A 50,103-nucleotide genomic window follows, 5' to 3' on the forward strand; every position below is an offset into this window, starting at 1 on the left:
ATTTCATGCTGTCAAAGTTGAGTCTTAACGGTATTCCTGCCCATCGCCGCACAGCCGTAGAGATTTGTTCCACCAATAGAGTGCCCTATCACAAAGAAGTTCTTTAGAGTCTTCAGGGTCATCGGTTTGTTAAGAAACCCTTTTAGGGTATCTCTAAATCGGAAGTCCTCCTTACTTCCATATCCTCGAGCGTTCGACGTGAATCTCTGTGTGCTAACAGGTGTTGCCACATCGGTCACTTCAATGCTCTTATACCTGGGATAAATCCTTCAATTGCCTCGATTGTTCTGCTGGCGATCTTCTCTTTCTCTTCCTCATATTTCTTTTGATCCTTCGAAAGCTCTTCCCAGTAAGAATAGTAGGTATCATACATCACTTTCAGACTGGTCTTCCCTTCCGGCGACAATTTCTTGTCGTAGCTGTAGTTAATAACGTTGACTATAGAGCAGTTATCAGCTGCAATCTCAGTTGGTTCATCTAGAAAGAGGGACATTGCATTCGGCAAGAGTGACAGGTCCATGTTAATGCCAAAAGATACATGCAGAGCCATCATCATTCTGTCTACGGGCTTTGAATACTTTGAATACATTGAGCGTAGACGATCGATGAGGTGTCTGTCATCTATAGGTTTCTTGAATGTATCGTAGCCATAAGCGTCTGAACTACATAGTCAGCGGAGATCTCCTAACCATTTTCATGCCTCACTCCGACAGCCCTTCCACTATCTTTCATGACTTTCTCCACAGCTGTTTTGGAAAGAATCTCGCCTCCAAGTGATTTATATCTGTCCAAAACCGAGTTAATAAATTCAGCCGACCCCCCGCGAGGTATCTGCGATATTTTTTCCCGCCGATCCGGCCATCTCCCCAGATTTAGGGTGAGTGGAATGCTTGCCCATCCATATTGGATTACCGGAAAGAATGCTCTCGAGGTTGGACTCTTGAACCTCTGTGCGAATGAAATCATGGAGTATTTCGAGACCTTTCTGTTCTTTATCAATGTGAAGAGATTCCTCAACCAGTCTCTAAATCCCCAGAAGCCTACCTCCATCAGGTCAATGTTCGAAAGCCTGCGTATCGCATTTATGCAATCTTCTATAAGCATAGAGTCTTCAGGGGGAGATTCTCTTCATTTCATTTTCATGCTTTTCAAGATCACAAAATACTGTGAATTCATTGCCTCCTGGTTTATCGCCTTCACCAGTTCCTCGGGAAAGTAGACATCCGAAGGCATCGCTCCCATGTCCTTCCACATATTGTAAAGTGGAGTGCCTGGCTTAAGCCATGCAAGACGACGAATACAGCCATCGAAACATATCCGCCTCTATCCCATGAGGTGCATAGACCTCCAGGGCTGCTTGACTTTTCAAGTATTACCGGGTCGAATCCCTTCATTCTGGCAAAACACCCAGCGGCCAGTCCAACGATCCCGCCGCCGTTAATCAAAACTCTTGCCATCCTTGCCTCCTCAAACCCTTCATGAAAACAGTTGGAAGCGTCACTTCTGAGTGTAATGGAGAGTAGATGAAAGAATAGGTACTAACAATCCAGTTCTATCACTCCTGAGGGTGTCCATTAATTCAACTAGCTTGCGACTACAGTCTTTGGTCTGCATCCAAAAAATGATGGTTCGATTTGAGGTAGAATTGGAGTATTCGAGGAGGTGTATGCTTTCATGAGGTTTATCTGTCTTGCTTTGGTACTTGTTATTTCAGTATCTGCCATTGGAATTGGTTTCGGTGTCGGAGTTAAGATTCACGGTCATTTTGAACCCTTTGCTGCGGTGAACTTCGATACTTGGCTTCTCGGATTTCAGGTGAAGACGGGAGTCATCTTCGACAAGGATTCGATCGTGTTGGTGCCGGGACTTTATCTATACAAAGACCTTGCCTCATGGAGAGTTCACGGTGGGGCCGAAATCCTTTTTCACCTTGGTGAAATGGAAGGCCTCCTTCTTGCACGCGCAGGTGCAAGCTACGGATTTTCCACTGATTTCGGAAGGCTTCTTATCGGTGCAGAACTGGGGTTTCCCGTTAATTTGCCTGGGGAGTTTTTTGTCGATACTAGCCTGAAGATAGTTCCCACATTTCTTGTACAGCTTCAGTTCTAAAAGATTCTTTTAATCTGCCAAAAATACTTCTTTTGAGAATTGTCTTGTCCTCTCAATTCATCTTTGCCACTTGATATTCCCCGAGCTTCGTAGGAGTCCAGGGAACGAGATACATTTCCAAATCATCTATGCTGTGCCACCTTATCTCGACTCCCTCGATCTTCTCGGGAATTATTCCTTTATCGAAATCATAAATGAATAAAGCCTGAAGCTTCACATTTCGCTTTTCGATCGATATCTTGCCTTCCCGGTCATAGGTAACAAAGTCAAAATACATAAAGCCGTCTTCGTCTCTGTCGAGCTGAAGTATTAGCATCTTTCCAAGTCTGCCTTCATCTGTCAGGTATATGAGAATGTCCCCATCTAGGAGCATTCGCTTCTCATTTCTTGATATATTGATCTTATCTGTTGTCAGATTTTGACCGAAGCTCTCTATATCCAGATAAGTGGCCGAGTGGAAAAGATTTCTGTACGTTTCAACAGCTGGATTTCTCGAAAGACAAGAGATTGCCAGCACAGTTACCAAAATGGCGGTTGCTAAAGATCTCTTCAATCTAGACACCTCTTCAGCTTTTAGAATCTGTATCCTATCTTGAAGTCAAAGATCTTCCCGACAGTCTCATTGAAGTTCTGAAGTACGGCATCTGCGTTCAATTCAGTGTAGTAATTCGGACTGAAGTTCATTCCCACTCCCTGTCTGATTGGTGAGAAGCCGAGTTTCACCTGTTCCCCAAAGGCGAGAGTATGGCCGATGTCTCCTCTAAAGTAAAAAGCACCTAGATTAAGTCTCAGCCCAATGTAGCCATACCACGCTATTCCCGGAATAATGAAGGTTGGTTTCACTCCAGTGTCCTCTGAAAGAGTAAACATGAGAAATGGAGTTGCTACTCCTACCGAAAGCGGACCAAAATCGTATCGTAAATCTAAACCGAGTACATCTATTCCAACGAAACCGGAGAGCAGAGGTTTGCAGCCCAGTCAGCCTTATATATCGTTTACCAAACTCAGAGCTATTCAGAGTGAAGAGTGTTTCGATTCCGGTCATTGATCTTGATGAAAGACTTGCTATAACCGACGGGCATACAAGAGCCGTTGCGGCAATCATCGAAGGTCAGGATTCAGTGCTCGTCTAGATAACAGATGAGAAGCAGGACCTTGAGCTAAATAAGGAATGTATGAATTGGTGCCTAGAGTAAAAGATTTTCAACCTTATGACTTTGTTTGCAGAATAATTCTCCACGAGGATTACAGAATGCTCTGGTACGAAAGATGCGAACGTCTTCACAAAGAGTTGAAGTCGATGCGAAGTAGTACGTAGTGAATATCCTCCAGGCCGATTAGTTTAGTTTTATCGCTGGGTCTGTTTCTATGTCTTGCTCGTAGTATGCTCATACACTGGTTTTCGATGGCTAAGCGTGCTTATAACAAAGAACACGATTGCAGCCGCAAAGCCTCCTGCGACAAGAACAAATGCCAGATTGTAGCCGCTCATGGCTATCAAAGAACCTATAAGACTTAAGGCAAGTGATTGAGAGAGCACCATTACTATGTTATTTAGGCCGAAGATCTTTCCCTGATTTGCAAGGGAAACCGTATCTGAGACTATTGTCACGTTTAGGGCGAGAACGATTCCCAAAGCAAAGCTAAAGAGAATCAACACGATCAGCATCAGAAGTGGGCCTAGATTTAAGAATCCAGAGTAGAAGACACTTACGAACAAGAAAACGCAGGCTAGGATCGAAAGAGCTGTAATGTGCAGCCTTTTCTGTCCTAGCATTTTGCTCAGAGTGCCAGTCATAAGAGAAGTCACGCCACTCACAAGAGTTGATATTCCCATTATCGACGATGCAGTGCCAAGAGACACACCAATATCACTGCTGATGAAAGAGGTCAAGTAAGGAAGTATCCCACCCATGGAAAACCATAAGCCAAACTGAGAGATCATCACAAAGACTATCTTTCTGTCAATTTTGAATCTCAAGTCTTCTTCTCTAATACCTACAGCGGCATCGCCTACTTGAGAACCAGAACGAAAGAAGAAAATCGGAATGACTAGGACAGCTGCGGCGATCGAGAAAATCACAAATGCGGTCTCTTCGCTTCTTGAAAGGGCGACTCCAATGAACAGGGAACAGAGAAAGGTCGCAATGTTCATAACACCCATCATAAATCCATAGTTTCTGTCCTTTCTGCCGGGCTTGCTTACGTTGCTGACAAGGGCAGAGTATGGAGTAAGAAGACTGAATATCGACATGGTGAAAACAACGGCCGCAATGCCCAACAAGATTTCATTGCCTGTACTAAGCATGAACATGCTGGCAATTGCGATGATGAAGAGACCTTTAATGAAGAACAAATATTTCCTGCTTCGGTCACCAAGATAGCCGATCAGCATTCCAGTGAAGATCGTTATAATCATTCCGGATGAAACGAGGTTGCCAGCCAGAGCAGTTGAGTGAAACTTGCCATTGAGATACGGTATCAGAACGAAATTGAAGATTCCGTAGATGATCCCCACAGAGGCACTTCCAGACAATAGCTTAATCATCTATATCACTAGTCTCCTCTACGTATCTCACATACTTCTCCAGATCAAGACTTTCGTTTGCCTTCAATACTCTCTGAGTTATGAAGTGAGGGATATTGTTAGTTTCGCCCTGGAGAGAAGACAGTGCGCCTGCTATTGCTGCAATGGTATCGGTGTCCCCGCCGATCGAGGCACCCATTCTTATTGCTTGCCACACATCATCTCTGCAGAAAAGGCCGATGGCAATCGCTGCAACTGCTACGTCTACAGCCTCCATAGTCGTGCCATACAGATAGTAGATTCTGTCGAGAAAATGGTCAGGCAATTCGCCGCCGATGTGATCTCTGATCACAGATAGTCTTTCCCCGACTGAAGGTCCCACGAATTCGGCGCAGGAGAGTCTTTCAGACAATCTCGAGCCTCTGATAGCAGCCTCGATAATCCCGTTGGGACCCAGCCCATTTGCTGCATAGTAGTAGGCGAATCCGACTGCCAGGGAAGCTTCAAGAGCAAGATTCGTGTTATGAGTAGGGACCGTGCAATCTCTTATTACTTCAATTAGATGTTTTTCACTTTTGTTGAGGCTGCATAAGACTGGAGCAAGCACTCTCATTGGAGCCCCGCTGGTAGTGCCTAAACTCTCGAAGTCCTCTTTGTTCTTGAAGGCTTCGATAGCTCTCTTAGTACTTGGCCCTATGTAGCCCTTTCCTACAGGGTCACACTCGTCGGCCCATCTACAAAGAGCTTCCTTGACCGTTTCCTGTGAGAAGTTTCTTTTCTTACTGTAGAGCTTTATCAAATAAAGCACCTGCTCCGTATCGTCTGTTATCTGGCCTCTTACAAGGTTTCTGTGGATGAGCGATTGGTTTGGTTCCAGCAGATCACTTACGAACCTGAATCTGCTAGAGATTTGCCGGCGGGTCATGAATTCCGTTACCATTCCCATCGCATCGCCAACTGCGAATGCTTCAAGTGCCCTGAAAATCCTGTTCATTTTGTATCACGTCTTTCTACACAAAGTCCAGCCCGTTCATTTGTTTTTACTTCGATTCCCTTGAACGCTGAAAGATCCACCCTTGGATTCCCATCGATCACGCAGAAAGCTTTGAAGCCGGATAACCTCACTGTATCCTTGTTAGCTAGGATGAACTGTTTGAGCTCCGCAGTAACCGTTTCACCCTGTTCAACCATAGTTATTATCGGTCTGGAAGAGACAATCATTGCCGAGCTACAGCTCGAGTAAGGCAGCCAGCAAAGGAGGCCGCTTACTGCCTTATAGGCAAACAATCCCTTAGTGTCTTTGGAAAATGGAGAGATAATGATTTGTGATGTACGAAAATGAGGCGAAACCTCCTCTCCGTTGATCTCCAATCTGCTTGCGGCTGAAGCAATTGATGTGGGTTCTCGAGGCGTTCTCTTGTTTCTGTAGAAGAAGTCTGAGGCATCGATAGTGCAGGCCTCTCCTTCTACTGTCGAAATGAGAGTTTCGGAAATGACAACATCGTTGAATGCCGAACTTATGTATTCCTCTTCGAATACGTCTAGTCCAGTTACCCATTTTGGCCTTATATTCAGGAAGTCAAAGTCAAGTATATCCGTGACTGATCTGAAGGCAATTAGTGGTCCGCAATTGGCTGTTCCTAAAGCCACACCCGCAACTGGCGCAAGCCTTCCAGTCTGACGCATGCCGGCGACAACATCTGATGCAGTTCCATCTCCTCCGATCGATATCACCAGATTCATTTCCGAAAGGGCTTTCCCGGCGTTTACGGTATCTCTGTAGTCATTGTGTATTCGTTCTGACCCGGTTACTTCCAGATCGAAATACTCCCTTAGGTGAAGATGGCTAGATTCGGTGCAGTACAGATGCAATCCTTCAAGCTTCGCTGCGAGAGCCTTCGTGAGATCAACGTCTTTCTCTAGCTTGCCAGAGTTTGGATTGTAAACTAATCCTATTCTCATATTACCCCTGCATTCGGAGTATTTGAAGAGCCGTACTCCTGTCCGTTACGATTGAATTGATGTATCCGGCTTTTATTGAAGCATGTATTGCCTGAGCCTTCTCCTTGCCACCTGCAATCCCAATAACCTCGGGTACTTCCTTCAGCTCCTCAAGAGATATCCCCAGAATATTCTCATTTCCGGAAACGCAAGGCTCTCCGTCCGCGTTGAAAAATCTCGCCGCTATGTCGCCAACCGCCGCGTGTTTCATAAGGTTGGCAAGGAACTCCTTATCGTATATGTTCTTGAAGGCGTTGGACAGAGATATGGGTTCCCCTATCCCAACAATGGCCAGATCCAACCTCTTCCACATCTCCGACATGAATCTTATAGAACTGTCTTCGAGCATCATGTTTAGAGTCTTCGCGTTTTCTATGAAGGCTGGAGCGAAGAGATAGTAACGGTTACTGTGAAAGGAATTCGCAATCTTCTCAACAATTGAATTCATTTGATACTCGTGACGCAACTGGCCGACACCGCCGATTAGAGGTATGAATGTTGTGTTTGGAAGCTCTCCGTTGAACAGGACTCTTTCAACTGTCTCGTACAGCGTTCGGCCCCATGAGATACCTACTAGCTCTCCGTCTTTCACGTATTCCGGAAGAAATTTCGCAGCAGACATCGCAATTGAAGTGATGGTTTCTCCATCCGCTGCTTCGTCTGCAACGATGGCGTTCTTTAGTCCGAATCTCTCTTTCATCTCTATTGAAATCTCTTCGAGATTCTCCACTTTTCCCGAATCAATCTCTATCCTGACGACTCCCTCGCTCTTGGCTTTTGTGAGCAACCTGCTGACCTGGGGCCTGGATATTCCAACTAATCTGGCAATTTCGCTCTGTGTCTTGTCTTCAAGATAGTAGAGTTTGCACACTTTCATCATTGTATCTCTATCGGCCATTAGCCCTTTCATCCTAGATCTTTCCTCCCTTCCACGAGGTTGGGTCCAAAAACAGAAATCGCTTCTGCCGCCTTTTTGTGGCCGTGGTAGATGCTCTGGACTGGATCACCGCACTTCGTGAACTTCTCAATGAATCCTGCGGCAAAAGCGTCACCGGCTCCCGTAGTATCCAAGATTTCTTCAGCGATTCCTTCAACCTCGAAGTAGCGGCGGTTCTTGTTTCTGTCTATCCAGATCGTTGAAGCGGATCCTCTGGTTATTACAATATTCGAAGAGATCTCACTGATCCTTGTCTGAAGGTTCTCTGCTTCACCTTCAGACAAGATGGTGAAATCCGATAAACAAGCTACCTCAACAACGGTATCGACTCCAAAATACAGACCACAACCACCAGGTACATAGACCTTCAGAGATTCACCTGTCTTTCGGAATGCATCGAGCGCCACTTCTTTGAAACTATCCGCCACGCAAATCGCATTGTATCTCTTGTCGTCGATCACACCTCGAAATAGTGCATTACCCCCGAGTGATATGATTCTTCTCTCTCCTCTAGAATCTAGCATAACTATTGTTTCAGCACCAGCCCCATTCTCTACAGCGTAGCTAAGATTCATGCTTGACAAAGAGAGTCTCTTTAGAATCCACTCCGAAGCTAAATCATTTCCCGTTCCAAAGTAGAAATCCGTTTCAGCGCAACGCGAGAGATTCAAAGCTATGTTTGCTCCAGAGCCTCCGATGAAATCATGTGTGCTTCTTGTAAATACCATAGAATCTCTTTCTGGAAATGAATCGAGAATCAAGTACTTGTCGATCGAGGCGGCTCCGATAACAGCGATTCTCATTTGATGGCACCTCTCGTAAGGCCTCCGATCAAATACTTCTGCGAGAGAAGAAATAGAAGGATAGGAGGAAGAGCAGTGATGAGAGCACCTGCCGAAAGTGCACCCCATTCAACGGCACCTCCGGTTCCAACAAATCTTGAAAGGAAAACGGGAAGGGTATAATTCGCATTCTCTCTCATTATCACAAGCGCGAAAAAGAATTCGTTCCAAGAGAGAAGAAACGCAAACGTTCCGACAGCAACTATCCCCGGAACTGCCATTGGCACAATTATCTTTCTCATTGCCTGAAATCGATTACAGCCATCTATCATTGCAGCTTCTTCAAGCGCCTGGGGAATTTCATCGAAGTACCCCTTTAGCAACCAGCTGCAGAACGGGATAGTAAAGGTAGTGTATAGAATAATCAGGCCCAGGGGGTTGTTCTGAAGGGAATATCTGTTCAGGAGAGAAAAGAGACCGATAATCATTAAAATTCCCGGGAAAGCCTGGGAAGCCAGAAGCCATAGTATCAAAGGGTTCTTGCCCTTGAAATTAAATCTGGACATTGCATACCCTGCCAGTGTAGTGATAACTATGCAGAGTAGAACGGTGACTAGCGTAACCGTCATGCTGTTTGCGAAGTTCCTGCCGAAACTGGTGCTCTGGAAGATCTTCGTGTAGTTACCCAGATAGAATTTCTCCGGAAGCTTTAGAGGATTCTGATAAATATCCATAGTCTCTCTGAAAGAGTTTAGTACTAGCATCAAGAGAGGAGAGAGGATCAACAGAACCACCAAAAACGCTACGATGTTCATCGTTATTACTACGCTTCTTTTAGGCCTCATTTCTTACCTCCCTTATATAGAAAGCCACAGGTAGAAGGAGTATAAGCAAACAAATGACGCCGATCGCAGAGGCGTATCCTTGCTGAAAGTAGGCGAAAGCATTTTGATAAGAATACAGCGACAGTAGCATTGAAGAGTTCCCCGGTCCGCCGTTGGTCATAGAGTAGACTATGTCGAACATATTGAACGTCCAGATAGTGTTCAGAGTAACAAGAATCAGGATCAGGCTCTTCATCAAAGGCAGAGTCAGATGGAAGAACCTCTTGAATACTCCGGCACCATCTATCTCGGCAGCCTCGTATACATCAGAAGGTAGGGACTGCAATCCCGCCAAAAGAGTTACAATAACGAACGGTAGGCCTATCCATATGTTTGCGACTATACAGGCGAAGAGAGAATATCCCGGAGTTATCAGCCAGTTTGGAGGATTTGCAAAGCCCACCGCATTCAGAAAGGAATTCATAGGTCCCATAACTCCGAAGATGTATCTCCAAATAAGTGCCGCAACAACCGGGGTTGTTGCCCAAGGTAGAAGGATCAGCGCTCTGTACAGACCTCTTAGCTTTATGTATGGCAGGTTGAGCAGCAGAGCTATTAACATACCTAGAACAAGTTCAAACCCAACACAGGCGGCAGACCATATAAGGTTGTTCTTAAGGCCGGTCCAAAAAAGGTTGTCTGACATCAGGTCTCTGAAATTCTCAAGGCCGGAGAAGTACCTTCCTCCTCCGAAGACAGCATCGGAGAAGAAGCTGTTGTATATCCCGTTGACAAATGGGTATACGCTTATTAGCGCTACTACTATCAATACTGGCAGTATATATGGCAGTGCTTTCGCAGTTTCGCTCTTTCTTATATGTCATCACTCCCGGTAGTTACCGAGTGAATCGGTAGTATGTATCTCATCGATTGCCAGTATTACCGTATACTGGCGAATACACTCTAACTAATGTAAAAATCATGAAAGGAACGTCTCAAAAAACCAAGATCAAAAAGTCTTTCCAGCTTCTCCAGGGTATTCCTTTCAGTTTCCTTCAGTTGCAACAAATCATTGAAGCCCGAGTTTCTTCAGCATTTTGTTTCCCTCAGTAACTGTATCCTTCAGCGCGGCATCCAAAGTCATGCTACCGAGGATGACCTTTTCTAGATTTGGAACGAACACTTTCCATTCGAAAGTATAAAATCCGGGCATTCCAGGCTTAACGTTGTCTGAGTATTGGAGCCAGGCTTTTGCGATGTCCCATTCATTTTCCGGAGAGCTGAATCTCGGATCCTCTAGAGATGACTCTCTGACAGGAAAGAGATAATCACTGTAGCTTATCTCTGCGGAGTTTTCAGTATTTGTCATGAACTCTATGAAGGCAAAGGCCTCATCCTTGTGCTTGGACAGCTTCGAGATGCCAAAAGCCTGGGGGTCGGACGCATTGATCCTGTTGTCACCGTTCTTGACAAGAAGCATACCCCAGTCAAAGCCTTTGTTCTGAAGCAAAAAGCGTCTATTCCAGCAACCGAAGGTAACCATTGCGTACTTCCCGTTTATGAATCCCTGCATGAGGGAAGTATAATCTATACTTATAACGTCTCTAGGCATCACTTGGTGTTCAGTTATCAGTGAAAGGTAGAACTGTATTGCTTCTCTTGCTCCATCATTGATCTCGACCTTCCATTTATGATTGCTGTCCTTCGTGAGTACCGTTCCGTTTTTCTGAGCGATCAACGTCCAGTGAAACCTCTCCATTAGTGGAGCAAGGATTCCCCAGGTTATTACTTTCCCGTTTTCATCTTTCTTTGTAACGCTTTGAGCAATATCGAGCAGCTGTTCCCACGAAATCATTCTGTCGAGAGGTAATCTAATTCCGTTTTCTTCGAATATGTCCTTGTTGTAGAAGATTACCTGTGTTTCCTGACACCAGGGGATCCCGTATAGATTGCCACTGAAATCGTAGCAGTCTTCGAATATATGGGCCGGGATGTCGTCAATCATGTCGTCAGTGACGTAACTGTTAAGGGGGGCTGCATATCCCATCATTCCATATTCTCGGAATTTCTCGGCGTCAGTGTGGAAGACGTCCGGCGCGTTTCCGCCTTGAAAACTTGTCAGCAGATACTGGTCTGAAGACTCCCAGGTGCCCCAGATAATGTTCACCTGAATATCCGGATTATCCATGTTCCATATATCGACCAGATCGTATATCTTGTCAACGGCTGCAGGTTGCCAGGCAAGACAGTAAAAGTCCAGGGTAATGGCGAAGACCGCCTCGGTAATTATTAGAAGCAATGAAATGACAAATACCTTCTTCACTCAAATCCCTCCTAGCTTGAGACCTTTACGACAATCTTGGCTTTGGTCTTATCTGTAGCGTCTTTGAAAGCTTCTACAATATTCTCGAGGTCCCATACTTTGGAAATCAGTTTAGAAAAAGAATCTGGATCACTGGTGATGAAGCCGAAGGCCTTCTTGAAATCCTTCTCGGAGAAACCAAAAGCGCCGACGAGGTCTATCTCTTTATAGTGAATAAAGTAAGGATCTATCTCCAGGACCGCGTCTCTCGACATTCCACCAAACAACTCAAATGTTCCGCCTGGATGGACGAAAGGCAGAAGCGAATCGACAAGTTCCTTTCTGTCATTTGCAAGGATAATTGAATCGAAGCGAGGATCACTGTTCTTGAAGCTTTCGAAACCAGACTCACTGAAGTCTATCGTCTTGAGGCCACAGTTCTCAGCCATAGATAGCCTGTTCTCATCGATATCGGAAATGTATGTCTCACATTTCATGTTTTTCAGAGCGTTTCCAAGGAGCAATCCCATAGGACCGCTTCCAACAACCAGGACTCTGTCTTCGGGGGTTATCCTGGCTTTGTCTATGCCATGAATTGCGCAGGCGAGCGGTTCTGTCAGGGTTGCGGTACTCTCGGGGACATGATCCGGGATCTTCAGAGTTGCCCTTTTCAGGATTTCTAATGGCACTTTCACATACTCGGTGAATGCTCCTTCGACCCAATGCTTCTTTGAGCAGAGTTCGGGAACTCCTTTCTGGCACATTTCACATTTGCCGCACTCTATGTATGGAGCAATCACATAGCTGGTATCACCGAAATCGTAGTCTACCGACGCTCCTTTTTCAACTATCTCTCCGGTGAACTCATGCCCTAGAATGCAAGGCGGTTTGAACATGTGATGGCCTTTGTTGAATGTCTTTATATCCGTGCCACAGACGCCAACCATACCTATCTTCACAAGACCTTCGTCTGCCTGGATAACGGGCTTGCTTATATCATCGATTTCGATCTTCCCGATGCCCTTGTAGATTGCTGCCTTCAAATGAACCACCTCTTATTGCAGATAACGGGGGAGTTGCCTCCCCCATCACGAAATCACATCTCAGCCCTAACTTCGATTACGTACCATGCCCAGTTGTCAGACGGATACTTGTCGGTGATCTCCGGGAAGTCGTTGATCGGATATGCAAGCTTTATGGGGCCACCCTGGCTCGCAGGAAGAGCCCTAAGGTTTTCGCCCGATCTGGTTGAGTGAGTCAGCATTATCGGAAACTTCAATGCATCCTCGTAAGAGACTGCGAACTCTTTCTCGTCGGAGCATACCAGAACAACATTCTTTGTTCCAGAAGGAACTCCCACGAACTTCAACAGATCGGCGAGAGCCACTCCAACATATGTCTTGTCTCCCATCCACGGATCGGTCACAAAGAACTCGGTTTGGGGCAGTTCTTTGAACTCGTCAAGTGTGAGTTGCCAGACGCCTTCCTCATTTCTCAGTGCGATCACGCCGCTGATCTTGAGTACGGGATTTGCGATCACCGCGGTCGAAATAAGAAGCATTGCCGCAAGAACAACCAGTAAGGTTTTCTTCATACGTATTCCCCTCCTTATTCTTCCTGAACAATTCCCTCGGCCACCAACAGCTTGATCGGATCGACCACTCTCTCGCTGTTTCTAAAGATTCCGTAGAGAGAGTACTTCTCATCTTTGGAAATGGCAAATGGAATGTCCAGATTGGTTATTTGAACCATGAAAGTATCGCTACCATCGTTAAATGTGTAGGTTGTACCCCACTGACCGGTATTGGAACAATTTGAGACGAGCACAAGAGATCCCTCGAAGTATTCTGGATTGGTTTTCATAGATTTGATATCTACCGGCGCATTTCTGACGAAGAGCTTCTTTCTGAATTCTTTGTCTCCGACGCGCACAACAATCTCGTTTAGGCCATCTGGAAAGGAAGAGAGATTAACGTTGAAATGGTACTCGCTCCAGAACCTCATCTCTCTCTTCAAAACATCACATTCGAAGACACGATCATTGAGAAGTACTTCAATATCGTCCGATACTGAAGGAAATGTGCAGAATCGGATATACTCCACTCCGGAATAGGGAGTCTCTCTGCTCATGTCGAACCACCCGGAATAATCGTCTGTAAGAGTTACGAAGCTGTAATTCAAATCGCTTCTCTTCATTTCAAAAAGCGTGAATCCATATTCGTCACCCGTTGGGGAAGGACCTTCCCACCAAGCTCCAGAAACGGCGCCGCAGGTTAGCTCAACAAAAGGGGCATCGAAGTACTCTATCATAGTATGTCTATGGCCGCTGATGTGATATGAACAGTCGTCTGCAAAGATCTGCATCATTTCATAATAATTGTCGGTCTTTGCCAGATTGAATATCGGTTCATGAGAGAAAACAATTATTCTGGTATTGAGAGGGACAGATTCTATATCTCTTTTTAGCCATTCGAGCTGCACTGAGTCGATCTCGTAGATGAAGCTGCCATCGAGCACATTATGAGTATTGAGTACAATGTAGTGCGTTCCAAAGCTGTTGAAAGAATAATACTTAGGTCCGTAGACGTTGTGAAAAATATCGTACGAATCGGCCTTCCTCCGGTTTGTCTCATGATTTCCAATTGAGTAGTAAACTGGGATGTCTCCGACCGTGAGATAGTCTTTCACCTTAGTAGCCCATCTGGTTGCAGTCTCATCGTCGATGTCCTTGATGCTTGCTCCCATGTCACCGTTGCAGACGATGAAATCGGGACTTATTGTTTCGAGAATCGAAACTAGTTTAGTCATGTATTCATCTGGGTTGTCGACCATCTCTCTGTCCCCTAGAGATTCATAGAAGAGGTCTGGATCATCCGCGTAGTGAATATCGTTTACAACGGCGAAGACGCCGTTCTCCACAACCGGCGTCAGCAAGAAGTCGTGACTTTCGACTCCTCTAACATACCACTCGCTGCATACATAACCGTCGGGCTTAATCAAGAATACGAAGCCATCCGAATCAGAGATGTTGTAGAACCCGTCACTGTCTGAAGATACTATCTCAATTCCGTTCGAAATAAGGCAACCCTGAACGGTCTGATCCTCTGGGTCGAGTATCCGGTTTGAGTTCAGATCAACAAACACATGGCCCTCAATTGCAAAAACAGCGCTGAGAAAAAGAAATAAGAAAACCATCAAGAGTGCTTTCTTCATAAACGTCCCCTCATTTCGGTCTAGCCGTGAACAGTTTTCAAAAGCTTTTCGACATATTCAGTCTGGTCATCGGCCTGAAATACATTTCTGCCGTAAGCAACTCCCATCGCGCCGAGCTCCAGAGCCTCCTTTGCCATTTCAAAGGCATCCTTTCCCTTCGGCCCGCCGGCAATCACGACGGGCACAGGGACTGATTCCAGAACCTTCGTAAATGACTCAAAGCCCGTGTAATAGACCTTTATCAGATCGGCGCCCAGTTCATAGGCGACCCTGGCTCCGAGTGCAATATATTCGGGGTCAGTGAAGTGATCCATGGCCTGCGGAAGCATTTCAGTAATCAATGGCATTCCTAGCTTGCTGCATTCTTCTGCCACTTTTCCGATAATTTCAAGCGACGCATTTTCACCATCGCCTCCTATGAATCCCATAACAACGACTCCGTCTGCTCCTATTGATAACGCGTGTTCGACGGAAGTAGTAATTCTGTGGTAGTCAAACTTTGTGGAGTAGTTAGTAGAGGCCCCCGTTATTCTGCATAGAATCGAAACCTTTCCTCCAAGCAAATCTCCGTTCTTTTCGATGACGCCTGGATTTAGAATCATCGCATCGGGCCGGCTAGCAACTATGTTGCTCAATGTCCTCCTGATATCTCTGATGCCTTCTATCGGACCCTGGAACTGCCCGTGATCCAGAGCGACGATCACAGTTTTTCCGTCTTCTCTGAGTATCCGGCTCATTCTAATCAGTTTTCCCGTCATGACATCTCTCCTATCATTTGTTCAGAACATATGTGCCTAGATTATAGTACATTCTTTCTGAAAAACAAAATCAAAGCGAAGGATTTGGCAGTTTTATTTTGGGTGAACAATTAGGAATAGGAGTGAAAATTGGTTTCGGCGTTTGGACCCATGAAGGTGTACTACTGTTCAATTTCCGTTCTCTTCTACTGCAGAAGGCAATTTAGTTCTGGGTTAGCTTTGACACCAGATGATTCCAGACACGGTTCTATGATGGAATGAAGATTGTTGAAGAAGCCTTTACTTTGCTGTTCTACAGATTCTGAAACCGAGATTTGTAATAGTGTGACCCGGCAAACCTTTCGATCTCACATCGATGCTCACACCAGCGGGACAGTCTATCCAGCTGCCTCCTCTTTTAACTCTGTAAGCTGAGAAGGTGTAAACATAGGGATTCGTTTCATCTGACGAAGAGTAGTCTGTATGATAATCACTAACCCATTCCCAGACATTTCCCGACATATCGTAAATTCCCAATTCATTTGGAGCCTTGGTTCCTACCGGATGGGTCATGCTTTCGGAGTTAGACTTATACCAGGCGACCGAGTCAACCGAGTTCCCTCCAGATCTTGTATATCCTTTGCTATTGTTACCGCCTCTAGCTGCAAATTCCCACTCTGCGTCTGTTGGAAGTCTGTAGCCCTTAACTTCGGAGGGATCAGTCGTTCTCTTGCCCCTTCCATCAAGGAAATTTCCCTCAGAGTCGTAAGCATTAGGAAGCCCTTCCTTAAGGCTCAACCAGTTGCAGTAAGCAATTGCGTCCCACCAACTCACGTTGATTGCTGGGCTGGAGCCTCTTCCCCAACCGGAATCGTAAGGAATGGTTCTTCCGGTTTCCTCACAGAAAGTATCGAACTCGTCGTAGGTAACTTCGAACTTCCCAATATAGTAATCATAATTCAGATGGATCTGTCGAACCGGCTCATAATCAACGCCTTCCTCTCTCCATGTGGTTCCCATGAGAAAGCGTCCGCCGTTGACGAGAATCTGTTCCGGCAATGAAGCGCTTAAAGAAGCGGCAAGAAGAACAATTATGAATGTCAAGAATAGTCTATACATTTAGATCCTCCTTCTGAAATTATCTTTCCTTAGATCTTCTGAGTTCCAGACATTCTCTACCGGTTCCTTTTCGAAATCCATTTCCATATGAGACGTGTTTGCCCAGTCTAGAAGCTCCAGAGAAATCGAATTGCCATATCTATATGCTTTCACCGTTGTAATTGCACAGTTGTCTATCGAGACACCTGATCTCGAGAAGAAGTGCTCCGGGTCAATCCCGCTGCAGACGAAGGGAAGTGTCATTGAGAGAAAGCCTCCGTGACTGACGGCCAGAACCTCTCCCGCGGGACATTCATCGACGAAAGTATTCATCGCTTTCCAGAATCGTCCGATGACTTGTCTATGACTCTCACCCTCGGGAATTCGCTCATCTTCCTTGCCCCCAATCCAGTTTCTGACAAGTTTTAGGAATGCGCTACTTGCTTCGCCTTCAATCAACTTGCCCTCAAGTTCACCGACGTGAAACTCCCTGATCTCGTTCATGGGTGTGGCTTCGATTTCCAATTCAGAAGAGACTATACTCGATGTCTCCATTGCTCTCAATATCGGCGAGGAATATATCCTGCTTATGTTTTTTAATCTCAAATAGCGCGCTGCCATTTCGGCCTGCCGTATCCCTTCTTTTGTAAGCGGGAAACCTTCATTGCTATTTGCGAATATCCTCTCAATATTTGCCTGACTCTGGCCGTGGCGCATCAGATATATTGTTGTCATTTTTTGCCTCCATGAAGTTACTCAAGAAGATGATAACAGATTTGGTCTGAAGGTTTTTTGGTCAAAACTCACAGAGTATTATGCGATAACTCAGAGTGCTCGACCCGTTTTGATAAGACTTGGGCTCCAGAGGTCAATATGTGAGATGAATATCTTGATTCTAAGGCAGTTTTATAAAGATAGCTCTTACCCACTTGCTGATTTTACGAATATGTCGGCTTAACGTCTAGTTGCCTCCCATGTTCCTTCGGCTGAAGGTTCGAATCTAGTGAAGGTTCCCGACATTGTTCCTTTCTCAGCGACTCCAGCAAAATCTATTTCGCTTTCAGAGGTCCAGGTGTTGATATTTACCTTATGATCGTTGGAGATCATCCCAAAAAGCTCTTTACAGGTTGAATCAAGACAGAATCCGCCCCTGTAATTGTAAACTAGGTGCTGCTCAACATGAAAAGTAGCTGTCTTCGAAGCTCCACCTGAATAAGTCATTACAACATCCCAGCTTCCATTCAAATTAGGAAGTCCAAAGAACAGACACCCAGATGCAAGGAAGATTATCGCCAATATCGAGAGTGCGGTCAAAAAGCGTTTCTTCATTCTCCATCCCCTCCGTGTAAAAAGCGCATTCTTTCTTGGGATAACTACGGAATCTACAAAGAGCGCGAATTTGCTCCAATTATACAGTGAATTAAGCTTTGAATGGGGAATCTTAGTCGCTGCTGAACAGCGATTATCTATGAGAAAAGACGATAGCACTACTGATCAAATATAGCAATTCCGTGTAGTTAAAAAGAAACTATGAAGCAGAGGCCTCGGGCACAATATCATGTGGAAGCGACATAATTTATGCTGATATTACTTCAACATTAAGCTTATTGCTCATGTTGTGATGGATTCATTTTTGCTTGGAAGTTCATTAGGCATTGTGATCTAATTAACATGAATTAGAGGCCGGGCTAATGCTTCTTATTACGGGGATACTGCTTTTTCCAGTGGCAACCGGAGGACTTCCCTACTATGAGAACGGTCTTTACGGTCTGCTACTTGTGATGTTCTCCCTGCAGATCATCTCAATGGGGAAAACGCCCTTTGGCGACCTGAAAAGATCAAAGCTTGTCGTGTTGTCAGGGCTTATCGTTGGTGGAATTGGAACGATAACCTGTTTCATTCCAGATGCCTTCAATGATATTCCCAGGCTTGTGCTATTCCTTTTCTTTGGCCCGGGAGGAGTTCTCTTGCTTCTTCAAATGATCCTGTCGAAGGATAAGCTCAGAGTCTGGTCCGAATATGGTGGTATATTCAGACACTTGATCGCCGGAAGCACGGTGGCATACGTTTCATCGATTCTCATTTCGATACTTCTTTGGAATCAGAGCCTGTTAAGTGTTCAGATGACGGCGATAATCATTCTGATCTATGGAGCCGCAATCGCATATCTCTCAGTGGTTCTGAGAAGGATATTCAGCGCTTACCCGAGAGAGAAAGAGAGGAAAGACGGAGAAGTCGAACTCCCCATCGACAGAGCTATGATTCTTTTTACAAGCGTTTTTATGATTATTCTGGGCGTGTTACTGATTCCAGTCAATCTCGGACTCCTTCCGTTTTCTGGAAGTGCCCAGCTTGGACTGCTGATGATGATTTTCGCTATCCAGATGATTGCCTCGGGAAGCACCCCGATAGGGGTCTTTCCCAGGTCGCTACCTGTTATCCTAATAGGGTTTTTATTCGCAGCACTGGGAACCGTGTCTTGTATCATTCCTGAGGTTCTAGTGTATCCTCTGACCGTTCTTGTTGGTGTTCTGAACATTCTAGGTGGAGCGATTTCAATCGGCAAATTTCTTGGACAGCGGGCGAGCAGTACGGAGCGACAGAAAGGTAAGATTCCGAAGATACTGGTGAAGTTGACCGTTTCTCAACTGATTCTGAATGTTCTTGCGATTACATTCGGTCTCTCAATGCTGATCTCTCATCTCTTGCCGGGATTGGTCATTGGTGTAGTTTTGGCGGCTAATGGGACAGTGCTTCTGTACTTGCTTTATGTTTTGTTTGCTATAGATAAAATATAAAAGGAGATGGAAACCAAATAGCTGCTAGAGAATTCTCAAAGCTAATCAATTAAATTCAGAGGAAAAAAGCAGTTGGATTGGTTCATACCGGAAACTCGGTTTCCAAATTATGGATCATTCATATCACAACGCAGATCTTATCTCTCGAGTATTATTTGAATTCCTGACTTTCCAGTTCCATCGAAAGTGATTTAACTCTCTTCACCTGCACCACAAACGATTCAAGTCGGCTTTCTATCGTTGGAGTGAACGGGTTCCCATCGGACTCAAAGAAGAGAATCGGAATGTTGCCAGCGATCTTGAAGATCTCCCTCTTGAGTTTGCTAGAGCTTTCTCTCAGGTGTTCCAGACCTCTTTCAGCAACAGCTTCGGCGATCCTTGTAGGCATACACCCAAATGGGCCTATAGAAATAACTCCATCGTAAGCATCTATCGATTCGAACAAAACGGCCCCAAGAGTCAGTATTGCCTCTCCGGTAAGCTTCGGATTCAAGAAGTCCTTAGAAGTGTTTACCATGGACTCTATGTCGACGAAGTGTGATTTGTACAGTCCACTCTTTTCAAGAATCTTCTTGATTCTTTTTTCGAATGCCTGTTTTACAAGGATTTCAACGTGTTTCGTTCCCCTCTTGAGCGGACCGAGTTCGGTCGGTACGTATCTCTTCAGCAGAATGTAGTCGAGATAATATATCCATTCTTCGATTGGAGAGGCATGCATGATTATTCCGTTGTCAGCAAAGAATAGCTCCAGAGACTTCCTGGAAAATTCATCATTCCTGACGTAAATCTCTCCCGAGAGAAGGACTTTCGGTGCACTTTCGAAATCGCTTTTTAGAGGAATGTGAGAGATATTCTCACAAATCTCCTCCAGTTTCTTGGCCATTTCGCTAAAGGAGTCTCTTTTGACACTCTCAAGTATAATCTTGCGGGCCTCTTTGCTCGCTTTGACTGCCTCATCTCTGTCGGATGCCAGTGTAAGCAAGGCATTTTCAACGTTGCAGAATTCGTCGGCAATAATCATGCTCGCCCAGATTCTCAATTTTGCCTTGAGTCCTATGCCCGCATAACCGTTTTCAGAATTGAGAGAGAACAGGAGAACATTACTCGCGTTGTTCTTGTCTAGCCAAAGATCTATGTAATTGCTGTACTGCCCAAATCGGCAAGGGCCGCGAGTATCGGGCATGAAGTACATGATTATGCTTTCGTCGTCCTTGTTTTCCTCGAGATAACGAATAAGACTTCCCAGAGTCAGGTGAAAAGGGAGACACTCCTTAGATAATGAGTTGGATTTTCCAAGTTGAAACTCCAGTTCAGTCGGTCTCGAGAGAACTTGAGTGTTGATACCGACCTTTTCGAATGCCGCCGCCATGAGCTGAGCCGCAAACTCGCCCATGGTGGGAACGACTACTTTGACCGAAGGATCTGTAATGGGTATGTGTCTTCCGTCCTGCAGCTCTATACTGAATGTCCCGTTGTTCGTCAGCAGTTTTGGCCGCTTCACCCGTTTGTTCTCGCCCAACTCCATCTTCCTTTCGAGGGAGCTTCTGACTACATCGGCGAAGGCTTCGATCCTTGTCTCCACTCCAGCGTCTGACGTATGACTATCCAGTTCCAAAATCAGGGATGGTTTTTTCCCCATAATGTCTCTGAAGAAGGAGATTAAGAACGAATCAGGTCCACAGCTGAAGTTAGTAATGTAGAGTGCGAATAGCTTTGGATTGTTTTTTACATATCTGGCCGCTTTCAAGTTCATCTCGCCCCAGGCCCAGTACATCTTCTCATACGATCTTTCGTTTTCATAAGGAAGAGCGTCAAAAGTTACGACAGGAATTCCGCGTGAAGCGAGTTTTTCTGGGATTCCCATATTGGCGTCACTGGAAAAGGCATTGTAGGCTCGGCCGAAGATAACGACACCGAAGTCCGATTTCTTTAGATTCTCAAGAAATCTGTCTCCGATTTCCTTTATCCTTCCTACACTGTCTTCGTAGGATTTAACTCCATTGGAAAAGGCAGTCAAAGCTTCTTTGCGATTCCTTCCCAGTGACTTCGCAAGTAAGACGAACTTCTCCTTCTCTTTCTCAAAACCCTGCGAAAAATCGAAGAAATCTGTCAAAATTCTTTTCGACTTGAGTTCCTCAAAACTCCCCATTAGCCAGTCCGGTTCGCTCTGGACAAATGGACAGAACACCGAGTTTTCAACGGAATTCGAAACCTCTAAGCCCTTGACTGCTGGAATGAAGAAATAGTCGGGATTCTTCTCCAGAAGATCATAAATATAACCATGAGATAGTTCGACTGGAAAACAAAATTCCGATTTCTTTCTATCCCAGCCCCTGGGGTCGGACTTTTCCGGTACGACAATTCTGAACCCGAGACTGCTGAAGAAATTTGAGAACAGGGGGAAGAGAGTATTCATAGATAGAGACTTGCTGATTCCTATAGTCTCGAGGCCCTTTTCTTCTGGCGGTTCAAAGACTATTTTCTCTCTATCGGTAGTATATATGTATTCGTTTCTGTTTATGGGAAGGTTAAGACGAACATTTTCATACTTGTTGCAAGCGCCGCCGAAGGGGAACTTCTTCCCTCCAACTTCAATTATGCGGATTGGACACTTCCTGTCGCATTTCTCTGCCCCACCGTCACAAATGAAGGTGTTGAGATAGCGAACTTCTTTTGAGATCAAGGCACCCAGCTCAAAGCGCTCTTCTTCCAGCTGGCCCGCTTGAAGCTTTTCCTTAACCATGAGTGATACACCAAATGCGCCCATGAGTCCAGGATGAGGAGGAACTATTATCTCCTTTCCTGTAACTGCCGCCATTGCCACGGGGACAGCTTGATTGAGACATACACCTCCCTGCATGAAGACTTTTTTCCCAACTGGTCTCATTGCTTTTACTCTGTTTGTGTAGTTCAGACAGATAGAATAAACCAGGCCCGCGCAGATATCTTCTCTAGAGATGCCTTCGTTGATCGCCGTTTTTATGTCGCTGCTGATAAAGGCCGCACACTGATCACTGAAGTTTGGGGGAGACTGACCTTCAAGCGCATACTCTCCAATTTCTCTGTAATCTATGTCTAGAGATTCCTTTGCAGACTCTTCGAGAAATGAACCTGTACCTGCAGAACAGGCTTCGTTCATTGCGTAGTCCAGGGCAACGCCATTGGATAAGAAAGTGTACTTGGCATCCTGGCCGCCAATTTCAAATATCGTATCGACTTCTCTATCGAAGAATGAGGCAGCCCTAGCGTGAGCCATAATCTCATTGTAAACGGCGCTTGTCTCGCAGTAAAGTCCCACTATCTTCCTTCCGGAACCGGTGACCCCGAGACCAATTATCTCCACAGGAACATCGAGTGAACTACGAATCTCTTCAAGGCACTGGCGGGTAGCGTTTATTGGATCTCCCATAGTCCTGAGATATGAACTCGCTAGAATGGCATTGTCTCTGGCTCTCATAACCACCGCCTTGGTCGTAGTTGAGCCAACGTCCACGCCAAGAATGCAAAAATCGCCACTTTCAGCTGTCTTGAAAGGCATCTCCCTGAAATCGACCATGTTGACGAACTTCGAAAGGGATTCGTTCTTGGGGAAAGTCATTACTCCTTCCTTGAAGACACTTTCTTTCTCTATCTCGATTTCTTCGAGAATATTAGCATGTAGATAAGCGCCGAAGGCCTCGAAGAAGAGAGCCTCATCTGGTATGGTAATTTCTGCGATTTCTTTCAGGTGATTCAGCATAAGCCGGTTTTTTGTTACTCCACCGACTAGAAGTATCTTTTTTACTCCAGCTTTGTGCATGAGTTCACCGATCTTGTCAGACATGACCTTTCCAAGACCATTGAGAACCGATTCTTTAGGAGTTCCTTTATTGAGAGCATGTGTACAGTCGCTCTTGCAAAACACGGTACACCTTGAAGAAAGCTCGTAAATCTCGTCTGTTTCCACTGCGTTTGCGGCATCCAGTCCGATATCCATTCGCTTCAGTTGCTGGAGAAAGAACTCACCTGTTCCTGAAGCGCATTTACTGCCTGTAAAGACGGCAGTAATGTTTCCCTTATCGTTGAGCTTATACAGGGTGAAATTCTCTCCGCCCACGCTCACAATTGCCTCATGATCTCCATACTTGCTTTTCAGTTCTTTGTAGGCAAATTCAGTAGCTTCAACTTCGGGGATCTGGGGGAGATTCAACAGTTTTCTTCCCTTCTTTCCTGTTGCTACAACCAAGCCTGTTTCAAGAATCTCTGGAAGAAAGCTCTTGAGTACTTTCAGTGGATTTCCTTCGTGCAGGAGTCGCCTGGGTGTTTGCCCATCATACCAGGAAATTGTGCTTGAGCCTATGCAAAGTCCGATTCTGTTCAAGAAGTTCACCTCAAACCATTCAACAGTTTAATAATAGCATAGTAAGGCATTGTTGTATTTTAAGATCACAAAAGACCTTTTCCTATATGATTTACAGCTCTTGAAACCGACTTTTTCGTTGGATAGTTCATCTTCACTTCAAAGGGATGAATTCCACTCAGGAACTACTTCGTTGACTTCATGGGTGTTATCCAGGTTATCTGTTTCATTTCAAGCCTTCACATTTCTTCTCATCATCAAAGATTTGAGTTCTCTACCATTAGGTTTTTGAGAGATGAAATCGGATAATAATCGAAAGGTGAGAGTCAGAAAAATGAGTGCAAAACTATCAGGAACGGGGTTTCGCTAACAAGAAAGATTCCTTTGAAAAGCGCTTTCTCCAAAAAGACTTGGACAGCAGTCTACCTTCTACGAATGCCCGTAGTAACTTAGAGATCATATAAAAGAAGAGCCGTAGGTAAAGACCATAAGACATAACAGACTAATCTCACGGTTTTTCTTTCTCCACTCCTGGAGGACAATATAGAGGATCAAGAGCCCTTGGTGAAGGCAGATACATTCTTAAGGACAAAGAAAAAGGTCCATTAGGAGCAGGGAGCCAATTACTTTCGAGATCAGCGCCGGGCGAATCATGCTGGATATAGATGTCGAGAGACCCGTCATCGTTGAATGACAATCTCGACCGATCACCAATGGAATATCTGTCTATCGGGTTGGGAACCATGAACTGGTCATCACCGTACATTGCAATGGACCAGAATCCACCGGGTTCTATGGGAGGTATTTCACGGCTTTCAAAATGAATCTTGTAATCGTACTTTGAGCCGTCATATGCTTTATTGTCGGCATCGACGTAGCTTATGGTGTAATATGCTTCTTCGAGATCGTTTCCATACAGACCTACATATGCTGCTGCCGCCCTAATCTCGTATTTTCCCTGCATTTGCTGCCGATTTCCGAATTTCCGTTTCGTTAAATTCCACCCGTTCTTTGTGACTCCCAGCTTCTCAGACGGCCGGAGTATAATACTCATCGCATCTTCAATTCCCTTTTCAATCGCGGTGATCATCTCTGGTTGCAAGTTGTTCTCATTAAATGGAAGGTTTGGGCCTATGCCGATTAAACCAAAACGCTCAATAAGAGCCTTTTCAGATGGATGTATCTCAAGCTGTCCAAGAAGGAAGTTCAAATACGAAATGAAACCTGCCGATTCAGCTTTTTCCTGACTGAACGGCGGAAAGGCTATCGGTTCGACAGCTGAAGAAGTTTCACTACCGCGGAAGGCTCCAAAAGGTCTGATTTTGAAGCTGTCTTGAATCTTTGAGACGGCATTGATATCACCTTCTAACTCAGGGTTTACGGAAATTCTTACTATGCAGAAGACGAAATTTCCTTCGCTGGTGAACACCTCATCGATTTCGTTGGGAATCTCAACGAAAGAGGATGGGCCACTGATCATTACTGTCAATTTCCTGCAACCGGTGGTTCTGGTTCCTGCATATGCAAAGTTATGTGTGTGCATATCGATGAATTGGACTGAGAAATATCTTTCACAGATGCTTGGAATCTCTATTATTACCGGTTCGTTCCTCAGATCAAGCCATGCAGCCGAGAACAACGTATCGTTGTTTGGTCTTACTATTTCTCCGAACTCCGGTCTCAGTAATCCTTGAAGATGTTCGAATTTGTTGAATGAATTTGGAATAACTGCCTGGAGAACCATAGTTCTGTAGTTCTCAAGCATAGGAAAAGCGAAGATATACGCTTGCCTTGCAACTTCACTTGCTTCTTCGTAGTTGCTTGTCGGCATTTCCGCTTTTGCTGAAACGAAGGTAAATAGAATAAGTACTAAAGACAGCAGAATCAAAGGTTTCAAATTCATTTGACGATCCCCCGTAAGATAGTCTCTCTTGCATTGTTCTCTAATCACTTGTTAAGCTTTTGTCTGGAACAAACGAACGAAAAACGCTAAACGTGAGCTAAAGCGTTATCTACCACGCCACTTGACAGATCAAGCAGACAATCTGTGATTTTCCCCACAACTGTCAGACTGTTGATTGAACAAAAGAGTTTACGTTGCACTAAAGCCAGAATATTAGTGATTCACTTCACGCCTCAATCGACCAAAACAATGGGAAAGGAATGATCTATTTACGAATCATTTGCCATGCCATCTCTTCAAGAAGAAACCCTGATTGTTAGGCCGTAGATTTGAGCATTAAACAAGAAGTGTGAGAATGCAGATGCTACAATGCTGGAAGACTCTTTACTGCCCTTTAAGATTAAGCCCTGCAAACTCGATTCAATTCTTTCTCACCGAAATTCAAACTCGTGGAAAATCGAAGATTAATGATTATAAGTGAAGAAGGGCGGTTAAGATCGATTAATCGAAGATTGCTCCGCATTTCTCGTTTTGAAGTTAATAAAGCAAAATGTAGAATTGGTGTGAAACAAATTTCAGCAATAATTTGCAGGAGGCATTTATGTACTCGCCGTCGCTAATGATAAAGATCTCTGAGTTGTACTACTTCAAGAAGTGTTCCCAGAGGGAAATTGCAGAGACTCTCAAGATCTCTGTTCCGACGGTATCTAGGATTCTCCAGGAAGCCATAGAAAGTGGAATTGTCAAGGTTCAGATCACAAATATCCAGAATAGAGTCACGCAGTTGGAAGATGCTCTGAAAGGTAAATATGGCCTTAAAGGAGCCATTGTAGTCGAGACACCTGTCGATCGAGACGACTGGCACATAAAGAAGTTGCTGGGAAAGAAGACCAGTGAATTGTTCTTTGACGTTGTCTCACCTGGGTGCAAGGTGGGAATTGGTGCCGGAGGAAGCATTTGTGAGATGATAGAGTCTTTTGACGGCGAGAAGAGTGTCCCAGGACTTCAACTTATACCGTTGATGGGTGGATGGGGGCTGCAGAATCTTCAGAACGAAACGAACAAATTGGTCGGTTCTATGGCCTCTATACTAAGATGTACTTTCCAGCTTCTTCTTGCTCCGGCTATAGTGAGCAGTGAAGAAGCAAAGAGGGTTTTTCTCAGCGAACCGCAGATTTCCGCAATATCTCAGATGTGGGATGAGCTCGATACGGCGATATTTTCAATAGGACCAGAGATCGAATGCAGCATTTTTCCCTCAATAGTTGATCATAACGGTATCGTTGAAGAGATCAAAGGATTGGGTGCAGTGGGGGACATCGTGGGAAGAATTATTGACGGCAGTGGAGAAGAGATGGACATAGATTTCAACCACCGCATGATAGCCATTCCTTTCGAAAAGCTGCTGAGAATAAAGAACAGAGTTGGAATTGGAGGAGGTTCCAGAAAGATTAGAAGTGTGAATGCTGCAATAAAGAAGGGAATCGTGAATTATCTGGTTACCGATTCGGAGACATGTAAATATATTCTCGAAAACGGAGGTAAAGGATTGTGAATGTTTTAGAAGAGATGTTTGGAGTGAAGAAGCCAATAATCGGGATGGTACACTTTCCGCCACTTCCCGGGTCACCTCTCTATGATTCAAAAGGTGGAATGAAGAAGATTATGGACGTCACGCTGAGAGATACCGAAGCCCTACTCGAAGCGGGTTTTGACGGTGTGAGTTTCAGCAATGAAGGAGACAGGCCGTACCTAGCCAACGTTCCAATGGTCACTGTTGCAGCGATGAGTGTACTTATAAGCGAAGCCACGAAGGCGGTCGAAAGACCTTTTGGACTTTCAGTATTGGCAGATCCCGAAGCGGCGATTTCTATAGGGACCGCGGTCAGAGCCAATTTTGTGAGAATATTTCTTTCATGGGTCTATGTCGGCGATTGGGGAATAGTCGATCCCGACGCAGGTAAGCTTCAGCGACTGAAGACTTCCATTAGTGGGGAGTTTAAAGTTTTCGCAAACATAAGCGGTCACACCGAGCCACTGGGTGGAAGAAGGCTCGAGGACATAGCGCGAGGAGCGGTCAAGTTCGGATTGGCAGATGCTGTATGCCTTGCAGGTACAACTGCAGGCAGCGAGATCCCGGAACAGGATCTCATAGGGGCGAGAAAAGGGTCAGTGGGAAGACCCGTCATCATAGGCACAGGAACTACAATAGACAATGTGAAAAAAATGTTAACGTTAGGCGATGGCATAATCATGGGAACTAGCGTCAAAGTAGATGGTGACACATTTAAGCCAGTAGACCCGAAGAGGGCTAAGGAGTTCATGGATAAGGCGAAGTTTGTGAGGGAGAAACTGCCATGAAAATCCTTGAAATTCAAGAGCTGACAAAGGAGTTCCCTGGAGTTGTCGCTCTTGATTCCGTCAACATGGATCTTGAAGCCGGAGAGATCCACTCTTTAGTTGGCGAAAACGGTGCTGGTAAATCAACACTGGTGAAGATTCTCGCGGGAGTCTACAGACCGACCTCAGGCCACTTTTCTCTTAAAGGAGAGGAGATGCACTTCCATTCGCCGAAGGATGCCTCAAAGCACATAGGCGTAGTTCATCAGGAAAGGGAACTCGTACCGCACTTTTCTGGGTATCAGAATCTCTTCCTTGGTTTAGAAGAGACGAAGGCAGGGTTCCTGAAGAGAAGAGCGATGATTTCGAAAGCAAGAGAGTTCATATCCAAGTATCAGCTCGATGTTGATATGAATCTTCCTGCAAAGCAGCTAGGCAGCGGTCAGCAGGAGATGCTCACAATACTGAAAGTCCTTTTCAGAGATCCAAAGATAGTCGTTTTTGATGAACCTACTGCTCCCCTGAGTATAAAGGAGATCGAGATACTCTTTAAACTTATCAGGGATTTGAGGGGAAAAGGAATGACAATTCTCTATATCTCCCACCATCTTTCGGAAGTTCTTGAGCTCTCAGATAGAATAACCGTACTAAGAAATGGAAAGAAAGTATCTACAATCGAAAACGGAGATCAGGTTAGTGAGAGAAAGTTGATCTCACTGATGATATCGAAGGACCTGGAAAACCAGTACCCCAAAACCAAAACCGAGATAGGTAAAGAAGTCTTTTCTGTGAAGGACTATTCCAGCAGCCGATCGAAGTTCTCGAATATCTCGTTCTCGATTAGAGAGGGTGAGATTGTCGGATTTGCAGGTCTCGTCGGCGCCGGCCGAACCGAACTTGCCAAAGCGATCTTTTCTGGCGTGAAGTACGAATCGGGGGAGATTACTCTCAATGGAAACCGGTTCATCTCGAAGTCGTCCGGACAGAGTGTAAGAAAGGGAATAGCCATGATACCGGAAAACAGACGTGCCGAAGGTCTCTTCGTTCAGATGTCCGTGAAGGAGAACCTGGTAGTTCCGCATCTCTCTTCACTATCTAAAATGGGATTCACGGTGCGAAAGGACGTGAAGGAATACGTAGGCAAGGCCATAAAGAGATTTTCAATCAAAGTCACTTCGCCCGAACAATCCGTAAGGACTCTCAGCGGTGGAAATCAGCAGAAAGTCTCTGTGGGCAAGTGGATGGGAGAAAATGCTGCGGTGTGGATATTTGATGAGTCAACTCAGGGCATCGATGTTGATGCGAAGACCGAGATCTACAATATAATGGGAAGTCTTGCCAAGGGTGGTGCAGGGATCTGGTTTATCAGTTCCGATCTACGTGAACTTGTTGCGATCTCCGACAGGATATACGTAATGAAGGGATTCAAGATACTGGGTGAGTTTGTTCCTCCTTTCGATGAAGAAGAGATCCTCGCCTTGATGATAGGGGAGAAGAAGTCATGACAGAAAAGAAGATTCATTTTCAGCAAATCCTAACGAAGTTCGGCACGATAATCGCTCTGATCGTTGTATTTGTGGTTTTCGCTTCATTCGTTTCCGGATTTATTCAGGTGAGAAACCTCCTGAACATCTTGAGACAGATTGCGCTTCTAGCAATTATTTCCGAAGGCTTCACAATGTGTCTAATAGTTGGGGAACTCGACTTATCATTTGCCCATGTAGCGAGTCTTACAAGCGTAATAGTCGCTGGACTAATCATCTCTGGAATGAATCCCCTCCTAGCAATCATCATATCGCTTTCCGTTGGAGCGGCATTTGGAATAGTCGCCGGATTGCTTGTAACAAAGGTTGGAATCCCTTCTCTCATAACCACTCTGGCAACGGGGATAATCGCTACTGGACTAATTTACGCATACACAAAGGGAGTTTCATTCTACGGCAAGATGCCGGAATCTTTCCTTGCGTTGGGTAGGGGCGATATTGGGCCTATTCCGTCACTCGTAATCATTATGCTCATAGTAGTATTCGCCGCGCATTTGATGATAAATAACATGAAGATCGGCAAATACATGCAGGCCACAGGGGCGAACAAGATGGCAGCTAGATTGGCCGGCGTAAATACTGATAAGTACAAGACTCTCGCCTTGGTCCTCTCCGGCATGGGCGCTTCATTCACCGGAATTCTTCTGACATCAAAACTTGGTGCGGCCAATCCTGAAGGAGCTACGGGGTTCATGATGGATGGCTTCGCTGCGGCACTCCTTGGCGAGACGGTTCTTAGCGTGGGAAGGGCCAGCCCTTTTGGAACATTTATTGGGGCCCTTATGATCGGTGTCTTGAACAACGGAATGACATTGGCAGGGGCGCCCTACTACATGCAGGATATTACAAAGGGAGCAATAATAATTCTTTCGGTTACCATAACTTCTATCCAGGCAAAGAAGCTGGAAGGAGAATAAAGGGGGCAGTTAAAGTGAAAAGGTTGTTTGCTGTTCTATTAGTAACGATTATGATCTCGGCATCGATGCTTGCAGTGAAGATTGGTTTCATTGCGACAAATTTCTCTTCTGAATCACAGGCAAGAGTTCTGAATGAATTCGCGAAAATCTGCAGTGAAAAGGGCTGGGATCTTGTCCAGCTGAATTCGATGGGATCAGATGAAACACAATCAACTCAGATCGAGAATCTGGTCCAGATGAAAGTAGACGCAATCGTTTTGGCAATGGGTCATCCAAATGTCGTTATCGATGCTCTTCAGAAGGCGTTTGACGCTGGAATTCCCGTAATTACAATCGACTCCGGATACGTCGATGGAGTAGTTGCAGACATCACTTCAGACAACTTCGTTATCGGAGCGAAGATGTCCACTTATCTCGTGGATTCTCTAGGCGGTAATGGCGACATAATCGTCATCAAGTTTGTGAAGCATTACGGAACCAGAAGAAGAGGATCCGTTCTGGATGTAGTTCTAACAGAATACCCGGGAATAAACGTTCTGGCTGAATACAGCGTGGTTGCATCCGCGAGGTTTATGGACGATACTAGATCTGCAATGGAGACCTTTGCCCTCAAGTATGGGGACGAGATTGACGGTGTCTGGTGTGCTTTTGATCAGCTAGCTTATGCTGCGGCCGATGTTCTCACTGAATATGGAATAACAGACGCTCTGATAGTCGGAGCCGATGGAAATGAAGAAACCTTTAGAAGAATCGCAAGTGGCAATATGACGGCCACGGTTGCTCAACCCTTCGAAGGTATGGCTTCAACGGCTGCAGAAATAATCGACAAGATCGTTCAGGGAATGGACCCAGCAGAAGCGGCCGGAAGAAAGATAATATACGCGGATGCTCCATTAATTGACAAGTCGAATCTTCCAGAGTAACTGAAAAGCACAGACGCCCGTGAAGACGGGCGTCTGTTTTTTGATTGAGGTGAGTGTTTTGTATCTTGGCGTAGACATGGGGACTTCTTCAATAAAGGCAACTCTGCTCGATGAAAAGGGGAATATTGTAGGGCGATCCAGGGTTGAAAGTGTTGTCGTAAGCCCGGAAGAGGGTTTCTTTGAAGTAGAGGCAGAAAAGAACTGGTGGTTGGGCTTCGGGAAGGCTCTGGAATCTATCTGTCGAGGCAACGATGTAAAGAGAATTAAAGGCCTCTGCATCAGTTCAGTTTGTGGTACGTTCGTTCCGGTTGACAATGAATTGAGGCCCCTATACAACGCCATCCTATATGGAATAGATACAAGAGCGACAGATCAGATTGAAAGGCTGAACAATTCTTTCGGGAAGGAATACCTAAAGAATCATCTTGGAGGAGAGTTTACAACCCATTCTGTAATCCCAAAGACGCTGTGGCTAAAGGAGAATAGACCGGAAACCTACGAGAAAACCTTTCGTTTCGTTGAAAGCAACAACTTCGTTTCTGGACGCCTAACAGGAAAGACTGCTTGGGATTTCCCCACGGCTGCCGGAACAAGATTGCTTGATTTTGAAACCCGTGATTTACCCAGAGAAATCATTAGAAAAGCGGGTTTAGATGAGAACAAGTTCCCCGGTCTTTCGTGGCCTCTCAGCATTGTCGGCAGCGTAAATGCATCTTCATCTAGGGAGACAGGTTTGAAAGAAGCAATTCCGGTCGTTGCCGGTGCGTGTGACATAAACGGAGAGGCGATGGCCTGTGGCGGAATAAATCCCGGTGATTTGGTCGTCGTTTTTGGATCTACTACGAGTACGTTATTTACAACCAAAGGATTCCATCTTCTAGATGGTTTCGCTCCGGGCGTATCAATTCTTGAGGGCACATTTAGACTTGGTGCAGCCACTTCCTCTGGAGGGAGATTTGTCGGCTGGATGAGAGAGCTGCTCCAGTCTGAGATTGTCGGAGAAAGTGACTATGGTCCAACGGGGATCATAATTCTCCCATACATCGATGGCGCTAGAGCTCCCTACGACAATCCGTCAGCCAAGGGTGTGATTTTCGGTCTTCAGAAAACGAATGACAAACAATCACTTATTAAAGCTTCTTTGGAGAGTCTTGGTTACGAAATCGATCTATTGATAAGGAGATTGGAGACAGTATCACATGTTCCACAAGTAATTCATGTTCTTGGGGGCATGGCAGCCTGCGGTCTTCTCCTTCAAGTTGTGGCAAACATAACAGGAAGGGAACTGCACGTCTTCAAGGACATCGATGCATCATACGGAGATGCTCTTATGGCCATGACCGCAGATTGTGACTATTCAGATATCGAGAAGCTTGACGCCGTAACGGAAGAAAGAAACAAGGCAGTCAAGATCCTGCCAGACTTGGAACTTAACGCAGAGTACAAGAGCTTCTCCTCCAAGTATGAGAAGCTGTATTCGTCAATAGAAGATATCTTTTAGAACTCAACAATTTCCGAGCGAAATCATTCCCTCGAAAGCTCGCTAGTCCTTCTGTTAAGCGATCTCTTCGAAAAAAGCTTGAAAGCAACGCCCCGATCAAATGCAAATTCGGGACTTTGTTCGTTTTGTGCGTCTTTGATTGCGCTTAGCCTGTTAGAATGATTTCAAAGAGACACAAAAATCTACCAATCAATTACATTTCGAAGCAGTCTTCTGTTATCAAAAATGTCGATATAATCTCCGGGTACATATAACTCTGAATCATCTGAAAAGATGTTAGAGTCGCCAATTGCGAAGACTTTCCCGAATCCGATATTTGCCGCCGCGGCAAATGGAACTACAATAACTACTTGAGATTCAGAACCTTGCGAAAAAGAAGGGCCTGCAGGGGTTCTCATCATTGAGTTTGCTTCATATACAACTGGTGTGAATGCTGTTGACTCGGCTCTGGCGATTATGACTGCATCATAACCCACATTTAGTGAGCAAGTTGCAAATAATGCAATTTTGCCAAGACCGGAAGTAAGAAGATGAGATTCGAACTTGGTTGTTGTGATCCAGCTATTAACAGCGTCAAAGTTGTTGATATTGTCCTTAAGCTCGTTGTTGTTGAACTGAATATCTGCCCCGATTGAACTGGTAATGGCATTCAGGGGTGCATTATCATAGTAATCGTACCATTCTCCTAATAGAATCACTTTTCCCCCGCGACTGAGAAGTGCCGAAAGACTCGATTTCTCGGCAGCAGAAAATGGTGTCGTGGGGACTGCAATGAGGACTGTTCCATAGTTTTCCGGAAGAAACCCCACATCCGATGCAAGGCTCACAGAATAACCCTTCATCTGGAATTCCGAGATGAGCTCCTCGTACTCTTCTTCAAAATCAAATGTAGAACTGGAATGGTAGAAGTTGTTGTGGACGTCGTCTATCAACAGAGTTTTTGGAACGATTGGAAAAGATCCGGGCCAGCATGAAGTAAGCATTAGAACGATTAAGACCAAAACAGAAAGAAAGATGATTCGCTTCATCGGATACTTCCTGGTTTGAAACCGGTAATTCACTCTTATTTGCCAATGCAACGATACTGAGCACTTAAACTCGCTCTCAATGCTAACATGACCAAGACTAAATCCAATAAGTCTTCGAGATTCTCTCTTGACCAGTGTTACCAGAACTGGAAATCCGGTCGCACTTGCAGGTCTTTCTGTTGGGCCGTAACAGTACCATGTGGCACTCTTTGAGCTATAATATATGTAGGTAGATTATCGTCTCAGTGCTGCCTCCTAATCATGGATTGTAGCCAGATTCTGAATCTGGATTCTGTAGGCCAGTAAGACTTTACGCGATTGAGGTAGACAACTATCTGTTAATCGGGGGAGTTCTTTGAAGAAAAAGAGTATCGCTTTTCAGGGCGAACACGGCGCTCATTCAGAACAGGCTATAAGAAAGTTGTCCGGGGAATCACCCATTACTATTCCATGCAGATCGTTTCGGGAGATGCTGAAACTTGTAAGCGAAGAGAAGGTAGACTACGCGATGCTGCCGGTGGAAAACTCGCTGGCTGGCACCGTGATTCCGGCATATGATGCCCTCATAGAAAGCGAGCTCTTCGTCCATGCAGAAGTCATGCTTAGAATTGAACATTGCCTGATGGCGCCAGAAGGACTGAAAATTGAGGACGTGAGATTCGTGATTTCTCATCACCAGGCGCTTGCGCAGTGTTCTGAACACATAGAAGAAGAGGGCATGGAGGCAAAGGAGTATTATGATACTGCCGGTGCAGCCAGGGACCTAGCAACTTCAGAGATGCCCTTCACGGCCGCAATAGCCAGTGAGTTAGCAGCCAAGACCTATGGACTGAATATCTTGAGGAGAAATTTCGAAGATCTCGAAACAAATACAACTAGGTTCTTCTTAATGGGAGGAGAGGCCATGGAATGTTCTGGGGAATGCAAGACCTCAATAATATTCACCACAGAACATTCGCCCGGCGCTTTGTTCAATGTCCTTGGTGAGTTGTCGAACCGCGGTCTGAATTTGACAAAGATAGAGTCAAGGCCTTTCAAGAAGGAGATGTGGCACTATCTATTCTTTGTAGATTTTGAAGGAACAGTAGCCAGAAAACATGTAAGGGAAGCAGTAGAAGCGATCAGCGGGCGCTGCAGTTACTTCAAGTTCGTGGGTTCATATCGCTCGGCCAACTGCGAGATGTGAATCCGGCAACAGATATTCCAAGTCTGCCTAGTCTAAGAGCTGAAGTTCTTGAGAAGCACTATTGTGAAATAGAAAATTAGACAAAGATTTCACGCCAATTCTTGCCGATTCCTATTGTCAATAATGACCCAAGGTTATTTGGCAGCGATTACACCTTCTTCATGATTATGCTCACAAAGCAGAAAGAACCGGCAGCCGGCTATTTCAATATATCGTTGTATAAGCGAGCAACGCCTTTGGCTGATTTGTCAACTCGGATGCCTTGTTTGAGAATAGAACGCTGAGGGTTTCTTTGTTACTTGTCGGTTCTTACGATCCTGAAACCAACAACATATATTCCGATTTCTCCATTCACTTCCTCTCGATAAGGTACCCTCAGGGGTCTTGCGATATTGAAGTAACTACCTCCCCTGATTATGAAGTCCTTGCTGCCGTCTATTGGGACGTAGGGATTTGTAGTTGAGTCAGCAGTGTATTCCTGGAAGGTTTCAGTACACCATTCGAACACATTGCCACTCATGTCGTGTATTCCCAATCCGTTGGGTTCCTTCTCTCCGACTGGCCATGTTGAAAGGCTATCCGTAGTGTCATTGTGAGCATTCTCTCTGTACCATGCGACTTCATCGGGATCATTGCTTCCTGAGTACTTAAATAATGACTCTGAATCTCCACCCCTTGCAGCGTATTCCCACTCGGCTTCCGTGGGCAAGCGAAACCCAATTACTTCAGACGGGTTATCTGCCATGCCGCCTGAAAGATCGAGCAGATTACCGTTGTCGTCATACGCTCTTGCCAGTCCCGCCTTATCGCTTAACCAGTTGCAGTAGGCAATTGCGTCATACCAGGAAACGGAAATCACTGGTCTCCTTTCTCTGCCCCAGGAGAAATCTTTGGGTTTTGTTCTGCCCAAGTCGTCGCAGAAAGCATCGAATTCATCAAAGGTGACCTCATACTTTCCAATGTAGTAGTCGTAATCTAGAGTTACTTCGTGCAGAGGTAATTCATTCTCGTATCCGTCTCCCCAAGAGTCTCCCATCGTGAATGTACCGCCTGCAACAAATCTCATCTCTTCAATGGCAACGAAATTCCAGGAGATGATATTAGAATACGCTCCTTCGTTGTCTTCGGCCTTCACTTCAAATGAATGAACTCCAGTTCCGTAATCATTCCAGACGTATTCTGTTTCCAGTCCGTAGTCATCCCAGCCTGCTTCATCGACGTTGACGTAGTACTTCGCAATAGTGCCGTCTGGATCCGTTGCGTTCCACTCGAGAACGTTCTCTGAATGATCAATTGCTCCTTCAGATCCACCGATCTTCTGGAGAACAGGCGGCTGGTCTTCCCTGGGTTTCTTGCACCCTGCGAGTATCACTGCAAACATAACTATTAGTAACAGTATCAAGAATCGTCTCATCTCTCAATAACCCCCTTTCGCTGGCAGTTAATCAGGACCAAACTGTTCTTGTCACATTGTTCCTCTTTACTCTTCATCTTCCAATGCAAGTTCATAAGTATCGCTACTGAGCAATTCTACCGATTCTGAACCCAGCTATGCTTCCGAGATCTATGGGAATTGTAGGGAACCGATAAGAAACTCGGATGTTTTTCTCAGGAAAGGTCCAGCAAACGCCTGACTGATCCGGTGAGTTCCGCTGGAAACGTACGGGTTTGTTTTTTGAGAAGCGGTATTTTCAGATTAGAAGTCGGTGCACCACTCAAGCACGTTACCGCTCATGTCAAAAAATGCCGAGAGCGTTTGGTTCGAGCCGGCCAACCGGTTGTGTCTTCTCGTTAGAGTTGTAATCGTACTAGGCTACTAGTGAAGGGTTATCGCTTCCAGACCACTTGTATTCGGAGTTATGTTTACCTCCTCGTGCGACATATTCCCTCTGGCTTCCGTCAACAATCTGTATCCCAGTACTTCTGTAATGTCCGTCGTTAACTTCCCCTCCGAATCGAGCAACTGACCTTCGTTGACTTCGCAATGTCTTATGTAGGCAGGAAGCAGACCATCCTTTTCACTCAACCAGTTGCAGTATTCTATTGCCATCCACCATGGCACATTGATTACGGGCCTGCTGCCCATTCCCCAGCCTTCATCGGAGGGGATTACGGCTCCCTTATCTACGCAGAACTCATTGTACTCGTTGAAAGTAACTGGATACTTCCCCCTACAAAGAAATCGTACGTGAGTTCAACCTGATGGGTTGTTTTCTTCATGTTAAAGCCGTCTCCTCAGGTATCTCCCATGGTGAAAGAACCCCACTCACAAAGACGAAGTCTCTCAAATAGGGTTCAAATAAGAGAAAAGTGAAAGTCCAGATTATCGGTTCAGAAGAAAGCCCTTTGTCATCTTTCGCCCTGACCTCAAAAGTATGATCTCCTTCTTGATAACCGCACCAGGTGTAATGGTCTTTGTATCGTGATCAACCCATTCTCCGCCATCTGTTCTATACTGATACAAAGAGACGTAGCCATCGTCGTCATAACCGATCCACTCAAATGTAATGCAGACATCAAGAGTGTCGCCAGAAGGTTCGGAGGATTCTTTCTCGATTACAGGTGGTTGATTACTCCTGAAGATGCATGAGGCCGTCAAGAACAGTACAATTAATTAAGAAGAGTGCCAAAGATATCAGTCTTGGCTTCATTGTGTTTCCACCTCCCTAAAGCGCTGGTGCTGAGATAGGCCAAACCTGTAGAAGGAGGCAGATGCCAACTTATGAAGTGCTCTTTTTTATCTTGCCAGCCAAATCCTGAGCTGACAACGCAAAATTAAGTGGGCGCGTCTCTCCTAGCAGGTCTTGCAGATTGAGCTCAGTACAAAACTAAGGCTCAAGTTTTCATTATCTGGCAATGAGCCAGAAGAGCATCTAGTAGGAAATTCAACGAAGTGAAAACACTGCAGGCTTCATTAAGTAGGCGATTTCTCATCGACACCACAACCACATACTATCAGACTTCTCTCTCTCTCAGCAGAGGTGGATCTACAGTTGTCGCCTTTTTGCTATACTGTCTTTATGCATTTCGTGAATAAGCCTTTAAAAGAACAGTCACCGTTTTGTATGAAATGCTCTTATTACCCTTCACAATGAGTTCGTTGCCCACAATATCGGCGTTCTCGGCTTCGATCTTCCCGGATGCCATAATAGGAATGGAAGAGGTCTTTCCCGGTGATCTAACAATCAGCTGCCAGCAGTCAGATTCCAACATTCTTCTGATTGCTATTATCCTGGGTTGTGAACTCTTTTTGTTTTTAGTAAGCTGTGGTTCAACTGGAAAGATCAAGAACGGAGCTGTATAAGTAATCGAAATGTCTAGCTTCTTTCCCGATATACTTTTGTCGAGTTCAACTCTCTTTGATGTGATTCCGTCAAGGGTTCTTACAGGAAGCGGGTTGTTGTTGACAGAAATCCTAACACCACTTGAATACTTGGGTATCCAGGGTGTGAAACGGACAGAAATTTCTTCCGGCATGTGTATTTCGAAATGCTGCGTTACTTCTACCCTGTCATCAATCAGTGTCGTACATTCATATGACAACGCGAGGCAGTTGCTCCCCAATGCTAGACAGGGAGCTTCTACTCTCCTGAGGTTCAACGGTATTGAGGGCTGAAAGTCAATGATACCCTCGATTATGTTTGGAGCGAAGCCAAGTACACCTTCGTAGAATGGTTGAAATCCCATTGTTTCAGACCAGGCCTGATGAGGACATATCCCGGACAGTTCGTAGGTCTGCCCATTCAGAACTTCTGGAATGTACCCTGATGAGAAGTCCTTATACATGTATAGATTGGCCAGCATGTGATTGTATGCGTCTAGATCTGCCCCAAGTTTGAACTGAGCCAGGGCAGCCCAACCGGTAAATAAAGGCCAGACGCTTCCCTCATGATAGCCTTTAGGATTGAATATCCCTGAACTCTTTCCTATTATTCTTACCCCCCAGTCAGTGGAGAAGTCATCACTAGCCAGATCTTCTATTTGGGCGGAGATTCTTTCGTTAGGCACACAGTCGAATATCGAACCCATTGAAGACATAATCGTTCTGAATTTCATCTGCTTTCCCGATTCATCTATTCCCAGAACAAAACCCATCTCAGGATCGTATAGTTTTTCGAGGCCTATCAAGCATCGTCTCTGAAGATCTGGCAAATGAGACTTAACCCTTTCCTCTCCAAGATAACTGGAAAGAATTTCTATGCCCCTGAGAGCTGCAATCCATATGCAGTTCAAATAAAATGAGGCTTTTGCGCCGTACAGTTTTCCCCCTTCGACCCAGCCGTGGCCAGCAACGGTGTTTTCAATTAGACCATCACCATCTGAATCGGTTTTTGAACAGTACTCTAGAGCTTTCTCAATTTTATCCCAGTTTTTCCTGGCAAATCCAATATCGCCACTCTGCACACAATACTTATACATCGTGTAAAGAAAGAGGGGAGTGGAGTCGGCGGCGTCATAGTGAACAACGTTGCTGGTAGTGAGTTCATGATAGATCTTTCCATCGATTCTCTGAAATTTCATTAGAAGCTCGAGGTTCTCTTTGACCGTCGTGAAGTCTCCAATGTCGAGAAATGCCAGTGAGCACCATAGGCTGTCTCGGCCGAAGTACCAGGCGTAGCCGGGCCTTGCACTGAACCAGCCTGGTCTGCTGGAAGCATATCCTGCTACAAGGCCTGTTCCAAGATTCGGTACTGTCACTCTGAACTTGATTGCTCCAATTCTCGCCATGTCAAGAGCCTCATTGAGTCTTGAGTCATCTGTTATGATCCTTCCCTTTTCGAGGTACTTCAGGTAGAATTCATTGGTTTTGCGTATCTCATCTTGCATATCGATTTGCTTCGGGAGCTCTTCGTTTTTATTACATGAGATAACCGAGAGTACAGCCGTTCCTGTCGCTTTGCTACTAATCGACACGAAGATCTCTTTGTCAATCCCATCCAGAGATACTGAAGATGGATTCGAGAAGACGAACAGGCTCTTGATCTGGGAGTCCTCGGTCTGAAGAATGAACCCGTTATTAAGTTTGGTGAACCGTTTTTCTCCGTTGAAAGCATCATCCATTGGCCACATTATCCTGAGATCAGATTCGAAGCGAATATCGATGCTATGTGCTATGTAGTCGTAGAAATCGAACTGTAAAAAAAGATAGGGATTCTCGAGACTGCAAAAGACAGTTATCTCTCCGCAGCAAAGTTCATAGACGACTCTTTCGGGTGTGTAGAGAACCCTATTGAGTGCTTTTGACACATTTTCTCCATCTACAGAGAACTCCATGGATCTCAAGATTCTGAAGGGATGCATCCACACTTCCTCGATCTTATGGACTGAGATATTTGCCAGGACTCGTCTTCCTGTGGAATTCATGTAACCCTTGGCGTCCTCGATCTTTATGGATGAAGACGGCCAGCTAATAACCGGTGAGATTGATGGAAGTCTTTGATCTGGAGTCTCTGAAGTCTGAACAAATCCCGACTTCGATTCTTTCCAGTATTTGCCTTGTCTGCCAGGAGAAAGCATCCAGAGGATACTATTCTCGATGAACCTTCGAGCTTCGGCATTATAACGAGTATCAGCTTCCTCAAATGAAAGATAGCCTCCAATGGAGAGAACTGGAAAGCCTCCAATATCATGAAGCCAAATCAGTTTTCTGTCCCTAATATAGCTTATGTATCGTTTCTCGACGGCCACTACCTTTGCTCTACTGCCTATATAGTAAAAGACATTCGGCATCTTTTCAAGGCCTTTGAGATGGGTGCTGTAGAAGCCTCCAAACAACCCTTCAAATAGAGGGTGGTTCTTATAGCACTGAAATCCCCTTTTGTCCCACGGGGAGCTGTCCTTAAAGACTCTTCGCTCTTCAATAGTGCCGGTATCATCTGCCCCAATCGTTTCAATGATTGTGACGGCCTTTCCAATAAGGATTATGGGTTTGACCCCTATTGAGGGCGATAGAGATTTCAGATCCGGTACGATGTTGTTCAGTATCAGCAGTTCATTCTTGTCGCAATCTATTATCGTACTGGTTTGGTATCCAGCTTCCTGAATAATCTCAGTGAGGTGGTTTCCTTTCTCTTCAATGACACAGATCATCTGCAGTTTCTTACCTCGACCACAGTTCATCCTGCGAGTATCTCTTCGAAAAGTCTGAATGAGGCTCCCTTTGATACCAGTAAGCCACAGTGGCGATGTCGTCCGTCAATGGCTGGAATGTTCCATCGGGATACCAACCAAGCGCTTGCACTGTTACTCTTATTGAGCTGCTGAACCTTATCGGATCAGGGATATGCCAGCGATAGAGACCGTGTCTGGGAATTTCCCCCTCTTCCCTTCTCCATAGAGGATACCCGCAGAATGGTGAGGAAAAGGTTTCCCCGAAACACCAGGCACCTCCGAAGTAATCTTCAGTTCCCGTTGTACAGATAGTTGGGTTTTCTTCTCCGTCAAGGAAGAACTTAACTTCTCCCTCTCCCCACCAGCCATTTGAGAGCTGAGACCAGCCGGCCACCGTGCCCACATAATGACCGACGCCGCTCACGCCCTCCAGAATTACGTGTTCCGGACACTCACGAGTGGTCATCGATCTTCTCCAATTTGCGTGAAAGTATGCGGCTGACTCAGAAATATTACCCAGAGAGTAGTCAATCTGATAGAAGAAATTATGAAAGGGCTTTGAAGAGAGGTTCTCGACTTCTATTCTTGCACTCTTCCTGAACGGCATTGGCCAGTAGCAGTTGAACCCTCCCGATGGGTTCACCGACAAAGGGAGCGAGTTGATATTGTACCTAAGTCCGTGAGTGCAGCCAAAAAAGTCACCGAGAGGAGCTTCAACTGAAGGAGATTGCTCGTCGTCCCAGTAGAACCTCATCAAGCAGCTTCTATATGCCTTACTGTCAACGGTTATCCATATGTGCCTTATCGTACCGGGTCCGTCGATTTTTGCCAGTTCGACTCTTCCCATTGCTGGAAGTTCGATACAGGGTCTGACTTTCCACCCCAATCCCAGCTTTCTTGCAGGTCCCTTTCCTTCAGGTTGCTCGAGAGCACCTTCGGAAAGACTTCCATCAGGGTTTTCTGCAGAAATAGATCGCGAGCATTCGTTCTTGATCTCACATATGTCACCAAAGAATGACAAACTATCACCCCTTTCTTCTATTTCTTTAGGCAGCTGGCTACTTGTCGTAGCCCGATGTAAGCCTTATTCCCTGAACGATCCATTTCTGGGCGAAAATGTAGACCAATATCATTGGAATGGACGAAAGAGCTGCAGCAGCCATCTGTGCAGGGTAGTTCGTTACATACTGAGAGGAGAACATCGCTACACCGACTTCAATAACGCGCATTTCTTTGCTTCTCGTAACAATTAGCGGCCAGAAAAACGATCTCCATTGTCCGAGGAAAGTGAAGGTACCGACTGTGGCGATTACTGGTTTGCACAACGGCATGATAACCTTCCAGAATATCTGCCAGGAAGATGCTCCGTCAATTCTTGCGGCATCTTCTATACTGCTCGGAAGGCTAAGCATATACTGTCTCATAAGGAACATTCCCCAGATATTCCCAAGCGCCGGAACGATCATCGCCCAATAAGTGTCAACCCAGTTCATTGAGTGCAGGATTATGAACCCTGGAATAAGAGTAACAACTCCCGGGAGAAGCATGAAAGTGATAAATAGCTTGAACATGAAATCTCGACCCGGGAAGTGTAATCGCGAGAGAGCGTAACCTCCCATTGCTATAAGTATTATCTGGCCAACAAGAACTGCGATTGTTATGAATAAAGTGTTGAAGATATATCTGCCCCAAGGTTGCGACTGCCACATTTCCACGTAATTCTCCCAACGCAAAACATCTGGGATCAGCTTCGGAGGAAGTCTGTACATTTCAAACTCTGCCATGAAAGAGAAAGAGATCATGAGAATATAAGGAAGTAGAGTGGATAGGCCGAGAAGAATGAGCAAAGCCATAATCACTACTTTAATAACAATTGAGAAGAATCTATTATTCATCTCATCATCTCCTCTCTAGAAGTAAGCCTGCCAGCTCTCTTTGCCAAAGAGCTTGAACTCTACCAGAGTCAGCGCGGCCAGTAACAGGAACAAGATCCACGATTGTGCGGCAGCGTACCCCATTCTCATGTCTACCCAAGCAGACTGCCAAATGTGATAGAAGACGACATCGGTTGACCTAAGAGGGCCTCCTTGGGTCAAGACATAAATAGGAGTGAAAACCTGAAAAGATCCTATTACGCTTGTGACGAGGACGAAGAGGCTAGTGGGTTTTAGTAATGGGAGAGTGATCTTCCAGAAGATCCTTGGTTTGCTAGCACCATCGACAGCAGCAGCGTCATAGAAGTCTTTTGGAATGCCCTGGAGCCCTGCCAGGAATATGAGAAGTTGACTGCCGATCGCTGACCAAATACCGATTATCATCATTGAAATCAGCGCAAACTGAGGTGATTCAAGCCACGCAATTGGTTTAATTCCAAATATGCTTAGTACATAGTTCAGGACACCAAAATCACGGTTGAAGATCCACCGCCAGACAATCGTGGTTGCCACACCAGCAGTCACCACAGGAAGGTAATAAAGCACCCTCAAGACAATCGAAAGCTTACCTAGCTTGTTCACCGCGATCGCCAGAAGAAGTGATATGAACATCCCAATAGGAACGTAGATTGAGTAAACGGCAGTATTCTTCATTGCGTTCCAGAATTTGAAGTCTGAAAAGAGCTCGATGAAATTCTCGAGACCCACAAAAGGCTTGGCTGCATCAACGATGCTCCATCTTCGGAATGCAAGGAATAATGCAAAACCCATAGGTCCGACTGCCCACCAGACTAGGTGAACAAGAGCCGGTAACAGAAAGCCGTAGCCTATCAAAGTTCTCCTTATCAGCTTGTGAGATTCGATGTTTGTAATGACAAAGACGCTCACTACTACCATTACCAGAAGTACTAGAATTGCTCCTATCGAGAAGAACTGAATCGACAAGATCGAGTTTTCTCTGGGGGTCTCCTCAAACAACACAGTGAACTCGTATTCACCGATGTCTTGAGTCGCGTATGTGTGAACCACATCATTCACTCTAGCAACACCGACTTCTATTCCATCATCTTCATGAGACGACACGATCTCAATATTTGAGATTCTTCTTGCAGTCAGATTAGAGGCAATCACTTCACTATCATCACTGACAATGAAGCTCGCACCAGTCGTTCGTCTTGATATATCAACAAACTCCGCAAAGAGATTTCTGTCACCTTTTTCAACCAGATAATCAGCATCGCTGAACCATCCCTTTGCTCTTTTCAGACCAATACCTTCGCTGATCTCTCCTAGAGTGTTGCCGAAAACAAAGAAAGCAAATGAAGCGATTAATACGATTGCCGGTAGATAAGCTGCCAACCCAAATGTCATACGGGTATTTCTCTTCAAGTTAACGTGGGATATTGATTTCTTGTAGAGCGCGAGCAGAACTAGAACAGCGAAAACAAAAGAGACAAGAGCAGAGATCCACAGAAAGATTAACAAAGAATTGTGCTTGTCTTTCCAGCCCTCATAAGTTATATGTGTTGCGAAGAATCCAATCACGTCCCAGTTGTCAGAGTCGTAGACCGCGATTGCGTTCATCAACATTTTGTTTCCTTCAACAGAGATCTCAACAGATTCAGGTCTTTGACTGTTTATTGTTTGCCTGAAAAGGCGCCTGATCAAGTCGGCTTCTATTCTTCGCGAGTCTCCTGGGATAGTGAAATCATCTTCATCACCGAAGTATACTATGAAGTCTCTCTCATAAACTTTGCTCGCTCTATGTAGAAGATCGTCAAATCTGTCGAGAACAACCAGAAGAATATTGTCGTCCAGTAAAAGGATTCCCGTCTGAACGTATATCTTGTCATTTAGAACGACAAGCTCGGTCTTCGGGTATCCAGAAGAAAAGGTTAGATTCTCAAAGAACAAGGAGGACGATAGAAAGTCTGGGGCGGAATAGCCAAAATCATCAATCAGATTACCCGAATAATCAAACAAACCGGCAAAGACAACGTCATCAGAAAAACCTTCCAGTATATCTACAGCCAGTTCAGGTTCTCCTACCAAAGGATCCATATCCAGGTCGATAGTTGCTGTAAGATCCTGGTAATTGAGTTTAAAGCTTCTCAGCAGAGAAGCTTCACTCTCAACTAAGAAGTCACTGAGATTATTTCTGGCGTAGAAACCCAGTATGGCAAATGCCGACACTATGAGAAGACCAACAAGTACCAGCAACCCGACAATGATCTTGTAGTGTCTCAAAGCCATCCCTCCCAAAAAACGAGGGGCAGTGCAAACTGCCCCTCAAGTGAAAAAATCAGTTCTCACCCTTCTCAATATACTCGTCTATTGTTGCTGCAGCCCAGTCCATTGCTTGCTTGACGGTTTCTCCGCCTACGTTCATCCTGTCAAATGCCTCTGCCCATGTGTCTTCGAACAGTGGTCTGTAGTACTTTGTCTGAGAACCAACCGGTACTCTTGCAAAATCAAGCATCTTTATGAAAGCCGCGTCAAGTTCATCCTGCTCTGCCTGCAGTTCGGCAATTTCCTTGATTGCGGATATTGCCAACCCACCTTCCAGACAACGCTTTTTCTGTGCATATTCGCTTGACAGAAATGCTGCAAGCATAGTTGCACCTGATTTGTCAGCTGCGTTTGCTGGTACAGCCCAACCAGAGGCATAGGTAACAGTCGCCTTATTCTCGGGAGCTGCATACGGAATTGGTGCGGCTCCGACATCCAGGTCGGCACCCTTCGCGATCTGTCCTTTGATTGATACGTTGAACCATCTGCCCGTTATCGTCATGCCTACCTTACCTGTGTAGAAAAGCGCTGAAGTTCCTCCGAGAGAGCTGGCTTCTTGAGGTGATGGTGCGTATCCTTTGGAGAGAAGATCCATGAAGAATTCATAGTTCTTTACATTGAGATCGCTGTTCAGATATCCCGAGGTCTGAGTGAAGTCTGGGCTAAAGACCTCACCACCGCCTGCCCATAGAAGTGGTACAACAACTCCAACCCATGACGGGAAAGCAAATCCCCAAACATCGTTCTTTTCGTCTCCATCAGTATCTTTGCTCAAAAGCCTGGCAGTTTCCGCGAATTCTTCCAGGGTCCATCCATCCTGCGGGGGGTAAGGAACCTCCAGCTCATCGAATACTTTCTTGTTGTAGAAGATTCCTATCGGACTTGTATCCTTGGGGAGGGCGTATAAACTTCTACCTGACCTGAAAATGTCAACCAGGACCGGAAAATACTCCGCGAGATTGGTGCCACTCGCACCATCTCTACTTAGCCTGCTAATGAAAGGGTTGATGTCTGTCAAGTAGTTGCCTTCCACAAAAGCGGGTATCATCTCTGCATCCAGAAGGATCACATCAGGTGGGGTACCGGCTCCAATGTCAGTCAAAATCTTCTGATAGTAGTCTCCGGGAACTGGTTCGTAAGTCACCTCGTACTCCGGATTGAGTCTCATGAATTCTGCAATAATCTCTTCGTCAAGAGCTGCCTCTTCAGCTCCTGCCCAGGTTGTAACTCTTAGCTTGGTTACTCCGATCGCAAGTGAAGAAAGCAAAATGATAACAATCACAAGAAACGCTTTCAAGTATCTTGCCCGACGCATAGTTCCACCTCCATTCTCTTTACCTGTCCGCATTTGAAGCGGAGTTGTAAGTTTTGACCGTTAGTTCCCCGTCATAATTAGCTTTGAAGACGCCTTCACGCGAAACGACTTTCAATGGTTTTCCTGCAAGCTTCAGGTTGTCGATCTCAAAATCAAGGTCGAACGGAAAGGGATCGAAATCTATTCCATCTTCGGAGATATCAATTCCTGCCAGGTACTTGAAGAGAAGATCAATCACCCATGAATGCTGGTAATCATTGACACCCCTGTAAACGCTTGGTTTTCCATTGAAGGGGTTATAGTGTTCAAAGCAATTCGGCCTTTTTGGATCGCCTTCAAAGAACATCATCCTAACGAATTTTCGTATTAACTCGACAGTCTTTTCGCGAAGAAGAGAATCTTTGAATCGTCTGGAGCATATACCCAAAACTTCTATAATGTGACTGTTAGTCATTGGCCACACTCTGCCATTCCAGGGACAGTTGTGTCTTTTCCCTTTCCATTCGGCCCACTGACTGAATAGGTGATCATCAAGGCTCGTTGCTGGGACAGGAAATTCTGTCCAGAATTCCTCACTGTTAAGTAAATGTCTCTTAAGCCCTGGAAGATGTGATTTATCTACAATATCTGTTAGGTACGGATAGAAACAAGTTGCTGCCTTCACTCCAGTTCTCTTGAAATTGACCGGGTTAACATCGGAAAATATTTCTTCTTGAGGATCCCACATGAAGCTCAGAACAGCCTTCTTAGTTTTTTCGGCACTTTGATCAAATAGACTTGCTTCTTCTTCAAAACCTAATAGCCGCGCCATCCAAGACAGCGTCTGCTTTAAGCTATATATATAAACAGTCGCATCGACGCCTTTCAGTCTTATGCTGTTAGTCCAGCCATAGCGGTCGGCCATAGGATCAACTGCTGTATATCTGCTCATGAATTCTTGGCCAGTCTCAAATTGATCTACCACATCATAAAGACCCGATTCTTCGGGATCTCTTTCCGTATCGAAGTAACTAAGATACTTTTTCAAGGGTTCAAATACCTTTCCAATGAAACGCATATCCGGATGAACCATAAAAAGATCCTTAACCGCTCTTCCCCAGTCGGCGTGATAAAATCCATTCTCCTGAATCTGGTTAACGTATATGTGGCCTACAAACGAACCATCCTCCTTCTGGTTATCGACAAAGTTCAGCAAACTACCTTGTCCAATTTCCGGAGAGTTCGACCAACGAGTTTCCAGCATGTGACACTGTGCGCTATATGTAATTAGTGCCCTGAAATAATCGAGCCCCTCAGAGATTGCGGGGTGTTTCATAAATGATTCATCGCTTTGGCTCTTGAATAGTCTAAGACCGTACCACCTATAGTAGTAATAAGTCTGAAGAAATGGGTCACTAGTCTCAAATTGAGGAAGTGACGAGAAGTAATTGTTCCAATTGTTGATGCTGTATTCTACTGGGTCTTCGTTGATTAGACTATCCCAGTTACTAACAATCTCATTTTGGCTTTCAGCGGCTCCAAGGCCGCAAATGACAAATGATTCGCCGAGAGGAGGGATCCTAATCTTTCTATGAATTCCTATATAAAGGAGACCTTCACGATTGATTCCTCCGTTTGTTATGTCCATTAGAAGACCGTCGCTACTCAATTTTTCGTAGAAAGGGGTCATTCTGAAGTTTGGAATGTTTGCCGTTCTTTCAGAAAATGTGACATTATAGCTTTCCATTCCTCCGAGTGCAATAAGCACTTCTGCTTCAATTGGCTTTCTGTGGGGTTTGGTAAGCTTCTTTCTGAATACAATTCCTTCGTTTACTGGCTCGACAGATTTGATGTCAGTCTCACTATCATTCTCTGAACAGTTATGTGCTGTCCAAACTATGAGATCCACCTCAATCTGCTTATTGCTGGTATTTCTGATATTGACTTTAGATACAAGGAAGTCCTTTTCTAACAGGCACTTCTCTTCAGTCAATTCGATGTTCATGCCTGAAAAACTACTTCTGAGAACGGCTGGATCCCATGTTCTGCCGGTAGGTTTGAAATCAACTGGAACGCCATCCACCACGGCACTGATTGAGTATCCAGGATCAATTCTCATGTCAAAATAGTTCAGAAAATCCCACGCCCCTGGATTATCGAGGTGTACTGGAAATGGCGGGGTCCACAATAGTCTATTTCCACCACCCAAATACCACTTGTCATCTCTTTCGAGCATTTTCAGAACATCAATCTTCATCGGCTTTCCTCCCATCATTGTCCTGGCAGTTGTGAAGGAGTTTTCGACCATAACCGGTAAGATCACATATATCTTTCCTGTCTAGTTCAATGATTTGATCATAGATCTTGAAAGCTCTTTCAAGATTCCGGGATTTGATAGCCTCATACAGGTCTTTGTGAAGTGGCAGACCAGCATCACCAAAGGTTTCCAGTCCTAGAGGTGACTTCCATAGAATTTCCAGACCATCAAATACTACATCAAAGACCTCTTTCAGAAAACGGTTGTGTGATATTTCAAAGATCTTCTTATGGAAACTTGCATCAGTACTGGAAAGCTCGACCCTTGTTTCGATTGCCTCTGATAGTTTTTCCATACACTGAGAAAACTCTTCAATATCACTTTGACTTGAACTGGATATTGCGAGAGCTATCGCAGCTTTCTCCAAAGTGCTTCGGACTTCTATCAAGTCAAATATGTCTTTGGCGCTGTCTGTCTCAATCTCAAAATTGGCATTAATCTGAATCCGTAACTTCGTTCTCTTCAGAACAAAAGTGCCGCTGCCGTGGATGGTTCTTGTTATGCCTTCATATTCAAGAACTCTTAGCGCTTCTCTCACTACTGCTCTGCTTATCCCCAGGCGTTCTGACAGTTTCACTTCTCCAGGCAATCGATCGAGACCTTCGAGAACTATCATCTTCTTCAGTTTGTTCACAATATCCATTGCAGTTCTTCTCTTAGTTTTCATCCTGGTTTGGCACCTCAATTTGATCGGTTGTCCACTCACAAGACAACTTTTCAATCGTATTCTAGTATTTTAGTTGGCGGATTTGGTAGAACAATTATCGACTGTGACGAATGCTTAGGTTTGATTGTCATCGATTGTTTAAGTAGAGAAACGCGATGTGAACAGATTTGGATTGAGTTGTCAACAAGTAGGAGTGAGTCGGTGATCTTTGTTGATAGTTCTGTTCAGCGAATCCTATGAAAGAAAGTGTCTGAAGAACTGCAAGGGAACCAAGTTTCTTGCAAAGTATCAGCCAGAATGAGTCGTTTTAATGGACAAAACAGTGTTGTTCTTGCATGTAATGATTAAGGAAAGTTAAGAGCCATGATGATAGCCACAATGATTGAAGTTCAAATGACCGCGATCAAACAGATGTATTCTTAGGTAGCATATTTCCGGAGTGCGCAGATGCGAACCAGCGTGTGCCAAGAAGGCGAAGAAGG

General features: G+C 45.1%; 42 protein-coding genes. 9 read left to right on the forward strand and 33 right to left on the reverse strand.

The window, feature by feature from the left end; translation table 11 throughout:
• Positions 1-11 precede the first annotated feature (11 nt).
• The 4 genes from B3K42_RS09925 to B3K42_RS09940 form a co-directional block, all read right to left on the reverse strand.
• Complete coding sequence (locus B3K42_RS09925; RefSeq protein ID WP_258367416.1) at positions 12-239, reverse strand: hypothetical protein; 228 nt, start codon at positions 237-239, stop codon at positions 12-14.
• Positions 236-553, reverse strand: coding sequence for a hypothetical protein (locus B3K42_RS09930; protein WP_292598574.1), 318 nt, complete (start codon positions 551-553; stop codon positions 236-238). Before B3K42_RS09930 ends, B3K42_RS09925 begins: the two co-directional genes overlap by 4 nt.
• Positions 554-684: 131 nt before the next feature.
• A complete protein-coding gene (locus B3K42_RS09935; RefSeq protein WP_258367413.1) occupies positions 685-1,104 on the reverse strand; it encodes a hypothetical protein in 420 nt (139 codons plus the stop codon).
• A 92-nt stretch (positions 1,105-1,196) separates the two neighbouring features.
• Positions 1,197-1,457, reverse strand: a complete 261-nt coding sequence (locus tag B3K42_RS09940; protein ID WP_258367412.1) for an NAD(P)-binding protein — start codon at positions 1,455-1,457, stop codon at positions 1,197-1,199.
• A gap of 217 nt (positions 1,458-1,674) precedes the next feature.
• Here B3K42_RS09940 and B3K42_RS09945 point away from each other — a divergent pair, with 217 nt between their 5' ends.
• Positions 1,675-2,109, forward strand: coding sequence for a hypothetical protein (locus B3K42_RS09945; RefSeq protein ID WP_110991004.1), 435 nt, complete (start codon positions 1,675-1,677; stop codon positions 2,107-2,109).
• Positions 2,110-2,161: 52 nt separating this feature from the next.
• On the opposite strand, the gene B3K42_RS09950 is transcribed toward B3K42_RS09945, so the two are convergent.
• The 17 genes from B3K42_RS09950 to B3K42_RS10030 all read right to left on the reverse strand — a co-directional run bounded on the left by B3K42_RS09950 (position 2,162) and on the right by B3K42_RS10030 (position 17,859).
• Positions 2,162-2,662 (reverse strand): hypothetical protein, encoded by a 501-nt coding sequence (locus B3K42_RS09950; protein WP_110991003.1) that lies wholly within the window; start codon positions 2,660-2,662, stop codon positions 2,162-2,164.
• Positions 2,663-2,682: 20 nt separating this feature from the next.
• Positions 2,683-2,952: a hypothetical protein gene (locus B3K42_RS09955; RefSeq protein ID WP_258367409.1), complete on the reverse strand. Its 270-nt coding sequence runs from the start codon at positions 2,950-2,952 to the stop codon at positions 2,683-2,685.
• A 523-nt stretch (positions 2,953-3,475) separates the two neighbouring features.
• Complete coding sequence (locus B3K42_RS09960) at positions 3,476-4,657, reverse strand: MFS transporter (RefSeq protein ID WP_110991002.1); 1,182 nt, start codon at positions 4,655-4,657, stop codon at positions 3,476-3,478.
• On the reverse strand, positions 4,650-5,630 hold the full coding sequence (locus tag B3K42_RS09965; protein ID WP_110991001.1) for an ADP-ribosylglycohydrolase family protein: 981 nt from the start codon (positions 5,628-5,630) through the stop codon (positions 4,650-4,652). The genes B3K42_RS09960 and B3K42_RS09965 overlap by 8 nt, the downstream gene beginning before the upstream one ends.
• A complete protein-coding gene (locus tag B3K42_RS09970) occupies positions 5,627-6,598 on the reverse strand; it encodes a diacylglycerol kinase family protein (protein ID WP_110991000.1) in 972 nt (323 codons plus the stop codon). The genes B3K42_RS09965 and B3K42_RS09970 overlap by 4 nt, the downstream gene beginning before the upstream one ends.
• A gap of 1 nt (position 6,599) precedes the next feature.
• Complete coding sequence (locus tag B3K42_RS09975) at positions 6,600-7,547, reverse strand: sugar-binding transcriptional regulator (RefSeq protein WP_110990999.1); 948 nt, start codon at positions 7,545-7,547, stop codon at positions 6,600-6,602.
• Positions 7,544-8,377, reverse strand: coding sequence for a carbohydrate kinase family protein (locus tag B3K42_RS09980; protein ID WP_181419118.1), 834 nt, complete (start codon positions 8,375-8,377; stop codon positions 7,544-7,546). The genes B3K42_RS09975 and B3K42_RS09980 overlap by 4 nt, the downstream gene beginning before the upstream one ends.
• On the reverse strand, positions 8,374-9,201 hold the full coding sequence (locus tag B3K42_RS09985; protein ID WP_110990998.1) for a carbohydrate ABC transporter permease: 828 nt from the start codon (positions 9,199-9,201) through the stop codon (positions 8,374-8,376). The genes B3K42_RS09980 and B3K42_RS09985 overlap by 4 nt, the downstream gene beginning before the upstream one ends.
• Positions 9,191-10,009 (reverse strand): carbohydrate ABC transporter permease, encoded by an 819-nt coding sequence (locus B3K42_RS09990; RefSeq protein ID WP_110990997.1) that lies wholly within the window; start codon positions 10,007-10,009, stop codon positions 9,191-9,193. Before B3K42_RS09990 ends, B3K42_RS09985 begins: the two co-directional genes overlap by 11 nt.
• A 240-nt stretch (positions 10,010-10,249) precedes the next feature.
• Positions 10,250-11,503, reverse strand: coding sequence for an ABC transporter substrate-binding protein (locus tag B3K42_RS09995; protein ID WP_110990996.1), 1,254 nt, complete (start codon positions 11,501-11,503; stop codon positions 10,250-10,252).
• Between the two features lie 11 nt (positions 11,504-11,514).
• Entirely contained in the window at positions 11,515-12,525 is a 1,011-nt protein-coding gene (locus B3K42_RS10000; RefSeq protein ID WP_110990995.1) for an alcohol dehydrogenase catalytic domain-containing protein, read from the reverse strand.
• 53 nt (positions 12,526-12,578) lie between these two features.
• Positions 12,579-13,076: a molybdopterin-dependent oxidoreductase gene (locus B3K42_RS10005; protein WP_110990994.1), complete on the reverse strand. Its 498-nt coding sequence runs from the start codon at positions 13,074-13,076 to the stop codon at positions 12,579-12,581.
• A 14-nt stretch (positions 13,077-13,090) separates the two neighbouring features.
• Complete coding sequence (locus B3K42_RS10010) at positions 13,091-14,695, reverse strand: metallophosphoesterase family protein (protein ID WP_110990993.1); 1,605 nt, start codon at positions 14,693-14,695, stop codon at positions 13,091-13,093.
• Between the two features lie 20 nt (positions 14,696-14,715).
• The gene (locus B3K42_RS10015) at positions 14,716-15,453 is read right to left on the reverse strand and encodes a class I fructose-bisphosphate aldolase (RefSeq protein WP_110990992.1); all 738 of its coding nucleotides are present in this window, start codon (positions 15,451-15,453) and stop codon (positions 14,716-14,718) included.
• 279 nt (positions 15,454-15,732) lie between these two features.
• Positions 15,733-16,551 carry a formylglycine-generating enzyme family protein gene (locus tag B3K42_RS10020; RefSeq protein ID WP_110990991.1) on the reverse strand — a complete coding sequence of 273 codons (819 nt, stop codon included), beginning with the start codon at positions 16,549-16,551 and terminating at the stop codon, positions 15,733-15,735.
• A complete protein-coding gene (locus B3K42_RS10025) occupies positions 16,552-17,265 on the reverse strand; it encodes a histidine phosphatase family protein (RefSeq protein ID WP_110990990.1) in 714 nt (237 codons plus the stop codon).
• Between the two features lie 219 nt (positions 17,266-17,484).
• A complete protein-coding gene (locus tag B3K42_RS10030; protein ID WP_110990989.1) occupies positions 17,485-17,859 on the reverse strand; it encodes a hypothetical protein in 375 nt (124 codons plus the stop codon).
• 362 nt (positions 17,860-18,221) lie between these two features.
• On the opposite strand from B3K42_RS10030, the gene B3K42_RS10035 reads away from it, so the two are divergent.
• Positions 18,222-19,328 carry a hypothetical protein gene (locus B3K42_RS10035; protein WP_110990988.1) on the forward strand — a complete coding sequence of 369 codons (1,107 nt, stop codon included), beginning with the start codon at positions 18,222-18,224 and terminating at the stop codon, positions 19,326-19,328.
• A 151-nt stretch (positions 19,329-19,479) separates the two neighbouring features.
• Here the strand turns inward: B3K42_RS10035 and B3K42_RS10040 are convergent, their stop codons facing one another.
• Both B3K42_RS10040 and B3K42_RS10045 read right to left on the reverse strand, forming a co-directional pair.
• Positions 19,480-23,688, reverse strand: coding sequence for an acyl-CoA dehydratase activase (locus B3K42_RS10040; protein WP_110990987.1), 4,209 nt, complete (start codon positions 23,686-23,688; stop codon positions 19,480-19,482).
• A 487-nt stretch (positions 23,689-24,175) separates the two neighbouring features.
• On the reverse strand, positions 24,176-25,570 hold the full coding sequence (locus B3K42_RS10045; RefSeq protein ID WP_110990986.1) for a DUF1254 domain-containing protein: 1,395 nt from the start codon (positions 25,568-25,570) through the stop codon (positions 24,176-24,178).
• A 601-nt stretch (positions 25,571-26,171) separates the two neighbouring features.
• Here B3K42_RS10045 and B3K42_RS10050 point away from each other — a divergent pair.
• Genes B3K42_RS10050 through B3K42_RS10075 form a run of 6 tightly spaced genes read left to right on the forward strand, consistent with a single transcriptional unit; the run spans position 26,172 to position 32,795 of the window.
• Positions 26,172-27,125 (forward strand): sugar-binding transcriptional regulator, encoded by a 954-nt coding sequence (locus B3K42_RS10050; RefSeq protein ID WP_110990985.1) that lies wholly within the window; start codon positions 26,172-26,174, stop codon positions 27,123-27,125.
• A complete protein-coding gene (locus tag B3K42_RS10055) occupies positions 27,122-27,931 on the forward strand; it encodes a BtpA/SgcQ family protein (protein WP_110990984.1) in 810 nt (269 codons plus the stop codon). Before B3K42_RS10050 ends, B3K42_RS10055 begins: the two co-directional genes overlap by 4 nt.
• Complete coding sequence (locus tag B3K42_RS10060) at positions 27,928-29,415, forward strand: sugar ABC transporter ATP-binding protein (protein ID WP_110990983.1); 1,488 nt, start codon at positions 27,928-27,930, stop codon at positions 29,413-29,415. The genes B3K42_RS10055 and B3K42_RS10060 overlap by 4 nt, the downstream gene beginning before the upstream one ends.
• Positions 29,412-30,371, forward strand: coding sequence for an ABC transporter permease (locus B3K42_RS10065; protein WP_110990982.1), 960 nt, complete (start codon positions 29,412-29,414; stop codon positions 30,369-30,371). The genes B3K42_RS10060 and B3K42_RS10065 overlap by 4 nt, the downstream gene beginning before the upstream one ends.
• A 14-nt stretch (positions 30,372-30,385) precedes the next feature.
• Positions 30,386-31,294 carry a sugar ABC transporter substrate-binding protein gene (locus tag B3K42_RS10070; RefSeq protein ID WP_110990981.1) on the forward strand — a complete coding sequence of 303 codons (909 nt, stop codon included), beginning with the start codon at positions 30,386-30,388 and terminating at the stop codon, positions 31,292-31,294.
• A 58-nt stretch (positions 31,295-31,352) separates the two neighbouring features.
• The gene (locus B3K42_RS10075) at positions 31,353-32,795 is read left to right on the forward strand and encodes a xylulokinase (RefSeq protein WP_110990980.1); all 1,443 of its coding nucleotides are present in this window, start codon (positions 31,353-31,355) and stop codon (positions 32,793-32,795) included.
• A 182-nt stretch (positions 32,796-32,977) separates the two neighbouring features.
• Here B3K42_RS10075 and B3K42_RS10080 read toward each other — a convergent pair whose 3' ends face one another.
• Positions 32,978-33,823: a DUF4350 domain-containing protein gene (locus B3K42_RS10080; RefSeq protein WP_110990979.1), complete on the reverse strand. Its 846-nt coding sequence runs from the start codon at positions 33,821-33,823 to the stop codon at positions 32,978-32,980.
• A gap of 355 nt (positions 33,824-34,178) precedes the next feature.
• Here B3K42_RS10080 and pheA point away from each other — a divergent pair, with 355 nt between their 5' ends.
• On the forward strand, positions 34,179-35,009 hold the full coding sequence (gene pheA / locus B3K42_RS10085) for a prephenate dehydratase (protein WP_110990978.1): 831 nt from the start codon (positions 34,179-34,181) through the stop codon (positions 35,007-35,009).
• 295 nt (positions 35,010-35,304) lie between these two features.
• Here pheA and B3K42_RS10090 read toward each other — a convergent pair whose 3' ends face one another.
• The 9 genes from B3K42_RS10090 to B3K42_RS10130 form a co-directional block, all read right to left on the reverse strand.
• Positions 35,305-36,423 carry a formylglycine-generating enzyme family protein gene (locus B3K42_RS10090; protein WP_110990977.1) on the reverse strand — a complete coding sequence of 373 codons (1,119 nt, stop codon included), beginning with the start codon at positions 36,421-36,423 and terminating at the stop codon, positions 35,305-35,307.
• Positions 36,424-36,825: 402 nt separating this feature from the next.
• Positions 36,826-37,095 carry an SUMF1/EgtB/PvdO family nonheme iron enzyme gene (locus tag B3K42_RS10095; RefSeq protein ID WP_110990976.1) on the reverse strand — a complete coding sequence of 90 codons (270 nt, stop codon included), beginning with the start codon at positions 37,093-37,095 and terminating at the stop codon, positions 36,826-36,828.
• A gap of 932 nt (positions 37,096-38,027) precedes the next feature.
• The gene (locus B3K42_RS10100) at positions 38,028-41,129 is read right to left on the reverse strand and encodes an amylo-alpha-1,6-glucosidase (protein WP_292598592.1); all 3,102 of its coding nucleotides are present in this window, start codon (positions 41,127-41,129) and stop codon (positions 38,028-38,030) included.
• A complete protein-coding gene (locus B3K42_RS10105) occupies positions 41,110-42,141 on the reverse strand; it encodes a glycoside hydrolase family 172 protein (protein ID WP_292598594.1) in 1,032 nt (343 codons plus the stop codon). Before B3K42_RS10105 ends, B3K42_RS10100 begins: the two co-directional genes overlap by 20 nt.
• Before the next feature lie 37 nt (positions 42,142-42,178).
• Positions 42,179-43,015, reverse strand: a complete 837-nt coding sequence (locus tag B3K42_RS10110; RefSeq protein ID WP_110990949.1) for a carbohydrate ABC transporter permease — start codon at positions 43,013-43,015, stop codon at positions 42,179-42,181.
• 15 nt (positions 43,016-43,030) lie between these two features.
• Positions 43,031-45,301 (reverse strand): carbohydrate ABC transporter permease, encoded by a 2,271-nt coding sequence (locus B3K42_RS10115; protein ID WP_181419112.1) that lies wholly within the window; start codon positions 45,299-45,301, stop codon positions 43,031-43,033.
• A 55-nt stretch (positions 45,302-45,356) separates the two neighbouring features.
• Positions 45,357-46,658 carry an ABC transporter substrate-binding protein gene (locus B3K42_RS10120; protein ID WP_181419113.1) on the reverse strand — a complete coding sequence of 434 codons (1,302 nt, stop codon included), beginning with the start codon at positions 46,656-46,658 and terminating at the stop codon, positions 45,357-45,359.
• Positions 46,659-46,677: 19 nt separating this feature from the next.
• Positions 46,678-48,894 carry an MGH1-like glycoside hydrolase domain-containing protein gene (locus B3K42_RS10125; RefSeq protein WP_181419114.1) on the reverse strand — a complete coding sequence of 739 codons (2,217 nt, stop codon included), beginning with the start codon at positions 48,892-48,894 and terminating at the stop codon, positions 46,678-46,680.
• Positions 48,884-49,621: a FadR/GntR family transcriptional regulator gene (locus tag B3K42_RS10130; RefSeq protein WP_110990953.1), complete on the reverse strand. Its 738-nt coding sequence runs from the start codon at positions 49,619-49,621 to the stop codon at positions 48,884-48,886. Before B3K42_RS10130 ends, B3K42_RS10125 begins: the two co-directional genes overlap by 11 nt.
• Positions 49,622-50,103 lie beyond the last annotated feature (482 nt).

Origin of the sequence: Mesotoga sp. UBA6090 (genome assembly GCF_002435945.1) — a bacterium.
Lineage (GTDB): Bacteria > Thermotogota > Thermotogae > Petrotogales > Kosmotogaceae > Mesotoga.

Excerpts from the sequence above, each read along its gene's own strand:
- B3K42_RS09930 (WP_292598574.1), bottom strand. The coding sequence starts at position 553 with ATGATGGCTCTGCATGTATCTTTTGGCATTAACATGGACCTGTCACTC.
- B3K42_RS09935 (WP_258367413.1), bottom strand. The coding sequence starts at position 1,104 with ATGCTTATAGAAGATTGCATAAATGCGATACGCAGGCTTTCGAACATT.
- B3K42_RS09940 (WP_258367412.1), bottom strand. The coding sequence starts at position 1,457 with ATGGCAAGAGTTTTGATTAACGGCGGCGGGATCGTTGGACTGGCCGCT.
- B3K42_RS09945 (WP_110991004.1), top strand. The coding sequence starts at position 1,675 with ATGAGGTTTATCTGTCTTGCTTTGGTACTTGTTATTTCAGTATCTGCC.
- B3K42_RS09960 (WP_110991002.1), bottom strand. The coding sequence starts at position 4,657 with ATGATTAAGCTATTGTCTGGAAGTGCCTCTGTGGGGATCATCTACGGA.
- B3K42_RS09965 (WP_110991001.1), bottom strand. The coding sequence starts at position 5,630 with ATGAACAGGATTTTCAGGGCACTTGAAGCATTCGCAGTTGGCGATGCG.
- B3K42_RS09970 (WP_110991000.1), bottom strand. The coding sequence starts at position 6,598 with ATGAGAATAGGATTAGTTTACAATCCAAACTCTGGCAAGCTAGAGAAA.
- B3K42_RS09975 (WP_110990999.1), bottom strand. The coding sequence starts at position 7,547 with ATGAAAGGGCTAATGGCCGATAGAGATACAATGATGAAAGTGTGCAAA.
- B3K42_RS09980 (WP_181419118.1), bottom strand. The coding sequence starts at position 8,377 with ATGAGAATCGCTGTTATCGGAGCCGCCTCGATCGACAAGTACTTGATT.
- B3K42_RS09985 (WP_110990998.1), bottom strand. The coding sequence starts at position 9,201 with ATGAGGCCTAAAAGAAGCGTAGTAATAACGATGAACATCGTAGCGTTT.
- B3K42_RS10005 (WP_110990994.1), bottom strand. The coding sequence starts at position 13,076 with ATGAAGAAAACCTTACTGGTTGTTCTTGCGGCAATGCTTCTTATTTCG.
- B3K42_RS10010 (WP_110990993.1), bottom strand. The coding sequence starts at position 14,695 with ATGAAGAAAGCACTCTTGATGGTTTTCTTATTTCTTTTTCTCAGCGCT.
- B3K42_RS10015 (WP_110990992.1), bottom strand. The coding sequence starts at position 15,453 with ATGACGGGAAAACTGATTAGAATGAGCCGGATACTCAGAGAAGACGGA.
- B3K42_RS10020 (WP_110990991.1), bottom strand. The coding sequence starts at position 16,551 with ATGTATAGACTATTCTTGACATTCATAATTGTTCTTCTTGCCGCTTCT.
- B3K42_RS10025 (WP_110990990.1), bottom strand. The coding sequence starts at position 17,265 with ATGACAACAATATATCTGATGCGCCACGGCCAGAGTCAGGCAAATATT.
- B3K42_RS10030 (WP_110990989.1), bottom strand. The coding sequence starts at position 17,859 with ATGAAGAAACGCTTTTTGACCGCACTCTCGATATTGGCGATAATCTTC.
- B3K42_RS10035 (WP_110990988.1), top strand. The coding sequence starts at position 18,222 with ATGCTTCTTATTACGGGGATACTGCTTTTTCCAGTGGCAACCGGAGGA.
- B3K42_RS10045 (WP_110990986.1), bottom strand. The coding sequence starts at position 25,570 with ATGAATTTGAAACCTTTGATTCTGCTGTCTTTAGTACTTATTCTATTT.
- B3K42_RS10050 (WP_110990985.1), top strand. The coding sequence starts at position 26,172 with ATGTACTCGCCGTCGCTAATGATAAAGATCTCTGAGTTGTACTACTTC.
- B3K42_RS10060 (WP_110990983.1), top strand. The coding sequence starts at position 27,928 with ATGAAAATCCTTGAAATTCAAGAGCTGACAAAGGAGTTCCCTGGAGTT.
- B3K42_RS10065 (WP_110990982.1), top strand. The coding sequence starts at position 29,412 with ATGACAGAAAAGAAGATTCATTTTCAGCAAATCCTAACGAAGTTCGGC.
- B3K42_RS10080 (WP_110990979.1), bottom strand. The coding sequence starts at position 33,823 with ATGAAGCGAATCATCTTTCTTTCTGTTTTGGTCTTAATCGTTCTAATG.
- B3K42_RS10090 (WP_110990977.1), bottom strand. The coding sequence starts at position 36,423 with ATGAGACGATTCTTGATACTGTTACTAATAGTTATGTTTGCAGTGATA.
- B3K42_RS10095 (WP_110990976.1), bottom strand. The coding sequence starts at position 37,095 with ATGGGCAGCAGGCCCGTAATCAATGTGCCATGGTGGATGGCAATAGAA.
- B3K42_RS10100 (WP_292598592.1), bottom strand. The coding sequence starts at position 41,129 with ATGAACTGTGGTCGAGGTAAGAAACTGCAGATGATCTGTGTCATTGAA.
- B3K42_RS10110 (WP_110990949.1), bottom strand. The coding sequence starts at position 43,015 with ATGAATAATAGATTCTTCTCAATTGTTATTAAAGTAGTGATTATGGCT.
- B3K42_RS10120 (WP_181419113.1), bottom strand. The coding sequence starts at position 46,658 with ATGCGTCGGGCAAGATACTTGAAAGCGTTTCTTGTGATTGTTATCATT.
- B3K42_RS10125 (WP_181419114.1), bottom strand. The coding sequence starts at position 48,894 with ATGAAGATTGATGTTCTGAAAATGCTCGAAAGAGATGACAAGTGGTAT.
- B3K42_RS10130 (WP_110990953.1), bottom strand. The coding sequence starts at position 49,621 with ATGAAAACTAAGAGAAGAACTGCAATGGATATTGTGAACAAACTGAAG.